The 55855-nt window shown below is 63.8% G+C and carries 55 protein-coding genes, 1 tRNA gene and 1 pseudogene (2 of these 57 cut by a window edge); 21 read left to right on the top strand and 36 right to left on the bottom strand.

Features of this window, described 5'->3' with window-relative positions; all coding sequences use genetic code 11:
- Positions 1-1142: the 3' portion of a CaiB/BaiF CoA transferase family protein gene (locus E4191_RS05845; protein WP_135312579.1), read on the top strand. 70 nt of this gene lie to the left of the window's left edge; 1142 of the gene's 1212 nt are visible here — the last part of the coding sequence; the start codon falls outside the window, past its left edge; the stop codon is at positions 1140-1142.
- On the top strand, positions 1139-2029 hold the full coding sequence (locus tag E4191_RS05840) for a hydroxymethylglutaryl-CoA lyase (protein WP_135312578.1): 891 nt from the start codon (positions 1139-1141) through the stop codon (positions 2027-2029). Before E4191_RS05845 ends, E4191_RS05840 begins: the two co-directional genes overlap by 4 nt.
- Before the next feature lie 48 nt (positions 2030-2077).
- On the opposite strand, the pseudogene E4191_RS05835 reads toward E4191_RS05840, so the two are convergent.
- The 4 genes and pseudogenes from E4191_RS05835 to E4191_RS05820 form a co-directional block, all read right to left on the bottom strand.
- Positions 2078-3345, bottom strand: a pseudogene (locus E4191_RS05835) (TRAP transporter large permease).
- A complete protein-coding gene (locus E4191_RS05830; RefSeq protein WP_135312577.1) occupies positions 3342-3896 on the bottom strand; it encodes a TRAP transporter small permease in 555 nt (184 codons plus the stop codon). Before E4191_RS05830 ends, E4191_RS05835 begins: the two are co-directional and overlap by 4 nt.
- Positions 3897-3906: 10 nt before the next feature.
- Positions 3907-4944 carry a TRAP transporter substrate-binding protein DctP gene (dctP, locus tag E4191_RS05825; RefSeq protein ID WP_228461579.1) on the bottom strand — a complete coding sequence of 346 codons (1038 nt, stop codon included), beginning with the start codon at positions 4942-4944 and terminating at the stop codon, positions 3907-3909.
- A gap of 208 nt (positions 4945-5152) precedes the next feature.
- The gene (locus E4191_RS05820; protein ID WP_135312575.1) at positions 5153-6559 is read right to left on the bottom strand and encodes a hypothetical protein; all 1407 of its coding nucleotides are present in this window, start codon (positions 6557-6559) and stop codon (positions 5153-5155) included.
- A gap of 432 nt (positions 6560-6991) precedes the next feature.
- Between E4191_RS05820 and E4191_RS05815 the strand changes: the two genes are divergently transcribed.
- Complete coding sequence (locus E4191_RS05815) at positions 6992-7315, top strand: XRE family transcriptional regulator (protein WP_135312574.1); 324 nt, start codon at positions 6992-6994, stop codon at positions 7313-7315.
- A 261-nt stretch (positions 7316-7576) separates the two neighbouring features.
- On the opposite strand, the gene E4191_RS05810 is transcribed toward E4191_RS05815, so the two are convergent.
- Positions 7577-8548, bottom strand: coding sequence for a helix-turn-helix domain-containing protein (locus E4191_RS05810; protein ID WP_231714316.1), 972 nt, complete (start codon positions 8546-8548; stop codon positions 7577-7579).
- Positions 8549-8687: 139 nt separating this feature from the next.
- Here E4191_RS05810 and E4191_RS05805 point away from each other — a divergent pair, with 139 nt between their 5' ends.
- The 3 genes from E4191_RS05805 to E4191_RS05795 are packed head-to-tail and all read left to right on the top strand — an operon-like array spanning position 8688 to position 12034.
- Entirely contained in the window at positions 8688-9611 is a 924-nt protein-coding gene (locus tag E4191_RS05805) for a BKACE family enzyme (protein ID WP_135312572.1), read from the top strand.
- On the top strand, positions 9608-11026 hold the full coding sequence (locus tag E4191_RS05800; RefSeq protein ID WP_135312571.1) for a carnitine 3-dehydrogenase: 1419 nt from the start codon (positions 9608-9610) through the stop codon (positions 11024-11026). The genes E4191_RS05805 and E4191_RS05800 overlap by 4 nt, the downstream gene beginning before the upstream one ends.
- 39 nt (positions 11027-11065) lie before the next feature.
- Positions 11066-12034 (top strand): GlxA family transcriptional regulator, encoded by a 969-nt coding sequence (locus E4191_RS05795; protein WP_135312570.1) that lies wholly within the window; start codon positions 11066-11068, stop codon positions 12032-12034.
- On the opposite strand, the gene choX is transcribed toward E4191_RS05795, so the two are convergent.
- The 7 genes from choX to E4191_RS05760 form a co-directional block, all read right to left on the bottom strand.
- A complete protein-coding gene (gene choX / locus E4191_RS05790; RefSeq protein WP_135312569.1) occupies positions 12023-12961 on the bottom strand; it encodes a choline ABC transporter substrate-binding protein in 939 nt (312 codons plus the stop codon). The two genes, E4191_RS05795 and choX, sit on opposite strands and share 12 nt — an antisense overlap.
- 375 nt (positions 12962-13336) lie before the next feature.
- Complete coding sequence (locus E4191_RS05785) at positions 13337-13771, bottom strand: VOC family protein (RefSeq protein WP_135312568.1); 435 nt, start codon at positions 13769-13771, stop codon at positions 13337-13339.
- 219 nt (positions 13772-13990) lie between these two features.
- On the bottom strand, positions 13991-15430 hold the full coding sequence (locus E4191_RS05780) for a PIN domain-containing protein (RefSeq protein ID WP_135312567.1): 1440 nt from the start codon (positions 15428-15430) through the stop codon (positions 13991-13993).
- Positions 15431-15464: 34 nt separating this feature from the next.
- Positions 15465-17984, bottom strand: coding sequence for a tetratricopeptide repeat protein (locus E4191_RS05775; RefSeq protein ID WP_135312566.1), 2520 nt, complete (start codon positions 17982-17984; stop codon positions 15465-15467).
- Between the two features lie 264 nt (positions 17985-18248).
- Positions 18249-18917: an SOS response-associated peptidase gene (locus tag E4191_RS05770; protein WP_228461576.1), complete on the bottom strand. Its 669-nt coding sequence runs from the start codon at positions 18915-18917 to the stop codon at positions 18249-18251.
- A 3-nt stretch (positions 18918-18920) separates the two neighbouring features.
- On the bottom strand, positions 18921-19100 hold the full coding sequence (locus E4191_RS05765) for a hypothetical protein (protein WP_135312565.1): 180 nt from the start codon (positions 19098-19100) through the stop codon (positions 18921-18923).
- 67 nt (positions 19101-19167) lie between these two features.
- Positions 19168-20199, bottom strand: a complete 1032-nt coding sequence (locus tag E4191_RS05760) for an IS110 family RNA-guided transposase (RefSeq protein ID WP_135312564.1) — start codon at positions 20197-20199, stop codon at positions 19168-19170.
- A 238-nt stretch (positions 20200-20437) separates the two neighbouring features.
- Here E4191_RS05760 and E4191_RS05755 point away from each other — a divergent pair, with 238 nt between their 5' ends.
- From E4191_RS05755 to E4191_RS05740, 4 genes are all read left to right on the top strand, one after another.
- Positions 20438-21196 (top strand): ImuA family protein, encoded by a 759-nt coding sequence (locus E4191_RS05755; protein ID WP_135312563.1) that lies wholly within the window; start codon positions 20438-20440, stop codon positions 21194-21196.
- Positions 21114-22634 (top strand): Y-family DNA polymerase, encoded by a 1521-nt coding sequence (locus E4191_RS05750; protein WP_135312562.1) that lies wholly within the window; start codon positions 21114-21116, stop codon positions 22632-22634. The genes E4191_RS05755 and E4191_RS05750 overlap by 83 nt, the downstream gene beginning before the upstream one ends.
- Complete coding sequence (locus E4191_RS05745; RefSeq protein WP_135312561.1) at positions 22631-25990, top strand: error-prone DNA polymerase; 3360 nt, start codon at positions 22631-22633, stop codon at positions 25988-25990. Before E4191_RS05750 ends, E4191_RS05745 begins: the two co-directional genes overlap by 4 nt.
- 248 nt (positions 25991-26238) lie before the next feature.
- Entirely contained in the window at positions 26239-28281 is a 2043-nt protein-coding gene (locus E4191_RS05740; protein ID WP_135312560.1) for an ATP-dependent helicase, read from the top strand.
- A gap of 187 nt (positions 28282-28468) precedes the next feature.
- Here E4191_RS05740 and E4191_RS05735 read toward each other — a convergent pair whose 3' ends face one another.
- From E4191_RS05735 to E4191_RS05725, 3 genes are all read right to left on the bottom strand, one after another.
- Entirely contained in the window at positions 28469-29122 is a 654-nt protein-coding gene (locus E4191_RS05735; RefSeq protein ID WP_135312559.1) for a hypothetical protein, read from the bottom strand.
- Positions 29123-29573: 451 nt separating this feature from the next.
- Positions 29574-29819: a hypothetical protein gene (locus E4191_RS05730; RefSeq protein WP_135312558.1), complete on the bottom strand. Its 246-nt coding sequence runs from the start codon at positions 29817-29819 to the stop codon at positions 29574-29576.
- Positions 29820-30610: 791 nt separating this feature from the next.
- Positions 30611-30874 carry a spike base protein, RCAP_Rcc01079 family gene (locus tag E4191_RS05725; RefSeq protein ID WP_135312557.1) on the bottom strand — a complete coding sequence of 88 codons (264 nt, stop codon included), beginning with the start codon at positions 30872-30874 and terminating at the stop codon, positions 30611-30613.
- A 50-nt stretch (positions 30875-30924) separates the two neighbouring features.
- On the opposite strand from E4191_RS05725, the gene E4191_RS05720 reads away from it, so the two are divergent.
- Positions 30925-31131 (top strand): hypothetical protein, encoded by a 207-nt coding sequence (locus tag E4191_RS05720; protein WP_135312556.1) that lies wholly within the window; start codon positions 30925-30927, stop codon positions 31129-31131.
- A gap of 158 nt (positions 31132-31289) precedes the next feature.
- Here E4191_RS05720 and E4191_RS23665 read toward each other — a convergent pair whose 3' ends face one another.
- From E4191_RS23665 to E4191_RS05700, 8 genes are all read right to left on the bottom strand, one after another.
- Positions 31290-31442, bottom strand: a complete 153-nt coding sequence (locus E4191_RS23665; protein ID WP_176562636.1) for a hypothetical protein — start codon at positions 31440-31442, stop codon at positions 31290-31292.
- 1755 nt (positions 31443-33197) lie between these two features.
- Positions 33198-33383 carry a hypothetical protein gene (locus tag E4191_RS05715; RefSeq protein WP_135312555.1) on the bottom strand — a complete coding sequence of 62 codons (186 nt, stop codon included), beginning with the start codon at positions 33381-33383 and terminating at the stop codon, positions 33198-33200.
- A 187-nt stretch (positions 33384-33570) separates the two neighbouring features.
- The gene (locus tag E4191_RS05710; RefSeq protein WP_135312554.1) at positions 33571-33834 is read right to left on the bottom strand and encodes a hypothetical protein; all 264 of its coding nucleotides are present in this window, start codon (positions 33832-33834) and stop codon (positions 33571-33573) included.
- Complete coding sequence (locus E4191_RS23660; protein WP_176562635.1) at positions 33816-33974, bottom strand: hypothetical protein; 159 nt, start codon at positions 33972-33974, stop codon at positions 33816-33818. Before E4191_RS23660 ends, E4191_RS05710 begins: the two co-directional genes overlap by 19 nt.
- Positions 33971-34138 carry a hypothetical protein gene (locus tag E4191_RS23655; RefSeq protein WP_176562634.1) on the bottom strand — a complete coding sequence of 56 codons (168 nt, stop codon included), beginning with the start codon at positions 34136-34138 and terminating at the stop codon, positions 33971-33973. Before E4191_RS23655 ends, E4191_RS23660 begins: the two co-directional genes overlap by 4 nt.
- Complete coding sequence (locus E4191_RS05705; RefSeq protein WP_135312553.1) at positions 34138-34347, bottom strand: hypothetical protein; 210 nt, start codon at positions 34345-34347, stop codon at positions 34138-34140. The genes E4191_RS23655 and E4191_RS05705 overlap by 1 nt, the downstream gene beginning before the upstream one ends.
- Before the next feature lie 23 nt (positions 34348-34370).
- On the bottom strand, positions 34371-34499 hold the full coding sequence (locus tag E4191_RS24535) for a hypothetical protein (RefSeq protein WP_269436664.1): 129 nt from the start codon (positions 34497-34499) through the stop codon (positions 34371-34373).
- An 82-nt stretch (positions 34500-34581) separates the two neighbouring features.
- Positions 34582-34782, bottom strand: a complete 201-nt coding sequence (locus E4191_RS05700) for a hypothetical protein (protein WP_135312552.1) — start codon at positions 34780-34782, stop codon at positions 34582-34584.
- Positions 34783-34995: 213 nt separating this feature from the next.
- On the opposite strand from E4191_RS05700, the gene E4191_RS05695 reads away from it, so the two are divergent.
- Positions 34996-35394 (top strand): helix-turn-helix domain-containing protein, encoded by a 399-nt coding sequence (locus tag E4191_RS05695; protein WP_135312551.1) that lies wholly within the window; start codon positions 34996-34998, stop codon positions 35392-35394.
- 473 nt (positions 35395-35867) lie between these two features.
- Positions 35868-36056: a hypothetical protein gene (locus E4191_RS05690; RefSeq protein WP_135312550.1), complete on the top strand. Its 189-nt coding sequence runs from the start codon at positions 35868-35870 to the stop codon at positions 36054-36056.
- Here the strand turns inward: E4191_RS05690 and E4191_RS05685 are convergent.
- Positions 36038-37357, bottom strand: coding sequence for a tyrosine-type recombinase/integrase (locus tag E4191_RS05685; protein WP_135312549.1), 1320 nt, complete (start codon positions 37355-37357; stop codon positions 36038-36040). The two genes, E4191_RS05690 and E4191_RS05685, sit on opposite strands and share 19 nt — an antisense overlap.
- Positions 37358-37466: 109 nt before the next feature.
- Positions 37467-37556: transfer RNA gene (locus E4191_RS05680), tRNA-Ser, on the bottom strand.
- 233 nt (positions 37557-37789) lie between these two features.
- Between E4191_RS05680 and fni the strand changes: the two genes are divergently transcribed.
- The 6 genes from fni to E4191_RS05650 are packed head-to-tail and all read left to right on the top strand — an operon-like array spanning position 37790 to position 43701.
- Positions 37790-38872 carry a type 2 isopentenyl-diphosphate Delta-isomerase gene (gene fni / locus E4191_RS05675; protein ID WP_135312548.1) on the top strand — a complete coding sequence of 361 codons (1083 nt, stop codon included), beginning with the start codon at positions 37790-37792 and terminating at the stop codon, positions 38870-38872.
- 27 nt (positions 38873-38899) lie between these two features.
- On the top strand, positions 38900-39646 hold the full coding sequence (locus tag E4191_RS05670) for a fatty acid desaturase (RefSeq protein WP_135312547.1): 747 nt from the start codon (positions 38900-38902) through the stop codon (positions 39644-39646).
- On the top strand, positions 39643-40146 hold the full coding sequence (locus E4191_RS05665; protein WP_135312546.1) for a sterol desaturase family protein: 504 nt from the start codon (positions 39643-39645) through the stop codon (positions 40144-40146). The genes E4191_RS05670 and E4191_RS05665 overlap by 4 nt, the downstream gene beginning before the upstream one ends.
- Positions 40143-41303, top strand: coding sequence for a lycopene beta-cyclase CrtY (gene crtY, locus E4191_RS05660; RefSeq protein ID WP_176562633.1), 1161 nt, complete (start codon positions 40143-40145; stop codon positions 41301-41303). The genes E4191_RS05665 and crtY overlap by 4 nt, the downstream gene beginning before the upstream one ends.
- Positions 41300-42793: a phytoene desaturase gene (locus E4191_RS05655; RefSeq protein ID WP_135312544.1), complete on the top strand. Its 1494-nt coding sequence runs from the start codon at positions 41300-41302 to the stop codon at positions 42791-42793. The genes crtY and E4191_RS05655 overlap by 4 nt, the downstream gene beginning before the upstream one ends.
- Positions 42790-43701, top strand: coding sequence for a phytoene/squalene synthase family protein (locus tag E4191_RS05650; RefSeq protein ID WP_135312543.1), 912 nt, complete (start codon positions 42790-42792; stop codon positions 43699-43701). The genes E4191_RS05655 and E4191_RS05650 overlap by 4 nt, the downstream gene beginning before the upstream one ends.
- Positions 43702-43705: 4 nt before the next feature.
- Here E4191_RS05650 and E4191_RS05645 read toward each other — a convergent pair whose 3' ends face one another.
- The gene (locus E4191_RS05645) at positions 43706-44587 is read right to left on the bottom strand and encodes a polyprenyl synthetase family protein (protein ID WP_135312542.1); all 882 of its coding nucleotides are present in this window, start codon (positions 44585-44587) and stop codon (positions 43706-43708) included.
- A 196-nt stretch (positions 44588-44783) separates the two neighbouring features.
- Positions 44784-45095, bottom strand: coding sequence for an ETC complex I subunit (locus E4191_RS05640; RefSeq protein WP_135312541.1), 312 nt, complete (start codon positions 45093-45095; stop codon positions 44784-44786).
- A gap of 121 nt (positions 45096-45216) precedes the next feature.
- Here E4191_RS05640 and E4191_RS05635 point away from each other — a divergent pair, with 121 nt between their 5' ends.
- Complete coding sequence (locus tag E4191_RS05635) at positions 45217-45783, top strand: superoxide dismutase family protein (RefSeq protein ID WP_168217370.1); 567 nt, start codon at positions 45217-45219, stop codon at positions 45781-45783.
- Between the two features lie 40 nt (positions 45784-45823).
- Here the strand turns inward: E4191_RS05635 and E4191_RS05630 are convergent, their stop codons facing one another.
- Positions 45824-46162, bottom strand: a complete 339-nt coding sequence (locus E4191_RS05630; RefSeq protein ID WP_135312539.1) for a hypothetical protein — start codon at positions 46160-46162, stop codon at positions 45824-45826.
- Positions 46163-46241: 79 nt separating this feature from the next.
- On the opposite strand from E4191_RS05630, the gene E4191_RS05625 reads away from it, so the two are divergent.
- Positions 46242-46523 (top strand): I78 family peptidase inhibitor, encoded by a 282-nt coding sequence (locus E4191_RS05625; RefSeq protein WP_135312538.1) that lies wholly within the window; start codon positions 46242-46244, stop codon positions 46521-46523.
- Here E4191_RS05625 and uvrB read toward each other — a convergent pair.
- The 8 genes from uvrB to sufB all read right to left on the bottom strand — a co-directional run.
- A complete protein-coding gene (uvrB, locus tag E4191_RS05620) occupies positions 46520-48706 on the bottom strand; it encodes an excinuclease ABC subunit UvrB (RefSeq protein ID WP_135312537.1) in 2187 nt (728 codons plus the stop codon). The genes E4191_RS05625 and uvrB overlap by 4 nt on opposite strands.
- Positions 48707-48761: 55 nt before the next feature.
- Entirely contained in the window at positions 48762-49979 is a 1218-nt protein-coding gene (locus tag E4191_RS05615; RefSeq protein WP_135312536.1) for an NAD(P)/FAD-dependent oxidoreductase, read from the bottom strand.
- Between the two features lie 102 nt (positions 49980-50081).
- Positions 50082-51293: an aminotransferase class V-fold PLP-dependent enzyme gene (locus E4191_RS05610; protein WP_135312535.1), complete on the bottom strand. Its 1212-nt coding sequence runs from the start codon at positions 51291-51293 to the stop codon at positions 50082-50084.
- Entirely contained in the window at positions 51290-51883 is a 594-nt protein-coding gene (locus tag E4191_RS05605; protein WP_135312534.1) for a Yip1 family protein, read from the bottom strand. Before E4191_RS05605 ends, E4191_RS05610 begins: the two co-directional genes overlap by 4 nt.
- Positions 51880-52398 (bottom strand): hypothetical protein, encoded by a 519-nt coding sequence (locus tag E4191_RS05600; RefSeq protein WP_228461574.1) that lies wholly within the window; start codon positions 52396-52398, stop codon positions 51880-51882. Before E4191_RS05600 ends, E4191_RS05605 begins: the two co-directional genes overlap by 4 nt.
- Complete coding sequence (locus E4191_RS05595) at positions 52371-53705, bottom strand: SufB/SufD family protein (protein WP_135312533.1); 1335 nt, start codon at positions 53703-53705, stop codon at positions 52371-52373. Before E4191_RS05595 ends, E4191_RS05600 begins: the two co-directional genes overlap by 28 nt.
- Positions 53705-54460 (bottom strand): Fe-S cluster assembly ATPase SufC, encoded by a 756-nt coding sequence (gene sufC, locus E4191_RS05590; protein ID WP_135312532.1) that lies wholly within the window; start codon positions 54458-54460, stop codon positions 53705-53707. The genes E4191_RS05595 and sufC overlap by 1 nt, the downstream gene beginning before the upstream one ends.
- Before the next feature lie 79 nt (positions 54461-54539).
- Positions 54540-55855, bottom strand: partial view of a Fe-S cluster assembly protein SufB gene (gene sufB / locus E4191_RS05585; protein WP_135312531.1) — the 3' portion only. It continues 205 nt past the right edge of the window; 1316 of the gene's 1521 nt are visible here — the last part of the coding sequence; its start codon lies beyond the right edge, outside the window; its stop codon occupies positions 54540-54542.

Raw genomic sequence — 55855 nt, 5'->3', positions numbered from 1 at the left:
GGCCGTTTGTCGGCAGTCGCTGCGCCGATTTCGGGGCTGAAGTCCTAAAGATCGAGGCACCCGGCAGTGGCGACCCGATCCGCAACTGGGGGCGACTTCAGCACGAAGGCAAGACACTATGGTGGCCTATCATGGCGCGGAACAAGAAGTCGGTCTCAATCAACCTGCGCAAGGAAGAAGGCCAGGATCTGGCACGCAAGCTGATTGCTGAAGCCGATGTCTTGATCGAGAACTTCAAGCCCGGCACACTTGAGAAATGGGGTATGAGCCCGGCCCAGTTGCAGGCCCTGAACCCCGGGCTGGTGATCGTGCGAGTTTCAGGCTTCGGCCAGACGGGGCCTTATGCGGAGCGTCCGGGCTTCGCTTCGGTAGGCGAAGCGATGTCGGGCATGCGCTACATCAACGGCTATCCCGACATGCCGCCGCCGCGCTACGGCATCTCGCTTGGCGACACCCTGACGGCGCTGTTTGCTTTCGAGGGGATGATGATGGCGCTTTATCGCCGCGACCGGAACGGGGGGCGCGGCCAAGTGGTGGATGCGGCCATCACGGAAAGCTGCTTTGCGATGTTGGAAAGCACGGTTACGGAATATTCGAAGGCCGGCGCGATCCGTCAGCCCTCGGGGACAGGGATCGCGAAGATCGCTCCCTCGAACATCTACCCGGCGAAGGATGGCACTTATATCGTCATCGCGGCCAATGTGGATTCCATGTTCCGTCGTCTGACGCAGGCCATGGGTCAAACCCACTTGGCGGATGATCCTCGCTTCGTGACCCATATCGCGCGGGGCGATCATGCAGACCAGCTGGATTCGATGGTCGCGGAATGGTCCTCGTCGCTGGAAATGCCCGAGCTGAAAGCGCGCCTGAAAGAGTTCGGGGTCGTCTACGGTCCTATCAATTCAATTGCACAGGTCGTCGACGACCCGCATTTCCGCGAACGCGGTATGGTGCGCGAGCATCATGACGACGACTTCGGCACCATCACCATCCCCGGCGTCTTCCCGGTTCTGTCCGAAACGCCCGGCGATGTTGCATGGCTGGGACCGCAGGAGATCGGGGCCCACAATGCCGAAATCTATAGTCGGATCGGTCTCGACCAAAGCGAGATCGCTGATCTCAAGACGCGAGGAGTGATATGAGTATCACAATCTGCGAGGTCGGCCCACGCGACGGCCTGCAAAATCTCGCGCGCATATTCTCGGTCGAAGAGCGGGCGCATATGGTCACTGAGCTGGCTGCGGCGGGACTGCGCCAGATCGAAGCGGTCAGCATGGTGAACCCGGCCCGCGTGCCCCAGATGGCAGGCGCTGAAGAGCTATTGGCGGCGCTGCCTCCGCTGCCGGCGGTGCAGTTGGCCGCCCTGGTCCTGAACCGCAAGGGGGCCGAGCGAGCACTGGCTACCCGTGTGACCGCACTGCGCTTCGCCGTCGTTGCCTCGGACACGTTTTGCCGGCGAAACCAGAACATGGGCAGCGATGAGAGCGTCGCGGCCTTTGCTGCCATCGCGCCAATGGTAGGCCAAGCCGGGCGTAGTCTGACAGGGGTGATCGCCACGGCATATGGCTGCCCTTTCGAGGGCGAGGTCGCGCCGTCCCGGGTCGCCCATATGGCCGAGGCGCTGCTCGCGGCGGGCGCGGACCGGATTGTGCTTGCAGACACGATCGGTGTCGCTGCACCGCGCGACATCGCGCGGGTGCATGAGGCCTGCTGCTCCGTTATCGGGGCAATGCCATGGGGCGTTCATCTGCATAACACCCGCAACACCGGCTATGCGAACTTGATGGCGGCGTTGGAACGGGGGGCCAGCATAATCGATGCGGCCATCGGAGGGCTTGGTGGTTGCCCCTTCGCCCCGCGCGCGACCGGTAACATCGCAACCGAGGACGTTAATTACCTTTTGGAGCGCGAAGGCATTGTCACGGGCCTTGACCATGACCGACTGGCCGTGCTGGTCGAGTGGCTGTCCGAGCGCGTTCCCGACAAGATCACGGGCCAGCTGGCCCGCGCGGGCTGGTTCGGCGCCTGACCTGTCTTGTTTTGATTGGCGCCCGGCCAAGTGGCCGGGCGCCAGCCGCTAGAGCCCCGGTATCGCCAGAACGATCTGTGGAAACACTGCAATCAGAATGACCGATCCCAGCATGATTGCGACAAAGGGCAACGCGCCCCGTGCCACCACGCCAAGCGGCGCCCGGTCGAGCGACTGGATGACGAACAGGTTCAACCCGACGGGCGGCGTGATCAGTGCGATCTCGATCAGCAACACGAAGAAGATGCCGAACCAGATCGGATCAATTCCAAGAGCTAAGACAGTGGGCATAAGCACCGGGACCATGATCAGCAGCATCGACATGCTTTCCAAGAAAAAGCCGATAAATATCAACATCGCTGCGATAAGCAGCAGTGCCAGCGTGGCGGTGTTGAAGTAATCCTCGAACAGCCAAGCCAGCTGCGCAGGCAGCTGATATAGGGTAATTGCCTGCCCAAATATCTTGGCGCCGATCACGATGAGAAAGATCACCGTCGTCGTCTTGACCGTGTCCCGCACCGCGCCCAGGAAGACGTTGCGGCTAAGCCGCGCGCTGGCCGCCAAGATCAGTAACGCGACCGCCGCGCCGATGCCTGACGCTTCGGTCGGCGTGAAGATCCCGCCGTAGATCCCCCAAGGATCGTGCCCGCCAACAGCAGCGTCGGCAAGGCGCGGCGAGTGGCATTTAGTCGCTCGGGCCAGGTCGCTCGCGGCATCGCCTGATGCGTGCCCTGGATAGCCGAGGCGATCACCACGTAGATCCCGAACAGCACGATAAGTAGGATGCCGGGGCCAACCCCCGCCAGAAATAGCTGGCCGATGCTCTGTTCGGTGATCGCGCCATAGATGATCAGCGGGACCGAGGGCGGGATGATGATCCCTAGCGTGCCGCCTGCAGCCATCAGGCCGAGTGTCAGGCTGCGCGAATACCCACGCTTGATCATTTCGGGAATGGCGACGGTGCCGACCGTCGCAGCGGTCGTGATCGAACTGCCCGAGATGGCCGAGAAGACACCGCAGGATAAAAGGGCGGCGATGCCCAAGCCCCCTGGCCAGTGCCCAACCCAACTCTGCATCGCTACGAACAAGTCGCGTCCGATCCCGCCGCGCAGAAGCAGGTTCGACATCAGCAGAAACAACGGAATGGCCAGCAGGACAAAATCGTTGATGCCGCCGAACAGCGTGCTGGCGACCATCGACAGTGGCAAACCGTCGATCGCCAGCAGCCCTGCCCCAAGGATGCCAAGCGTAAACGCAACCGGGATGCCAGTCAGCAAAAGTGCTAGCAAGGCGCCGAAAATCAGAAAGGGGGTCATCGCCGCACCTCCATGTCCGTAGGGGGCAGCTCCTGCTCAGCCGAGCTGGAAAATTCGGGTGCGGGGCGGCCCGGCAGACGGATCAGTTCGGCCAGCGCCTGCAACGCAAGAATGGCAAAGCCCAGAATGATCGGCAGCTCGGCGATCCAGGTTGGCATCCGCAACATCGACGGTTGCCGGCGCCCGAAGGCGATGGAATCCATCATCGCTCGACTGGTCACCCACAGCACGAAGACCGAAAACAGCAGGATGGCGATCAGGCTCAGCGCCTCCGCAGCCTTGCGGCCTGTCGGGGGCAACTGCCCGATGACGGCGGTGATGCGGATCATGTGTCCCTCGCGCAGGCAATAGCCCATCGCGAGGAACGTCAGCCATATCATCACCGTGGTGGCGACATCCGAGGTCCAGTGCGTGGGAGCGCGGAAGACATAGCGCGCCACCACCTCATAGGTCAGTAACACCGTCATGGCGACGATGCCCAGCTCGGACAGACGTGCCGCAATTAGCGACAGCCCGTCCGCAAGGCGCAGCGCGCCACGCGGTGAGGTCATGCCCGTTCTCTCAGCGCAAGGCGTCCAGCGCGGTCAAAAGCCGGTCACCGGCCTCGCCCGCCTCTTCGCGAAATTGCTCGACTGCAGGGCGTGTGGCCTCCTGCCAGACGGCGATCTGCTCGGGCGTCAGTTCGGTTACGGTCGCATGTCCGTTCTCGGCCAGCCATTCGGCAGCCTCGACATTTTCGGCCTCGGTCCCGGCGCGCATCTGGTCCTCTGCACGAACTGCGGCTTCGGTCATCCAAGCCTGCTCCTGCTCGGACAGGCTGTCCCACAGCGCGGGGTTGATCACCGCGATGAACTCGGCAAGGCCGTGGCTGGTCATCGTGACGTGATCCATCACTTCGTAAAGCGCACGCGACTTGACGGCGGTTGTCCCGCTCATCCCGATATCCACCAGGCCGCGCTGATAGGCAACGAATTGCTCGGCGCCCCCCACAACCACGGCTGAGCCGCCGGCGGCCTCGATCAGATCGCCTGTCGGCTTGCCCGTGGCGCGGACCATCTTGCCGCGCATATCCTCGGGCGAGACGACCGGCGCGCCCTTGGACAGCATCTGGACAGGACCGTAATCCTGCCACCATAGCACCTTAGAGCCCGCCTCAAGCAGCAATTGGTCAAAGGTCTGGCGGAATTCGCCCTCGCGATCGGCTGCGCTGGCCAGGATTTCATAGTCGGGGAAAAGGAACGCGACCGAAAAGATGCCGGCCGCGGGGACCGAGCCGGCGTATTCATCCGCCAGCACGATCCCCAGATCTATCGCGCCGCTTGAGATGGCCTGGGGCACTTCCTGACCTTTGAACAACTGGGCGCTGTCAAAGACGCGCACGGTCATCTCACCGCCCGAAATCTCGTCCAACTGTTCGGCGAAATAATGTGTGTTTGCGCCTACCGGATGGTTTGCGCCGACCTGCACGGTCATCCGCAACACCCGCTCTGCGGCAGCTTCGTTGACGCCCAAATACATTGCACCGCACATCAGTGCAGCTACTGTCGCATATTTCATAGTTTGTCCTCCCATGATTTCCGGCAGTCGAACCCCGAGCAAATGCCCCCTCCACGAGCCGACTACTTGTCATAATGCATACAGAAAAGTCTCTGTAAAGCAAAGCGCACCTCCCTTTTGCGCCTCTTTCGCAACGCATTTGGGCCTAACGAATCGCCCGTCCGTATAGCTGCATACAATTTCTGTTCTGGCTGTCGGATTCTGGTTCAAACAAGGCGGACAAGCGGGTCAGCCCTAATTACTTCTACCGTCACAATATGATTGATAGCGTTAGCGCCCAGAGGGTCAGTGCGCTGCCGGCGACAAGTGCGTAGACGCCGTTCCAGCCGATCCCCGCCCGCCAGGGGGAGACCTTGCCCAATACAGCGGCGAGAAGCACGGATGCCGTGAAGGGAGAGGTCGCGCCGCTGAGTGCCCATCCTCCGGTGATCGCCACGACAAGCGCGGTCGGAGAAATCCCCATCACCTCGGGTGACGGCAGAACCGGCACCAGCAGCGAGACGGCAAGAATGGGGTTCATCCCCAGCTGCCCGGTCAGCGGAATGACCCAGACCATTGCGGCCACGATGATCCACGGCGGGACTGCCTGCAGATCGAGGCCCAGCCCCTGGACCAGCGGCACCAGCAGGACGGCCCCCAGACTGCCGATGAAGCCCGCCATGAACAACAACACGATCTCGCCCCGATACGAGGGCAGTTCGCGGGTCACGAACTCGGCTGCTCGCTGACGGAGATGGCGAAGCCGGGTCTGCCCCTCCGGCGGTTGCTGCAGGGCGATCCACAACACCGCGACCACCGGCACGAGCGACATGACCGCGCCGATCACCTCGACCCCGGTCAGAGCGTGCAGCAGGGCGACCCCTAGCAACACCACGCCCAGCAGCACCAGCAAGGGGCGCAGATGCTCTGACCACCGTTCGGTTTCGGCCACCTTTGCCAGCGCTGCTTTACGCTGCTTGTAGAGCGCATCCAAACCCCAACCGATCGCCAGCACCATCACCGCGCTGATGATCCCCGGCAGAGCCGCTGCCCCCCAGCTGGCCCCCGGCACAACCGACACGGTGATGATCATGGAAAATCCCAGGGGCGACCAGCAGAGGGTGGAGGCGAAGCCGCGCTGAATGGCGATCATCATGCGCCTTGTGCGCTGCAGACGCACCTGGCGATCAGGCTCGTGCGCTGTGCTCTCGGTCGCCAGGGTTCCGAGTAACGAGATGGACCCATAGAGCAGGATCAACCCGAACAGATGCCCGCCGATCGTCAGGGCACTATAGCGCAGCCCGGGTCGCTGGCGGGCCAGAAACCGCCCGCATTCGACGATCTCCGGGGAGGTCATGGCGGCGTTGCGGATCACGCTCAACGCCGTGAACAGCGCCATCACCATGGCGCCACGTTGCGTTGCAGTTGCGGTGGCGGCGAGCCAGTTCGTGGTGGTCAGCGCAGCCCAGATGACCAGCGCCAAGCCAATCAGAACGAAGGCCACCCGCGACGCACGGACACTGAAGCTGAAGACTGCGACCGCAGCCACTGCCAGTCCCGAAGCTACCAACGCAAAATGCGACAGTCCGGTATACTCGTATGCCACCATGCAGGCGGTCACGCCGGCCGGCAAAAGGCCTGCCCAGGAATAGGAAGGCGGGATCTGGAAAAGGGTCATGCGGGCTCTACGCTTTAGTTTGTTAAGGGAAATATCAGGCAGTCGCGCTGGCCGGTCGACTGCTTTGTCCTGTGGCCCGTGTCCTCAATTTGGGTATCACACATATGCCACGCAGGTGGTTAAGGCAAAGCCGCGATTGGCCGGGGACAAATCAATCTTTTGACTGATAAAGGCATCAATTCGCCTATCAAGGCCGTGACAGTCACAAACCGGGACTTCAGCAGGTGCACCGTCTTGATAAATTTGCCTGTATAGCATGGCCCATTTTTAGAAAGTGGAGGGTCCATGGAAAAAAATGGTTCGGGGTCCCGAAGCACCCCCATGACCTTAGTGCCGCCGTTCTAGGACTTCGGACGTCCCGTCGGCGCGGCACCAACTCCCAAGCGCATGTCGTCGCACAGGCCGCTAGATTCGTGTCATCAGCAACAGCTTATGGGCGAGACAACCATGCCCAACCCCTTTGAAACCACCCTGGCTGCCGTCTTCCTTCGTCGACAGACCGAGCTTCTGGCGCACAAAGAGTCGCTGAAGCAGATCGCGCATAAAGCGGTCTTTGTGAACGGCAGCATGTTCTCGATGTTCAACATGGTCGCATCGAAGATCCCACTGGACCGTGTGCCCGCCCTCGCCCGCGCCTTGGAGACAGATCCAGGCTTCCTTATGCGCCTGGAGCTGGAGCAGGCTGTGGGAAAGACAGCGTCCGTCGCGGTGCTGGAAGTGTTTGGGACGCCGACGACCATCAACGAACGTGCCTAGCTAGAAGAGATCCGCGATGCCTTAGGAAGCACCGTCCGAAGCTGACGACACGATCAAGAATGGCCCTCCGCGCCATCTTCGGGAAGTGGGGAAGAATGCCATGGAATGGGGAGCTGTCAAAAGCTGCCCGTTCCTCAACTCACATATCTGGATCAAGCAGACCTACGGTCGGTCCCTGCCCGTTCCTGTTTTCCGAGTTAAAGCAATCACGGGACCACGGGACCACTTCTGACCCTCGGTGGCGCCGATCGTCTACCACACTTAAAGCGAACTAACGTTACAGAATGCCGGCTTGGGGTCTACGGATTTCCTTTTTGCTTCGGTTACAGTCGCTTGCTCCACATACTCGCAGCAACGCTGGCGCAGCTGCCCAATTGGATAACCAAAACGACGGCGAAAGGCCTTGCTCAGCGCGGGGGCATCGCAATATCCGCAGCGCAGGGCGATGTCGTGCAGGCTCAGCTGGGTAGTGCGCGCCAGATCCTGCGCCCGCGCCAGCCTGAGCATTTGGTAGAACTGACCCGGCGACATCCCCAGATCCGCCCTGAACAGCCGGTCCATCTTGCTTGGCGACATGCCGCCCAGATCGGCGAGGCGGGACAGGGGGGCGGGGTCGTCGATGGTCTCGCACATATGGTCGAGGATAGGGCGTAAACGGGCGGAGCCGGCCCGCACCAAATCCGCCAGACGGTCGGGCACGTCGCCCTGCGGACGCGGATCGTCACGCAGGAACATCGTCGAGGCCAGGAAGGCGTCTGCCTTACCAAAGCGCGTCCCGATCAGCGACAGCATCAGCGCCAGCGCATCCGAGGCGCCACCGCAGGTCCAGACCCGGTCGGTGGTCACGTGACCCACAGACATCACCCGGACATGGGGGAACGCCTCGGCGAATTCGGGCAGCAGCGACCAGTGCAACGTCGCTTCGCGATCGTCGAGCAGCCCGGCTGCGGCAAGAATCCACGGCCCCGTATCCGCGCCGACGATCTGCCGGCTGTGGCGTGCCAGATCCGCGACGTGCCGCCGCGCGGGGCCCTGCGCGTGAGCGCGATGGCCATAGCCCGCCACGACGACCAGCAGATCGATCATGCCCGTCTGCCGCGGGTCGGGCGCCACCATCAACCCGCTGGAGGATCTGACCGGCCCGTCGCCTGCGGTCAGGATCTGCCACTCTAGATCCGCCCGCCCCCCATCGCGGACCGCGCGCAGGGGTTCCAGCAGACAGGACAGGACCATGTTCGAGAAGCCGTCAAACAACAGAAAGGTGACGCGCATGGCAAAATATGACAATCGAGGACAATCAAATGACTGACTAGGACAAGATGCAGGCCAGCAAAAGGTCTAACCTCGGTGCGTGACCTAACAGGAGCCCGCAATGCCGCTTGCCATGACCAAGGACGTCTTCATCACCTGCGCCGTGACCGGTTCCGGCGCAACGCAGGACCGATCGTCCCATGTGCCGCGCAGCCCGCGCCAGATCGCCGACAGCGCCATCGCCGCGGCCAGGGCGGGGGCGGCGGTCGTTCACTGCCACGTGCGCGACCCCGAGACCGGCGCACCCTCGCGCAGGCTGGATCTCTACCGCGAGCTGACCAATCGCATCCGCGACGCAGACGTGGATGTCGTGCTGAACCTGACGGCGGGCATGGGCGGGGACATCGTCTTCGGCCCGACCGAGGCCCCGTTTCCCGTCAACGCGCAGGCCACCGACATGATCGGTGCAACCGAGCGGATGGCCCATATTGCCGAATGCCTGCCCGAGATCTGCACTCTCGATTGTGGCACGATGAACTTTGCCGAGGCCGATTACGTCATGACGAACACGCCTGGCATGCTGCGCGCGATGGGCTCGATAATGACCGCCCTTGGCGTCAAGCCCGAGATCGAAGCCTTCGACACCGGCCATCTGTGGTTCGCCAAACAGTTGGTCACTGAGGGCACGCTGACTAGCCCGGCGCTGGTGCAGCTGTGCATGGGGGTGCCTTGGGGCGCGCCCAATGATCTGAACACCTTTCTGGCGATGGTGAACGCGGTGCCTACGGATTGGTGCTGGTCGGCGTTCAGCCTGGGACGCGATCAGATGCCCTATGTTGCCGCCGCCGTGCTGGCGGGCGGAAACATCCGCGTCGGGCTGGAGGACAATCTGTGGCTGGGCAAGGGACAGTTGGCCACCAATGCCCAACTGGTTGAACGCGCGGTCACGATCACTGAGAACATGGGCGCCCGCATCATCGGTCCGCAGGCTGTGCGGGACCGGCTGGGACTGGTCAAACGCGGGCCCGCTGGGGTGGCGGCATGAAGGCCGCGATCATTGGCGGCGGCGTGATCGGTGGCGGATGGGCGGCTCGGTTCCTGCTGAACGGCTGGGACGTCGCGGTTGCGGACCCCGACCCGCAGGCGGAACGCAAGATCGCCGCGGTGCTGGACAATGCCCGACGAGCGCTGCCTGCACTTTATGATTGCGCCCTGCCCCACGAAGGGCGTCTGACCTTCCATGCCGATCTGGCCACGGCAGTCGCAGGCGCGGACTGGGTGCAGGAAAGCGTCCCCGAAGTCCTGGAGGTCAAGCACCGCATCCTGCCGATGATCGCGGAGGCGGCAGGGCCGCAGGCTATCATCGGGTCGTCCACCTCGGGCTTCAGACCGTCCGAGTTGAACGCGGCGGGCACGGGCGCCATCGTCGCCCATCCATTCAACCCGGTCTATCTGCTGCCGCTGGTCGAGTTGGTGGGCGATACGGACACCTGCGCGCGGGCGGCTGATATCCTGCGCAGCATTGGCATGTATCCCCTGACGGTCCGCCACGAGATCGACGCCCATATCGCCGACCGCCTGCTGGAGGCCGTGTGGCGCGAGGCGCTGTGGCTGGTCAAGGACGGCATCGCCACGACCGCCGAGATCGACGAGGCGATCCGCATGGGCTTCGGCATCCGCTGGGCGCAGATGGGCCTGTTCGAGACCTATCGCATTGCGGGCGGAGAGGCCGGGATGGCCCATTTCATGGCCCAGTTCGGCCCAGCCTTGTCCTGGCCCTGGACCAAGCTGATGGACGTGCCTGAGTTCAACGACGAGCTGGTCCAGCTAATCGCTACGCAATCCGACGCGCAATCGGGTCACCTATCGATCCGTGAACTGGAACGCCTGCGCGATGACAATGTGGTCGCGATGATCCGCGCCCTGCGCCGCACCGGCAGCGGCGCGGGAGGAGTTGTCACCGCCCACGAGGCCGCCCTGCCCGATGCAGGGGAACGTGACGGCTTGCCGGTCACCGCCATGCGGCAGGTGCCCGTCAGCTGGACCGACTATAACGGCCACATGAACGAGACGCATTACCTGGAGACGGCATCCCTGGCCACCGACCGCTTCATGCAAATGATTGGGGCCGATGCGGACTACATCGCGTCGGGCCGGAGCTACTTTACGGTCGAAAGCCACATCCGGCATCTAGACGAGGTGCAGGCGGGCGATCGCCTGACAGTGACCACACAGGTGCTGGCGGGTGCGGGCAAGCGGCTGCATCTGTTCAACCGCCTGTGGCGCGATGACACTCTTGCCGCCACGGTCGAGACGATGCTGCTGCACACGGACCTGACCATCCGGCGCACCTCGGACCCGGATCCGGCGGTCGCTGCGCGCTTGTCGGACTGGGTGGCCCGCCATGCCGGAATACCGGCACCCGAGGGCGCGGGCAGGTCCGTCGGCCTGCGGCCTTGAGATCGGCGCCGGGCCAGATGCTGCCGGATTGAGGCGCGGATGGTGTTCCAGCAATCCGACCAGCCCCTGACGGCAACGATCCTGATCCTGCCCGACGCGTCCCTGATGAGTGTGGCGGCAACGCTGGACCCGATGCGCGCGGCCAACCGCATCTCAGGGCAGCAGCCCTATCGCTGGCGGGTCGTGTCGATCGACGGCCAGCCGGTCTGCACAAGCTGCGGGCTGGCCCTGCAGGTCGACGGTCCGCTGGCCGCGCAGGGCGACTGCGACCTGCTGATCGTAGTCGCCGCTTTTAATGTTGCGCACCATGCCACACCCGCCCTGTTGGCGACCTTGCGTCAGGCCGCACGGCACGCCCGCATGGTCGGCGGCATCGAGGCTGGCAGCTGGGTGCTGGCGATGGCCGGACTGCTGGATCAGCGCCGCGCCACGACCCATTGGGAGGATCTGGAGGATTTTGCAGCCCGCTTTCCACAGATCCGCGTGATCCCGGACCGGTGGGTCGTGGACGGGCCGGTCTTCACCACGGGAGGTGCCGCCCCGGCGCTGGATTTCATGCTGGCCTTGATCCGGGCGCGGCAGGGGACAAGCTCGGCTTTGAATGTCGCGAGCGTCTATGTCTATGACGAGGTGCATCTGCCGACCGACGCGCAGCCCCTTGTCTCGCTTGGCCGCCACAGCCATCTGGACCGGCGCTTGGCACCGGTCGTCGCCCTCATGGAACAGCATCTCGACACCCCGCTGTCGATCCGTGAGATCGCCGGCCGGACAGGATGTTCCACCCGCACCCTGGAAGGTCTTTTCCGCGATCTGGTCCAGACCTCGCCGGCGGCCTACTATCTGGCCTTACGCCTACAATTAGCCCGCAGGCTAGTTGTAGATACAAATCTTCCCATGGCCGATATCGCCGTGCGCACGGGGTTCTCATCTATCGCTTCGCTGTCGCGCGCCTTCCGGCGGCGGTTCGGGCAGCCGCCGACGGCTGCCCGGCGCGGATCAAAGATTTAGGGCGGTCGTCACGGCAGCTAGTCCCGGCTGGCCGTCAAAGGTCATTACATCTGCCAGCCAGCCGTCCAGCACGGCAGGGTTCTCGGTCAGCCAGCGCGTTGCCGCATCGCGCGGTTCCAACCCCTCATCGAGGATATAGGACATCATGATATCCTCGGCCTCGACTGTGAAGGCCAGATTGGCCAGGAAAGCGCCTAGATTTGGACAGTCGGCGGACAGACCCTTGCGGGTGTTCGTCAGCACGGTCGCCTCGCCATCGTTGGGCCCGAACATGTCGTCGCCGTCGGTCAGGTATTCCAGTTCATAGCGCACGTTCATCGGGTGGGGCCGCCAGCCGAAGAACAGGATCGCGTCCTCTGACCCGATGGCACGTTGGACCTGCGCCAGCATTCCCTGCTCACTGGATTCGACAAGCTCAAACTCGCCCAAACCAAAGCTGTCCTCCTCAATCATCTTCAGGATCGTGGTGTTGGCACTGCTGCCTGCCTCGATGCCATAGATCTGCCCGCCCAGCTGGTCTTGAAATGCGGCTATATCGGCATAGGTCTTCAGCCCCGCGTCATAGGTCACCTTGGGCACGGCAAAGCCGATCAATGCGCCTTCCAGATTGGGGCGGATCACCTCGATATCGCCGGCATCGACCAGGGGCTTCTGCTGCGGCTCCTGCAACGGCATCCAGTTGCCTAGGAAAATGTCCGTGTCACCTTGTCTTAGCGATTCAAACGTCACCGCCACCGACAGGATCTGAATTTCAGGGGTGTATCCCAACCCTTCCAGAACAATTGCTGCGGCACTGGTCGTCGCGGTGATGTCCGTCCAACCAACGTCCGAAAAGCTTGGGGCCCGGCATGCCTCGGCCTCGGCTGCATGGACAGGTGACAGCGTCGTGGCCGAGACGAGAGTTGCGAAAACGATCGTGCGCTTCATTCTTTCTTTCCTCCGATGGGGATTGGCCGCAGATGCTGCAAGAGTAGAGCATCCCATTCATTTGGCTTAGCACAGGACGAAGCAAACTTGTCCCGTTGCGCAAAGACGGGCTGATTTCATGCTGACGGCCAGCGGCTGGCGACACTCGCGCGTCGACTAAAAATAGGACAGCTGTAAAAGCAAGGCGTGGTCCCGTGGACATAGGATAGCGTCTATGGGAGCAGGTCAGCCGAAGGACCAAGAGAAGGGGCAGACAGGAAAAGTAAAGTCAGCCGTCTCGGCGACCTAAAGCCGACAGACACCTTGTAAGCACGCAGTCGTCAATTTCCCGATGGTAGCTGCTCGGATTGGATTTGCTGCAAGATGACAGGCCTTTCACGACTCGAATTCGACCGTTACCGAGGGCGCGCTTCGGGCAGCCGGGCCGTGATAGACCGCCTCGATGTTGTTTCCGGCAGGATCCAGGAGGAAGGCGCCGTAGTATTGCGGGTGATACGGCCGTAAGCCGGGCGCGCCATTGTCGCACCCCCCTGCGGCGACTCCTGCCGCGTGGAAGGCATCCACAATCTCGCGACTGGCTGCCTGAAATGCAAGATGGTGCCGCCCAGTGGGCACGCCTGCCGCCGCCTCGCTTCCAACGGTCGAGACGAACAGCTCGTCGGCCCAGAAATAGTCCTCGCCTGAGCCGCCGATCGGCACATCCAGCACTTGAAGCACCGCGCTGTAGAAGCGCAAGGCGCCGGGATAGTCCTCAACCACCAGATGCAGATGATCGATGAGACGTCCGCGATTCAGAATCATGGTTTCCATTGGGGTCCTCCATTGGCGGAGAGCTTCCAAGCCTCCGCTTATCGCCTCAAACTCCATTCGATGTATGACGTAAGCGATAGTTAACGCAGGTTGGGCGAATGCCTGGGCAATGAATAGCAAATGCTTCACCAGTGGACCGAACGGCCCGAAACGGTCATTCGCTGGCCCACCGGTTTCTGCAACGCGGCTCCGGAAAGCAGACCCTTGTGTCGTGTAACGTCATTCATCACCATGAACCATGAGATCAATTGAAGGAAGCTTAGCTGGTTTCCGCGCTGACTTCACGCAGTCACCTATTGTGTTAAAGACGGCTTCTTTATGGTCGCGATTGATTTCCTGGGCCAGAAAACTTGGGGAAGCGAGGCTGGTAGTTCTCGACAGGATTGGGGGGAGTTTGATCATGCGAGCGTTTCGCTGCGCCCTTGAGATTGCCGCGGCTACCGAGTCACCCAGCATCTTCACCGCCCCATCTTCGCCTAACCTCTCTGAGAGAGCTTCAAGCATGAAGGCGGCATAGGCGGCACAAAGGGCACCATTGTCCTCACCGTCCCAGAGATCCAAGAGAGTGGACCCGATCAGTTGAGCAATGCTCCAGGGGTCGTTTGTCGGTAGGGCGATATGATCAAGGAATTGGCTAAGCCATGGCGACGTATCCTTGCGTTCCCATTCGAACTGCGTCGTGTCTCCGTCGATGCTGACGTAGCGGTAGTTCCCCTCCAGCATTGCCCCGAGGGCATCAGAATACGCATCCTGCGAAAGCGCGCCCGCATTGCGCGCGATCTGCAGCGCAACCTGGCTCCAAGCCGATGAAATACCATCCATGCCGGCGAACAGCCGGAGAGCAGTATCATCCGCCAGCAAGGTCCAACCTCTCTCCTTGGCGACTACCAACGTATCTACGAAACAAGGGCCAACATCTTTGAATACAGCTTCAAAATCCGGATGAAGAGTGGTGCCTTCTTGCGGCATGGCGATCGCTAGGCCTCTTGCAATCTCGAGGGTTTGTCTGAGGTTCGAGATGAGGAGGTCGGAGGTTTCCTGGGACATTTCGATTATGCGCGTCCCGTGATCGTCCGCGACAAGGCTACCTCGGTGTCCCGCACCTCCGATGGCATCCACCCTGGCTTGGTGGGCCTCGTGAAGCAGATCGATGCTGCTCTGGGTGATGTGCAGATCTGGGTAGGCTTGAAGAATGCTGCCTACAAATCCGAGGGTCTGGGCGCCGTATAGGGTGATGGCATCTATAATCAGGCCAGGCGTAGCCAGAACCGATTGTGTCGCCGCCTTCCTCTCGACGGCATTACCGAGGGCCATCTTGATCTTGATGCTGCCGTGGTGCCGAAGGAAATCCCAGAAATCGAAAACCGTGCCTCCACCAGCGGAGGCCAACAAAGCTATGGGGGCTTTCCCGGAAGCGTAGGCCTCCTCGATGCGCTTGACCTGCTCTGTGCGCTTCTTGGCGCTTTCGAGGATGGGACGAAAGCTGCCTTCCAGATCATTTTCATCGATCCGCAGCGCTCCGAATATCTTGCTTTCAGGAAACAGGCGCTCGAAGTCCTTTTGAGACCGATGATACGCATGGGCATACTTGGACAGTATCTTTGTGACGGTGGCGTTCAGCCTCCCGACAGCGGAATCCATCGGGAGATTGTCACCCACAGCCTTTCCCATCAGGCGAAGAGCCAATGGGTCATCAGGGGAAATTTCGTCGCGGTCCGCCCCGTGGGACAGGGGCTGTCTCGATGATCCTCGTGAGCGGGTCAGCGTGATCTCGCGAGACCACAACGACCGTATCCTCCTCGACGACTTCGCGGTTGAAATCGACATGTCGCCCAGACCGGCCGGTCAGGATCAACCCGACCATGAAGCCAAGGTGTATTTGCGAGTCTTCGTAGCCGTCGCGCAACGCGCGGTATCCAATCTCTAAAGCCTTGTGAAAATCGTCCGTGTAGTGATCAAGTTTGTGTGCGAAGTGCATACGCATCCGGGGATTGCCGGCAATATCCACTGGCACGGTGTCGAGGTATTGAGCGATTGCCGTGGTATCCGGCTGACGCTCACAGATATCGATCCAGCGAGCTCGGTCTTCCAGGGTTTCTTCCCCCGTTCTGAACACGTGCTCGAGTTCCTTCCTGGCACCCGTCAGGTTTCCAGCGCATTGAAAGATGACTGAGCCGATCCTGCGCATGCTCGGGGTATCTTTGATCCCGGCGTCGATTTTCCCGTAGAGTTCTCGGGCTTCGCGGGTTCTGCGGCTGTTCACCAGTGTCTGAAGTGCCATCCTGAGCTGGGGCGTATCCGTGTCAGGACTGCAGAGGTCGATGTATATGTCCGCGGCGTCCGAGTTCCGCCCGACCCTCGCAAGGGCATGGGCCGCACCGACACGAGCGAAGCTGTTGGTTTCATGCCCTGACAACTCGGCAAGGCGATCGATGACCGTGGGATCGTCGAGATCGCCGGGATAGTTGAACACGAAGCAGGCCAAGAGCAGAGTGGAGTCTGGATGCTCGGTCATGACGTCATGGGCAACTTCTTTAAAGAGAGCTGGGCTGACCTGTGCTGCCGCCAGGATACGGCAGTTGCCAAATGCAATACGCAAACTGTCGTCCTCCGCTTCTCGATACAATACTTCGGCACGTGCGAGGGCTGCTTCTGGATCATCTTCATTGATGCGCGCCTGGAGAAGCATGAGCTCGTCATTCGGATCCCGATCGCCTTCGGGAATCCTCGATAGCGCATCGGCAACCGCGGAATTCTCACCCTTGTGCATCTGATAAGCAGCGCGGAACCGGAGTAGTTGCGGCGCATCTCCCAGTTTCCGGAATGCTTCTTCGATGAGCTCTTCGGCCTTCTCGTCATCCCCAAGCATCAGGGAGGCCGAGAGGGCGTTCATGACGCAGGTTTCGGCCTCTCGCGCCCATCCGCTTGCCTGCAGAAGGTCCCAGGCAAGAAGAAAATGTGCTCTCGCATCCTCGACGATCTCGATGTCGCTTTTCCGCATGAGCCTGAGGCTGCGGATGTCTTCTCGCTCGGCTAACTCCTGGAACCTGAGGTAGCCCGCATATGCGCGCACGCGCCAGTTCTCGGGATCTCTATTGACCGCATCCTTGGTCAACCGTCGGCAATCCGTGATCTGGCCCGCTTTCTGGGCGTGCTCCGCGAGTGCCAGAAGGAACTCTGGGATCCGCTGAAACTGTTTCGGAAGCTGGTCCTGAAGCTCTTGCCATGGCGTTTCCGCGGGAGCCGTCTCCAGGAACACTCCGGCTGCCCGCTGTTGTGGCTCTCGCATCGCCATGGCGCTGGCGGCCAGTTCAGCCGCCTTCTCACGATTGCCTGCGATGGACTCAGCAGCCGCCAGTATGGATAGCGCTTCGGATGTATCAGGATACTCATCGTGAGCCTGACGATACCAATCTATGGCTGTATCCTTGTCACCCTTTGCAAAATGGGCGGATCCAAGATTGGCCTTCAGACGAAAGCGATTTCGCGCGCTCGCTTCGCGGCCTTCGGTTTCCAAGAGCTTCTCGAGCCGGGAGATGGCCGACTGCGCAGGGCTATCATTCAGAAGATCGGCGGCGTCGGTGATGCGCTGACCGAGTGCGTCATCGGACGGTTCTCTCTCTATTGCTGCCGAGGCTGACCTTTGGAAATCAAGGATGGCGGATGAGATCCCTGTCAGCTCCCTGGAGATGTCACCGCGCAGGTCATTCATCGCTTCCGATATCTGGAGGTCGGCGATCGTTGATACGCCCGAACAATGAATCGCCGCGACGTGAGGATGGCGATTGAGAACAGCTTTGATTTCGTCCCAACCCATAACATCGACTTCGAAGAGAAGCTCCTTGCGGTTCTTCTCGTTCAGCTCTCGCGCGACTTCCTGTATTCGCGCATCATTGGGGGCTGTGGTAGCGAGGATGAACCTGTCGAGTGGGGGTCGGAAAGCCTTGGCCTTCTCGACTTCTTCACGAAGATCTTTTTCTTTAAGCGCCTTCCCGTAGCTTCCGCCGGAGCGGCCTTTGCACTGGATGCCAACCCACTTTTTGTGAACCCGGTCGGTGCCGAAAACATCGACACCATGCTGCTCTTGGCCCGACCGGCCATTGGCGCGGGCGTCGTCTGTCTGCCATTCGCTTTCGAACAGATCCCTCGTCAGCCGCTCGAATGCCTGCCAGTCGGTCGGCGCGGGAAGATTTACACTTGTGACGTTGACCATGCTGCTCGTGGCTTTGTATTTTTTGAGTCCAAACCTTAGCTTAGGCCCTTCGAAATCGGAAAGATTACTTCGAAGCACAAGCTAAGCGATTCGACGTCGATGAGTTGCACAGCGAGAGTCTGCACTCCGCCCGACATGGCCGTGCTCGGCACTAGTCCAGTAGGCATGTCCACTCCCCAGTTTTAATCGCAGCAGGCTGCAGATGCGGAAAAGGTCGGCTCTCCGCCCTTTGCTTCGGTCGCCTGAACCAAATCTGTTTAGTGATTACCCTTTCGCTAGTTGCACCAGATCCTTATCTGCCAACGGCCTTTGCAACTCCTTGGCGTCCTTCCATTCGGCGTTAAGCCATACGTCGATCTCCTCCGGCGTCGTCAGGATAACCGGCATGGCTTTGGGATGGACCGGCTTCACAACGGCATTCGGCTCGGTCGTCAAAAACCCGAATAGCTGATGCTCCCCCGGCCGTGGAGTGCGGTTCGACCCGCGCGTCCCGTGCCATGTCGTCCAGATCCCGGCGAAGACGAACAACGGTTGTGTCTCATCCACCGCAAACCAGCATAGCGGCTTGCGCCTAGTTACCGGATCCGGGGTTTGGCCATATTCCGAGAAAGCCGTAGCAGGGATCATGCATCGGTTCTCTGGGCCCAGCCAACGGCGCCAATGAGGGCTGGCGGTATTGCGGATGTTGGTAACCCCGGTGTCGGGGGCATCCGGGGTCTTCAGGAACTGCGGCGGGGTGGGCATGCCCCACTTCATCCGCGACAGTTCCCGCCCCTCGCTAGTCTGCCGGATGACGGGTGCCGGGCGGTCGGGGTAGACGTCAAGACCGGGCTCCAGATTTCCGGTAATGTCATGGGTGATCCGCACGAAGTCCCGGATCGCCTGCTGGTTGCTGGTCAGATTATATAAATTGCAGATGTGGACGGCCCCCACTTGTCAGGATTGTAGCAGACTTCTAACCAAATCGCTTGCTATCAGATGTCCGGCCTGTTTGTGCGAGGTTAGCTCGCTGGCCCAGATGGTGTTCGCTACGCCCGCTCCAAGCACACAGGCGGCATCGTCGATGCCAGTGTAATCTTCGGAATCACGCGCGTATCGACCGATTGGTTTTTCCATCTCCTGCGTCCTGCAAGTCTGGCAAGACTATCTGCCGGGCACCCGCCCGCGACAGCCCTATCTCGGATTATGCCGCCATCCTGTCAGGTGGTCGACTATAAATTCCACCCGACACCATCAGGCGCCAGGCAATACGCGCGAATTTGTTGGCCAGTGCGACGGCGACTAGCTTCGGCGGCTTGCGCTCGAGGAGCGCCGCGAGCCAAGGTGTCGGCTTGTGTCGGCCCGCCCTGATATGCCTGAGCAACGCCGTGGCACCGACAACCAGCACTGATCGCAACCCGGCGTCGCCAGCCTTGGTGATGCCACCATGACGCATTCGCCCACCCGTCGAATGGTCCCTTGGTGTCAGACCGATCCAGGCAGCGAAGTCGCGACCTGATCGAAAACTCTTGGCGGGCGGGGCCTTCATGCTCAGCATGGCCGATCCTATGGGGCCGATACCAGGGATCGTTGCAAGTCGCCGACTGACATCATCGTCCCGATGCCACGCCATCAGTCTGGTTTCGATCTCCTCAAGGCGTGCTTCGACCGCTGCGTATTCTTTCGCCTGAAAACGGAAAAGATCCCGCGCCAGCTCTGGGAGGGTGTCATCCTCGAGAACCCGCTTGATCAATGCATTAACGTTCTGCCGCCCTGCCGGCCCGACGATGCCAAATTCAGCAGCATAGCTCCGAAAGGCGTTGGAAAGCTGCGACTTGACGCTGACCAGACGTTCCCGAACGGTCATCAGCATGCATGCCGCCTGTTGCTCCGTCGACTTGATCGGAACAAACCTCATGTTCGGCCGTGTTACCGCTTCGCAAAGGGCTTCGGCGTCGGCCGCATCGTTTTTCCCACGCTTCACGTAAGGCTTCACATATTGCGGCGGTATCAGCTTGACGTCATGACCGAACGACGAGAGAACGCGCGCCCAATGATGCGAGCTGCCGCAGGATTCGATCGCGACCAGCGCAGGGGGCAGCTTCTCAAAGTAGCGGATCATCTCGGCGCGCCGAAGCTGACGTCGAACAACAGTATTTTCGTTGGCGTCAACTCCGTGCAACTGGAAGACGGACTTCGACGTGTCCATGCCGATACGGATGGGTATGGTCTTCATCGGATCTCTCCTCTCAACTGGCTTTTGACAGCGACGTCATTAAGCCGGTGGGTTAAGAAGCCGTCCACACCAGCACACGACCCACATCTCCTCTTCCTTCAGTTCAGCATAGCTGAACTCGGTGTGCCCGCACTCTCCCGGATCACGATGGCCTTCCCCGGTTGACACATTGCCGCAATAAGAACAAAACAGGAACTACGATTCCGCAACTTTGAGATGAAAGGCCCCCTGCCCCACCATGCCCGATGCCGTTTCCCGCCCCACCGTCGCCGCCCTGCGCGCCCGCATCGCCCATCTCGAGGGTGAGGAGATGCATGCGCGCGAGGTGTTGCCCTTCGGCGTGGACATGCTCGACCGCCGGATGCCGCAGGGCGGGCTGGCGAGGGGCTGCCTGCACGAAGTGGCGGGCGGTGGTGGCGGGGCAGTGGATGGCGCGGCGGCGGCCTGCTTCGCCGCCGGTATTGCCGCCCGCCTGCCGGGGGTGGTGCTGTGGTGCGTGACCCAGGCCGATCTGTTCGCCCCGGGGCTGGAGCAGGCGGGCCTGTCACCGGACCGGGTGATCTATGTCGAGGCGGGAGACGACACCGCTGTGCTGGCCTGCATGGAGGAAGGGCTGCGGCACGGGGGCTTGGGTGCGGTGGTGGCGGATGTGGCCAAGCTGTCGATGACCGCCTCGCGGCGGCTGCATCTGGCGGCCAAGGCCTCGGGGACCACCGGCATCGCGCTCCGGCGCTGGCGTCGGCAGGCGGATGCCAGCGATTTCGGGCAGCCCACGGCGGCGATGACCCGCTGGCGGGTCTCGGTGCTGCCCTCGGCCCCCCTGCCCGTCCCGGGCGTCGGCCGGCCCCGCTGGCTGATCGAGCTGATCCGGGCGCGGGCGGGCGAGTCCTTCGATCTCGAGCTGGAGGGTTGCGATGGCACGGGTCATCTCGGTCTGCCTGCCGATGTGGCCGATCGATCGGCGGCAGCGGCAGGCAGACAGCACGCCCTCGGCTGAGGCCCCGCTGATCCTGGTAGGACGGGTCGGCAACCGCCGAGTGGTCACCGCCGCCTGCGAGGCGGCCATGGGACAGGGCCTGCGCATCGGCATGCCGGTGAGCAAGGCGCAGGCGCTGGTCCCGGATCTGCGCGTCGAGCCCGCCGATCCGCGCGCCGATCTGGAGGCGCTGGAGCGGCTTGGCCTGTGGCTGCTGCAGCGCATCGCGCCGATCGTGGTGGTCGATCCGCCCGATGGGGTGGTGATCGACGTCACCGGCGCCGATCAACTGCATGGCGGCGAGGAGGCGCTGCTGGAGATGCTGCTGGGGCGCCTGACCCTGTCGGGCATCACCGCACGCCTTGCTATCGCCGACACCTGGGGCGCGGCCCATGCGCTGGCCCGTCACCACCGCGAGAGCACAGCCTGCATCGCCCTGCCCGGCGCCACGGCCGCAGTGCTGGCCCCGCTGCCCCTGGCGGCCCTGCGGCTGCCGCATGCCACCGTGGCCGGGCTGCGGGATCTGGGCTTCGCCACCATCGGCGACCTGATGGAGACCCCCCGCGCGCCGCTGACCCTGCGCTTCGGCCCGGAGCTGTGTCGAAGGCTGGATCAGGCTTTGGGCGAGGTGGCCGAGCCCATCGATCCCCTGCGCCCCGCGGGCCTGGTGGAAGTGCGCCGCAGCTTCGCCGAACCCATCGCCGCCGCCGAGACCATCGCCCGCTACATCGGCAAGCTGGTCGTGGATCTCTGCGCCGCGCTGGAGGCGAGGTCCGAAGGCGCCCGGCGGCTGGACCTGCTGTGCTGGCGGGTCGACAACCGGATCGAGACGGTCCGCGTGGGACTGGCCGTGGCCCAACGCGACCCCAAGCGACTGACCCGGCTGCTCTGCGACAAGATCCCCGGCATCGACCCGGGCTTCGGGATCGAGATCATCACCCTGACCGCCACCCTCGCCGAGCCGCTGGTGCCCCGGCAGGCCAGCAGCCTTTTGGAGCAGGCCCCGCCGGACATCTCGGATCTGGTGGACATGCTGGCCAACCGCGTCGGGCACCGTGCCGTCTATCGCCTCAGCCCGGTGGCCAGCGACATACCGGAACGCTCGGTGGCGCGGATCGCGGCGCTGTCGCCGGATCAGGGCCTGGGCTGGCCGGGGCACTGGCCCCGCCCCTCGCGCCTGCTGCCCCGCCCCGAGCCCATCGACACCCTGGCGCTACTGCCCGACCATCCGCCGAACTGGATCTCCTGGCGCGGCATCCGCCACCGGGTCCGCCGCGCCGACGGGCCCGAGCGGATCTTCGGCGAATGGTGGAAGCGCGATGCCGAGGCCCGGGCGGTGCGGGACTACTTCCGCATCGAGGACGAGGCCGGGCAGCGCTTCTGGATCTTCCGCGCCGGCGACGGCGAGGATGCGACCACCGGCTCGCATCGCTGGTTCATCCACGGGGTGTTCGGATGAGCTATGCCGAGCTGCAGGTCACCTCGCAGTTCTCGTTCCTGCGCGGGGCGTCCTCGGCCGAGGAGCTGTTCGCCACCGCTGCGCTTCTGGGGATCAAGGCCATGGCGGTCACCGACAGGAACAGCCTCGCCGGGATCGTGCGCGCACATGAGGCGGCCAAGGAGACCGGCGTGCGGTTGATCGTCGGCTGCCGGCTGGATCTGCGCTGCGGCATGTCGGTGCTGGTCTATCCCACCGACCGTCCGGCCTGGTCGCGGCTCTGCCGGCTGCTGTCCATCGGCAAGGCCCGGGCGGGCAAGGGGGCATGCCATCTGGACTGGGCCGATCTGCAGGCCCATGCCGAGGGGCTGCTGGCCATCCTGATCCCCGATACGGCGGACGACACCTGCGCCCTGCGCCTGCGCCGTCTGCGGGACACATTCGGCGACCGGGCACATCTGGCCCTGACCCTGCGCCGCCGCCCCAACGACCAGCTGCGCCTCTACGAGCTGTCGGCCCTCGCCGCCGGGCTGGGCGTGGCCACGGTGATCACCAATGATGTGCTGTTCCACGTCCCTGACCGCCGCATCCTGCAGGATGTGGTCACCGCCATCCGCCACACCACCACCGTCGACGCCCTGGGCTTTCGCCGCGAGCGCCACGCCGATCGCTATCTGAAGGCCCCGTCCGAGATGGCGCGTCTGTTCCCCCGCTACCCCGAGGCCCTAGCCCGGACCCGGCAGATCGCCGACCGCTGCCGCTTCTCGCTGGACGAGCTGCGCTATCAGTATCCCGAGGAACGCGACGACCCGGCCCTGACGCCCCAGGAGACGCTGGAAGCCCTGACCTGGGAGGGGGCGGCCGCGCGCTACCCCGAGGGCATCCCGGCTGAGGTGACCGCCAGCCTGGGCCACGAGCTGCGCCTCATCGCCCGGCTGGACTACGCCCCCTACTTTCTGACCGTGAACAGCATCGTCCGCTTTGCCCGCTCCAGGGGCATCCTCTGTCAGGGCCGCGGCTCGGCGGCGAACTCGGCGGTCTGCTACGTGCTGGGCATCACTTCCATCGACCCGGGCCGCAACGACCTGCTGTTCGAGCGCTTCATCAGCGAGGAACGTCGCGAGCCCCCCGACATCGACGTGGACTTCGAGCATGAGCGCCGCGAGGAGGTGATCCAGTGGGTCTACCGCACCTATGGCCGCAGCCATGCCGCGCTGACCGCCGTGGTCATCCGCTACCGCTCCAAGGGCGCGCTGCGCGACGTCGGCAAGGCCCTGGGCCTGCCCGAGGATCTGATCCGCGCCATCTCCGGGCAGATCTGGTCCTGGGGCGAGGAGGGCATCACCGACGACCAGCTCCGCGAGCTGGGCCTGAACCCCGGCGACCGCCGGTTGCGGCTGCTGCTGGATCTGGCCGCGCAGCTGCGCGGCGCGCCCCGGCACCTGTCGCAGCACCCGGGCGGCTTCGTGCTGACCCATGACCGTCTCGACGATCTGGTCCCCATCGAGCCCGCCGCCATGGCCGATCGGCAGATCATTGAATGGGACAAGGACGACATCGATGCGCTGAAGTTCATGAAGGTCGACATCTTGGCGCTCGGCATGCTGACCTGCATGCGCCGAGGGCTGGACCTGATCGCCGTCCACAAGGGCATCCGCTACGATCTGGCCAGCATCCCGGCCGAGGATCCGCGCACCTATGCGATGATCCGCAAGGCCGACACCCTCGGCACCTTCCAGATCGAGAGCCGGGCGCAGATGTCGATGCTGCCGCGCCTGAAGCCGCGCACCTATTACGATCTGGTGGTGCAGGTGGCCATCGTCCGCCCCGGCCCGATCCAAGGCGACATGGTCCATCCCTATCTGCGCCGCCGGGCAGGGCTGGAGCCGGTCCATTACCCCACCCCGGAGCTGGAGAAGGTGCTGGGCAAGACCCTGGGCGTGCCGCTGTTCCAGGAACAGGCCATGCGCGTGGCCATCGAATGCGCGGGCTTCACCCCCGGCGAGGCGGACATGCTCCGCAAATCCATGGCCACCTTCAAGTTCACCGGCGGGGTCTCCAGGTTCCGCGACAAGCTGGTCGAGGGCATGGTCGAGCGCGGCTATGACCGCGACTACGCCGAGCGCACCTTTCGCCAGCTGGAGGGCTTCGGCAGCTACGGCTTTCCCGAAAGCCACGCCGCCAGCTTCGCGCTGATCGCCTATGCTTCGGCCTGGCTCAAATGCTGGCACCCCGACGCCTTCTGCGCGGCGCTGCTGAACAGCCAGCCGATGGGGTTCTATGCCCCCGCGCAGATCGTCCGCGATGCCCGCGATCATGGGGTCGAGGTTCGACCCATCTGCATTGCGACGTCGGACTGGGACTGCACGCTAGAGCCGGTGGGCGACCCCGGCGAGGATCGCTTTGCCGTCCGCCTTGGGCTGCGCATGGTCAAGGGGCTGGCGGAAGCCCACGCAGATACCATCCTGGCCGCCCGCGCCGTCCGGCCCTTCGCCAGCGTTTCCGATCTCTGCCGCCGCGCGGGGGCGCCGATGGCCGCGCTGACCCGCATCGCCGAGGCCGACGGGTTTCTGCCCGCCTTCGGCCTCGCGCGGCGCGAGGCGATCTGGGCGATCAAGGGTCTGCGCAACGACGATCTGCCGCTGTTCGCGGCGGTGGAGCAGGATGCGCCTTCACCGGCGAGGTATGATGACAAGCCCAGAGCGCACCACGGTGCTGCACAAGAGGATCGCAGCCGGAGTGCCGCCATACCACCCCTGCCCCATGTCGAGCCAACCGTCTCCCTGCGCCCGATGGCTGCCGGGCGCGAGGTGGTCGAGGATTACAGCCATACCGGCCTGTCCCTGCGCCGTCACCCGGTGGCCTTTCTGCGCGCCGGCCTGACGAAGAACCGCATCCGCACCTGCGCCGAGGCCATGGCCGCCCCGAACCGCCGCTGGACCGGGATAGCCGGCCTTGTCCTCGTCCGTCAGCGCCCTGGCTCCGCCAAAGGCACCATGTTCATCACCCTGGAGGACGAGACCGGCATTGCCAATCTCGTCATCTGGCCCAAGGTCTTCGAGGCCCACCGCCGGATCATCCTGTCGGCCGGAATGATCGCAGCAACGGGGCGCATCCAGCGCGACGGCGACGTGGTGCATCTGGTCATCTACCGTCTCACCGATCTTTCGGCGGAACTGGCCAGCATCGGCCAGCGCGGCGAGGCCTTCCCCCTGCCCCACGGTCGCGGCGATGAGTTCTATCGGGGTGAACCTGCGCCGGATCCGCGGGCCACGGCTGGCCAGAAAACGGCACCTCAAAGGTCACAGCCCCGGGACATCCATATCCCGGACCTCCGCATCGACGCGGTCAGGGTGAAGACCAGGGATTTCAAGTAAGACGCCGACATTGCGCTTCTGATGACCGACTCGATCGTCAGTGAATCAGAAGGAAGCGTCACCCGTCGTCAGAGCAAAACACGGCCATGCGGGAAGGAGGATAGTGGGGCTCATCAACCTGCTGTCGGGCCCAGCCCGCAGGAATAGCCAGACGCCCCCTTTGGCAGGCCCCTTGGGCCCCCGGATCAGGATGTTTCCATTATGTTCCGACACCGCTAGACTATCAGGGCAGAGAAACGGGACATGACATGGCGGTATCGACCTATCTCGACAAGCTGAACGATCAGCAGCGCGCGGCAGTGGTGTTCGGCACCGACGGCCCTGCCCTGCACCCGCCACTGCTGGTCATCGCAGGCGCTGGGTCGGGCAAGACTACCATGCTGGCGCACCGGGTGGCGCATCTGCTGGTCAAGGGTGCCGATCCGCATCGCATCCTGCTGATGACCTTCTCTCGCCGCGCCGCGTCCGAGCTGACCCGTCGGGTCGAACGCATCACCACCGCCGCCATGGGCAGCCCCGTCGTCGCCGAGGCGCTGTGCTGGTCCGGCACCTTCCACGCCCTCGGCGCCCGCCTCCTGCGCGAGCACGCCCCGGCCATCGGGCTGCACCCCGACTTTTCGATCCATGACCGGGAAGACAGCGCAGATCTGATGAACCTCTGCCGTCACGGGCTGGGCCTGTCCAGGACCGACAGCCGCTTTCCCACCAAGGGCACCTGCATTGCGATCTATTCCCGCACGGTGAACTCGGGCGCGCCACTGGCCGAGGTGTTGCGCGTCCATTTCCCGTGGTGCGCGGCCTGGGCCGACCCGCTGAAGCAGCTCTTCGTTGCCTATGTGACCGCCAAGCAGGCGCAGAACGTGCTGGATTACGACGACCTTCTGCTGGCCTGGGCGCAGGTCATGGACGCCCCAGATTTTGCTGCCCATATCGCCGCGACATGGGACCATGTGCTGATCGACGAATATCAGGACACCAACCGCCTGCAGGCGCGCATCCTGACTGCGCTGAAGCCCGACGGGCACGGGCTGACCGTGGTGGGCGACGATGCGCAGTCTATCTATGCCTTCCGGGCGGCGGATGTCCGGAACATCCTCGACTTCCCCGACAGCTTCGCGCCTCGGGCCGAGGTGATCGCGCTGGAGCGGAATTATCGCTCCACCCAGCCGATCCTCGCCGCGGCCAATGCGGTGATCGCGGAGGCATCCGAGCGTTACACCAAGGACCTGTGGTCCGAACGTGCCAGCGACGACAAGCCACGTCTGGTCACGGTGGTGACCGAAGCGCTGCAGGCCCGCTACATGGTCGACCGCATTCTGGAGGATCGGGAGAGCGGCATGCGCCTCAAGGATCAGGCGGTGCTGTTCCGCACCTCCAGCCACGCCGCCCAGATCGAGGCCGAGCTAACCCGCCGAAACGTCCCCTATGTCAAGTTCGGCGGGCTGAAGTTCCTCGACAGCGCCCATGTGAAGGACCTGCTGTCGGTGCTGCGGCTGGCCCGCAATTCTCGCGACCGGGTGGCTGGGTTCCGGGTGCTGCAGCTGATCCCCGGCATCGGGCCAACCGCAGCCGGACGGATCCTCGATGCGCTGGAACTGGCCGCCGATCCCCGCGCGGCCTGGGGCGATGTCGCGCCGCCGCCCCGAGCGGGAGCCGGTTGGCCGGATTTTGTGACCGCGATGACCACGAACGCCATCTGGCCCGCCGCCATCGGCCTTGCCCGCGCCTGGTATGACCCGCATCTGGACCGCATCCACGAGGATGCCGAGGCCCGCCGCGCCGACCTGCTGCAGCTGGAGCAGATCGCAACAGGCTATCTCTCCGCCGAGGCCTTCCTGACCGAGCTGACGCTCGACCCGCCCAACGCCACCAGCGATCAGGCCGGCATGCCGCTGAAGGACGAGGATTACCTGATCCTCTCCACGATCCATTCAGCCAAGGGGCAGGAGTGGCGGTCGGTGCATATCCTGAACGCCGTCGATGGTTGCATCCCCTCCGACCTCGGCAGCGGCAGCACGCATGAGCTGGAGGAGGAACGTCGCCTGCTCTACGTCGCGATGACACGCGCCAAGGATCACCTGACCCTCGGCCTGCCGCTGCGCTTCTTCGTCACCCAGCAGACCCGAAATGGCGACCGTCATGTCTATGCGATGCGGACCCGGTTCATCCCAAGCCACATCCTCGACCGGTTCGAGGCGGTGAACTGGTCCCCCGCTGCCGTAGCAGGTGAGACCCGCCCAGCCCCTGCTCCCATCGACGTCGGCGCCAGCATGAGAGCCATGTGGAAGTAAGCACGGCGATAATCATCATTCACAAAAAGATGGATCAATCGCCCAGTGCCATTATAGGCAGTGAGCAGCCTGACTACACCGCCGAGAGCAAACCGCAGCATCGAGCTAGAACGGTCTCTGGTTCGCGATACAGATTTATAGATTCTGATCTATGCGAAAAGTGAGCTACACGCTTATCCAGATGGTCCTACGTATTAGTCTCTGACTCGTTTCTCAGCGCAATTATTATTTCCAAAAGTTTAGCCTTTTCCGCCTCCACTATGTCACATTCGTGCTGCATAGCCTCTTCGGGAGTCATGCGAGCCAATAATCGATCCTTCTCTCGCTGTTTCTGTTTGCGCTCTCGGGCTTTTTGCCTCCGATGGCTAGCCTGTTCTTCGACGCTCATTGTGGACAGGTCAGTCTTTCGCATGGATGGCTGGAGAACTTGCGCCGCTCGACTCTGTCTTTTGCGTGCAGCATCCTCTGCACGCCTTTCATCATCGGTTTGATTCAAGTCCCGACGGTATGAACGAACCGGACTGCCTTTCTCTTTGGCATACTTGCGCCGCCCTGAACACTGCCGCCCTTGATCCATTACTTCCTGCTGGAGAGGAGTAATAATATCTCTCCAACTGACATCCATATGATAGCGATTTAGATAATGAATGAGTTTTGCCCGATAGACCAAAGCGGCCAAATCAGGATTTGTTTTATTGAAACGTAGCAAAGACCATTTGACGCCAATGTCAGACTGGCCGGGGCGGATCACCAAATCATCCTGTATGGAAATAGGTGACGCTGGCAAGAGTTCAGTGAATTCCTTATCCGGAGGCGTGTTATCTGAGTTGTCCATTTTCATCCCCAAATCCAAGAAGTAATAGTTAGCCAAGCTATCTCCAGCCGCGCGGGGCTGGTGTTCAATTTCCAGCCGCCTCGACCCGACCGGGAGGCCACCGGAAGGCTGATAGGTGTTTTGTTTCCTATAGGTGATGAGTTCACCTATAAGGTCTAGGCCGAGGTGTCACGTTTTGCTCATCCGAATTCCCCCCTCTAGAGAATCACTAGGTCTTTTTACTACAAACTATTATCAGAGGGGGGGGAATTGGGACGACAAAGCGTGACACATGAACTTCTCCGGCCCGATCTGTGAAGCGCATGCCGCTGTAAAGGATCAAATCACCGCGGCTAGGTCCGGTGGCTTCACCGCCTTCCCATAGCAACGTGAAGGATCAAACTATCCGGCTCGTTCCAGCTTTGTTTGGTATGATTCTATTCATTGCGTAGTTTGTCCCAGCGGGTAGTCTGACGAATTACTTTCTAGGGCGTGCATTGTCGTTAGCATAATATAAAACATCTCCCGTCTCATCTTCATCGGGTAATGTTTCTAGTTCCATGTCGAATATCTCAGGTCCAAAATTTTCCTCAAGAAATTGCATCAGCATTCCCTTGAACGTCGCTTCTAAAGCGATATAACGGTCGAAAGCATCACCACTTGCTAATTCGCAGCTGAAATCAAAAGTTAGTCCCTCGGCACTGGTAAGTGTAATCCTATCCACTTTCGGCTCCTATACGCTCGGGCAATTCTTTTTCATCCCCGTTCATACCCAGACTTTACCTGACTATCGTGCAACTTCCAGTTGTCTACTTGGACAGAAAAAGCTTTTGCAAAAAGTAGTCAATAAGCGGGCCCCCGCGCCTTGGGACCGGACCGAATTGTGGACCTCGCTTCACATGAAGGGCATCTCCTACGCGCCCCCCCCCTGCAACGACTTAAAGCCTCCGTTGCAGGCAAGCGGCACTACGGAGAAATTTAGCGCCTGACTGAAGGCTATGGGTGCGTGTTTCACGGGATGATGGGCATCCATTCCAGATGAAGGCGGGCAGCAATTCCATGCGATGATGGACAGCCGTTCCAAGCGATCGTGGGCGGGCCTTGGCCGACAGTCTGAAGCTACGGTGCCCCTACCTTCAGCGCGGCATCCCGATCGGTTCACTGGATTGCGTTGATTGTTGGGACGGAGTTTCTCCACGGAGTCTGCATGGCAGCTTTGCCCATCTGGCGGCCGCGGCCGTCGGCACTAGAAATGGCCGGATGAGGTGAAGGCGCGGATCGTGGCGGACACGGTGATGCCAAGCATGACCGTGAACACCCCGGCGCGGCGGCACCCCGCGACCGCAGACACAAGTATGGGCGGGCGGGGCCTCCTGACTAACCACGGAAGCATCAAAGTGCGAAAGGCCGTGCCAGTGCGCAGGATGCGGCGCGGGTGAATGGCAATCGCAAGCGGCTCGGCCTTTGACAAATGATAGAGGGACGGCACCGCGACTTCGATCCGGCCTCCGTTCGCTATCTCCAGTGCAATGAAATTTGCAAAACTTGTCGGCTGGCGATTTTTTCCAGGTCATACGGATAACGGCTCCACTCGCCGGCCGGGTCGTCGCTTGGCGCGCCCTTGCCCTCCGCAAAAGCATAGGCAGGCTGGACAGCCTGGACCAGGATGGCCGAGGGGATCACCGGCAGGTCGTTGCTGTTGCTCGGGGTGATGGTCAGGGTATGGTTATAGGGCGAGCCGGCCGAGGCGGCGCAGCCATGGAAGGGATCGTTCGGCATCACATGAGGGCTTTCCGTTGGTGCGCGGCTGCCCGGTCAGAGGCGGGGTCATGGCCGAGGGCGTCGATTTCGCGCTGGCGCTCGGGGCTGTAGGCGTGGTCGGCCTGACCGGTGTCGTCTTCGCTGCCGCCGTGCAGGGCCGCGAGGCGGTCGAGGTTGCGCGTTGCGCCAGCTCGATCTCGAGCAGGGTGGCGGCTCAGGTGGTCGCAGGCGTCCAGGACAGCCAGCCCGTGCTGATCTTGAAGAACTTGGATTAGGCGTCTTTCCAGGGGCGGGCAAGGGAGCGGGTCGTGGATCTATCGTCCTGGTCATCGCCTAGTGCCAGGAACAGCGCCAGCAGGGCTTCCAGGGCCGGCAGGACGGCCTTTGCCATCCCGGCCAGGGGGTAGCCCTTACAAGGGCCTCCAGCGAGCTCCTATCCGTCGCAGCAGCCCGCGGGATGGCTCGGATTGTCGCCGTGTCGAACTCTTCGATCTTTTGCAGCATGGCGGGCCAGCTGTTCCAGCGTCATGGCTGCCCGCAAGGTTGGGCGCAGCACCACGGCAATTTCGCCATGATGCAGGGTCACCTCATCCTTGTGGGTCAACCTCGGGGATATCTCCGGAGCGGTAGATGTCCTTAAAACCCGGCATATAACGGCCCACCCAGTAGCAGTCGTCCGAACAACTGAAGATCACGCCAGAACGAAAAAAGCTCAGCCGGAGAAACCAGCGTGAGCCTTTTGAGGTCGAAAACAGCGAGGCCGGGATAGTGTCGATGAGGGTCGCCTAGACATTTTTGTCTAATCCGTCTCCCCTCTAATCATAGGTATACAGTTAGTGAGTATTGAATATACACGTATAGAGGGGAGACGGGTTAGACTGTGGATATGGTCCGGCCCGGTATTTTTTCTTTAGAGGCTCTGGGAGGCACTTTAGAAGCCAGTCTTGCTTTTTGAGGTAGGTCGGCCACCCTCTACACCTTCAAGCAGCCCTGCGGCCTCTCAGAATGGCTCTCAGCGGCGCCTCAGGTGCGAAACTGACCCCGTCTGCTCTACAGGCTTGTGCCAAGCTACACTTTGCAGAGCGCGTTCGGTTCGGGCAGCAACCGACTGGCCAGATCCGCATTCTGCTCTGGAAAGGCGCCGATGGCACTCTCTGTGAATGCGCTTTCGCTGAGGTGGCCCACCGGGGCGGATGCTGCGCTAGGCAGGTAAGAATGGCAGCCTATATAGTTTCTTGCGTCGCGTCCGCCAGGCCGACGCCGTAGCTGCATAGTGTTGCGCAGGGCATGTTTTCAGGTTCGACACGCAAATCCGGGCGGAGGATCTGGTGCGGGGGTCGCAACGTGTAAGAAAGGGTCTGCCGCCCTACCTCCTCCAGTGCGGACGTTTGCCCACGAGCTCCTCAAATCTCATAGTGCAGCTCATCTCCAGGCACATTATGCCTGCTAGGCAACCCGCTCGTTAATGCGCTCGCAAGCATGACGAAGTCCTTCGGCGACAGTCCTTGTTCCGTCTTGCTCACCATTTAAATTCCTACCGCTCTCTCTGAACGAAAACTGCTGCTGAGCAACGAAAGAAGGCAAATCTCCGCCAATGGTCCATATTGGGCACTTCGATGCTGGAGCACCGCCCTTCGATTGTCGGATCAGAATTTGGATTGTCGCGTAAACTCAGCAGAATTAGAACCGCATCTGTGAATGGTGCATATTCGCTCATAGGCCATGCCAATGACCGTATTTGCTGGGAATTTCGTCGCGGAATGAGTTCTCTATTGCTTCCTCTCAGGAGAGCTTAGTTCCCTAAACGTTACAATTTTGGCTGTAAATGTTACCTGAAGTTAGTTTTACGTCACCGAAACTCGCCAAAACGAGACGACACGGTATTTGAATGGCGTTCGTTAACAATAGCGGTGGGTCCGCTCAGAAAGTTTGGTAGGGTCCCGACGCACCATCATTACTGGAGTCGTGATTTCCTAGGACTTCGCTCTTTCTGCGACTTGCCAAGACTTCGCCAGTCCAAAAAACAGCATCGTCAATCAGTGACTGGTTGCCCCTAAAAGTGATAATGATGCCCTATAGGAGAGATTACCTAAGCAAGCGCGGGCGAGTGCGGCGCAGGCAATGGCGATTAGGTGTCCGGGAAGAACGCCAAGGTGAACCGGAGGGTTGGCACCACCGGCCTTTAGGTTCAATGCTGCTCGCCGGCTGGACGAAGGACCCGCGCTGCGGCAGATCACCCACCCCGGCACGCCGCCTCCCGGATCGTCTGCGCAGGCACACGTTAAGGGAAGCGGCCCTACCGCATTGACCGGATCAGTTGCGTCCTTCAAGAGCCTATAAGTCAGGGGTTAGAATGTGTGCGGTTCTGCCTCCGAAGCTCCTGCTGCTCACGAAGACGCGCCATCTCCTCGTTGAAGCTGCGTTGGTCTTTCCGAGCTTCCGCCAGGATTGCTTCGATCTCGTCGAAACGGGCTTGCATCTGCTTTATGATCTCCAGGATCATCTCGTTGGTGACTTTGTCGCTCATGCTGGAAACACCTGCTGAAATATCGCCATCAGGCCAGCGCCTGCCGCAAGGGCAAGTATGATCGTTGACCATGGGGTCACTGTGCCCTGACGCCTCATGTCCAGCTCCTCAGTCACGCGTTTGCGCTCCTGAGCGATGACCCTGTTCAATTCTGCCCGTCGGCGGTCGAGCTCTGTGTTGGGTAGGCTCATGGCTTGCCCCGCCGTATGAGCCACATGCCGTAACCCATTCCGAGGATGAGAAGAAGCAGGCCCACGAACATGGCCCAGATTTCCGGGTCCCTGATAACGGTCTCGGCATAGTAGACGAATCCGTAGATCGCCCCAATGATGGCCGAAACGATGGCGACGGTGCGGAGGGGTATGCCCTCTGACCAGCAAAACCACCCGATCAGACCCAAGAGCACGACGCCCATTGCGCCGAAGAGGATCATCACAGCGGGGTCTGCCATTTTGCCCTCTCATTTCGCTCTTTTCGGACCCGCTCGTTGTGCTTGCGGATGCCACGGTCACTCCACCAATTCAAAGCAAGGCCAAAGATCAGGAAAGCGCCACCAAAGATTGCGGGGCCGTATTCGCCGGGGATGTTCATGGGTCAAGCCAATCGACCAGCTTGAAGATCCCGAACGCTGCCGCTCCAACGCCGACCAGGGCCAGGAGGCCAACAAGATCGTTCGCCGTCAAGGGGTCGGTTCTGGTCTCTCCGTCAAACACGCCCCAAGTCAGCATGGTAACCATCATCGTTGATTGGTCCATCACCTGTTCCTCCCGAATGTCAGAAGATCATTGACCTTGTCCACCATGCGGCAAAAGCCCTGTGCCACCTTGCTCTCGCTTGAAAGCGCCCAGAAAACGAACATTGTGCCCCCGGCGAAGGTGATCAACGCCAGCGCCATGAAAAGGTTTTCGTCGGGCGTCGGCGAGCGTATCCCACCGTCCAGAGCGCCGGAGGCCACCACGATCAACGGGACTGTTATTGCAGGGTCCACTACTTGCCCTTGTCCGGCTTGCCATGCTTCCGCTCAAACTGGCGATCATCCCACCAGTTCAGAGCCAGCACAAAAGCTCCAAAGATGACTGCAATCAGGGTGTAGCCATATTCCACAGGCATGGTCATAACTCAGGACCGGATCAGATAGACGGCGTAGGCCACAATCGCCACAGCCAATCCGCCGAACATCGCTATCGTGGTAGGATCGTCATACATCGCGTTTCTCCCTTTTCAGGTTCCACAGTATCACTTGTTGAACCACGCCCAAACCCATGCCGGTGAAAAGCCAGAGTGCTATAGGACCGCCGGACACTTCGCTTTTGTTCACCTCTTCAATCGCTGGCCCGAGCCCGCCGATACTCAACGTAATGAACCCCATGGCGGAACTAGAGGTTCCGAGAGCCTTCATTCGCTCCTTATGCGACAAACGTGGGTTCGATTTTGGTCGGGAGTGGAGGGTCCGGTCGGGGAATGCCTGCGGGGTCCCGAAGCATCTCCATCGCCTCTTCGCGTCTCTTCTACGACTTCGCACTTCCCGGCAGGCGACCTGCTGTTCCCAAGCGTAGTTGCTGAAATAGCCGCATAGATTCGTCTCAGATCGCAACAGACGAAAGAGACGACCATGCCCAATCCCTACGAGAACACCCCTGCCGCACTCTTCGTGCGCCGGCAGACCGAGTTGCTTCGCCATCGGAAGAAGCAGAAGGAGATTGCCCATGAGGCAGGCTTCATGACCCCAAACTTGATCACAATGATCAAAAATGGATCGACAAAAATTCCGCTCGACCGTGTTCCTGCCCTAGCGCGGGCACTTGAGACAGACCCAGCGTTCCTGATGCGTCTCACCCTGGAACAGGCAATCGGCCCGACCGCATCAGTTGCCGTCCTCGAAGTCTTCGGAACCGCGACAACCTTGAACGAGCGGGCTTGGCTCGAGGAGATTCGCGATGCCTCGGGCCAGACCGATCCGAAATTGACGGCCCGGTCGCGGACCGCTTTGCGCGCCATTTTCGGCAAGTAGGTTCGGTCTAACCATTGACGGGGGGGCTGTGCAGACCGGCAGCCTCCAGCAATGCAGGCGAACAGATGCCCGCCCCAGTCAGAACCCGCCGCAAATTAAGCCGTATCTCTAGGGAAAGCCAACGAACTATGTCGCGACGTTGTGCCTGAGAAGGCTTGGAATGCCCGTCAAAGGCCCATGTCACCCGCAATGGTCACCCACCCTGCTTTCGACGCACGAGTTCGCGCAAGAAGGGTTAAGAGCGATCAGCATCCACGTGCTTCGCACCGCCGGAGACGGTGTCTCGACGAGGCTTGCGACGTCCCCCGGGCAGCCTTTCGGGTGCAGGCATCTATTGTCTATCGACCGTCACGATCGTCGTCGGTGGCCGTTAGGCGCAACTGCAAACCGGTCGAACTGAAAAGGGTGTCCAGGCGACTGTTACCTGTTCGGCGACTATAACCAGATAGTAACAGCAAACGTCCGAGCCCACCATGACCCTGCCCGTCACCTTTGAAACGCTTCAAAAGATGCATCGCGTGGCGGCGGCCCTCGTGGTGGATGACCCTATCTACTTGCCTATCTTCGAGCGGATCGAAAAAGAACTCGCGCGAATGGATGACAAGAAAACCACCCTCGAGCGCGCTCGAGCCATCTTGGCCTCTCACAAGGCAGCGGCCTGAAGCATTTCCTGTTTCTGCGCGAGGCTTGCCCCGTCCCCATACCGCTCCCGCGTCAGACGGTGCCCGAACAGATCCCGTCTGATCCGGTCATCGATACCAGCCGCCAGCATGCGATCTTCGAAAGCATGGCGCAGCGAATACAGCACATGCCCCGGGCTCTCCATCAGCCCGTTCTCCCGCAGGAACTTGTTGACCGTGGCTGACAGGCTGGCGCTGCTGTCCCGATACCTCGGAAAGCCACTGGGAAAGGCTCGCATCGCCTCCAGCGACACGCCAAGCAGCGGCACCTTGCGCTGGGCATAGCTTGTCTTGACCTGACGCAGCTCTGCCTCGATCGAGATATGGGGCACGTTGTGCTCAAGGTGGATGGTGTTTTCAGTAAGCGCCGCCAGTTCCGATGGCCGGCAGCCGGTGTTGATCATGGCGAGAAGGATTGCCCGCGCTTCGGCGTTCAGTCCGTTCAGCGCTCCGGGGGCCAGTAGCTTATCGGTAATCCACGTGCGTGAGAAAGGAGGCCGCCGCTTGGCTTCGCTTTCCTTCAGCTTGAGATCGGTGAGAGGCAACACGAGGCCGAGGCGCTTCATCTTGTTCACAGTCTTCAAGACGTCGCCAAGGTGGATCAGGTCCTTGTTCGCACTGGCGGCTGCAAGATCTTCCTCCTCAATCCTCTCCAGCCACCAGTTGCGAAAGTCGAGCATGTCATCGCCGGTAATCTCTTGGATGGCCTTGTCGCCGATCACCTGGATGAGGTTTCCGATAGCCTTCTTCCGTGGGTTCTCCCACCTGCGAACCTGATCGGGCGCCTTGCCCAATCTCTTGTCTTTTGAAAGCGTCCAATAAAGCTCCAGGCACCGAGTGATCGTCAGGGGCGGTTCGGCGACGCCGCCGAGCAGGGCCGCCGCCTCGCGCTTGTCGAGTTTCTCGGAGTGTTCATCGAACCCGGAAATGGCGGCGAAGCGGTCGCGCAATTGCTCCAATGGGAGTTGCGCGACCTTGTCAGATCGCAAGAAACGGAAACCTTTGGCCTCAGCGAGATCACGGGCGGCCGCAAAACGCTGCTCGGCATCAGTCGTGTCACCTGCAAGTTTCGCTTCCAAGCCGGCGATGAATTGGTCCCAGACAGCAGCGGCTTTGACCACGGCAGCCGACATCGAATCCGTGTGCAGACTGAACGACACCAACTTGCGCGGCTCCACCGAAGCGTAACGCTTAGGGACCCTTCGCGTCAGATGGAGAACGCCTTTTTTCGAACCGGTGCGAGTTGCAATCACTATGGTCTGCCCTTGAGTTACAAGGCGCATGTAACACTGATTGTATGGCAAATTGTATAGCAGATTTCGACAACGACGCCCACATCGCCTAATAAACTCAGCAAATACAATAAAATAACAAAAACTGGCTGTAGTAAAATGGCGGAGACGAAGGGATTCGAACCCTCGAGACCCTTTCGGGCCTGCGCCCTTAGCAGGGGCGTGCCTTCGACCACTCGGCCACATCTCCGCCGACCCCTATATGGACATCGCGGAAGGGGGGCAAGGGGTTTTTCCGAGGACTTCGGGGCGACCTTCCCGGCCTCCACCCACCCCGGCGGCGGGGCCTTTTGTGACCGGCGGCCAGAGGCTTGGCCCCGTCCCCGCGTCGAAAACCGCCTGTGGCAGTTCGTCCCTCTGGCATCCGGGGCGGAACCGGGACAGGGTCGGGGCAAACCCAGGCTCACGCACGGATGGCCCCTCATGACCGAGATCTCGCGCCGCAAGTCGGACCATCTGCGCATCGTGGCCGAGGGACGCGGCGAACAGCAGGGGCTGGACAGCGGCTTCGACCGGGTCCGCTTCCAGCATCGAGCGCTGCCCGAGCTGGACATGGCGGCCATCGACTGCGGCACGCGCTTTCTGGGACGGGACATGGCCGCGCCGCTGCTGGTCTCGGCCATGACCGGGGGGCCGGACGAGGCCGAGCGCATCAACCGCCACATCGCCGAGGCCTGCGCGCAGCTGGGGCTGGCCCTCTCGGTCGGCTCGCAGCGCATCGCGGTCGAAGCGGGCGGCGCGGGGGGCCTGGGGGCCAGCCTGCGGGCGATCGCGCCGAAGATCCCGATCCTGGGCAATATCGGCGCGGTGCAGCTGAACTATGGCTTCGGGCTGGACGAGGCGCAGCGGGCGGTGGACATGATCGGCGCCGACGCGCTGATCCTGCACCTGAACCCGCTGCAGGAGGCGATCCAGGAGGGCGGCGACCGCGACTTCTCGGGCCTTCTGGCGCGCATCACGGCGCTGGCGGCGGCCCTGCCCGTCCCCCTGGGCGTCAAGGAGGTCGGCGCGGGCCTCTCTGCCCCTCTCGCCCGGCGGCTGATCGAGGCCGGCGTCACCATCCTGGATGTCGCGGGCGCGGGCGGGACCAGCTGGGCGCGGGTCGAGGCCGAGCGGGGCCCGGAGCGGCTGCAGGCGCTAGCCGCGCCCTTCCATGACTGGGGGATCCCCACGGCGACGGCGCTGCGGGGGGTGGCGCCGCTGATGCGGCCGGGCGGGGTGCTGATCGGCTCGGGTGGGGTGCGGCACGGGCTGGACGTGGCGCGCGCCATCCGGCTTGGCGCCGATCTGGCGGGACAGGCGGCGCGCGCCCTCCCCGCCGCCCGGGACAGCACCGAGGCGCTGGTCGATCACCTGCAGGACGTGATCACCCAGCTGCGCATTGCGATGTTCTGCACCGGATCGGGCGATCTGGCCGCGCTGCGACAGGCGCCCCTTTTGCAGATGCAGCCGGGCGGCCAATGGTCGCAAGCGGCGGGGATGGAAAAGGACGACGGAGAGGCGTAGCCTGACGCCAACGCCGAAAGAGGCAAGATGACCGACCAGACACATCACCGGCCCGACACTCTGACCGCCACCAACCTGGCCTTGGCGGGCGGCATCGTGCTGGCCTGGCTGGCGCTGCATGTCCATGCGCTGTGGTTCCTGGACGCCGCCGCCCATCCGGTGATCGCGGCGCTGAACTTTCTGGCGCTGACTTGGCTGTCGGTGGGGCTGTTCATCATCGCCCATGATGCCATGCACGGCGCCGTCGTGCCGGGGCGCCCGAGCGCCAATGCGGCGATCGGGTCGCTGGTGCTGTGGCTCTATGCCGGGTTCTCGTGGCGCAAGATGATCGTCAAGCACATGGCGCATCACCGCCATGCCGGGACCGACGACGATCCCGATTTCGACCATGGTGGACCGGTCCGCTGGTATGCCCGCTTCATCGGCACCTATTTCGGCTGGCGCGAGGGGCTGATCCTGCCCGTCATCGTCACCACCTATGCGCTGATCCTGGGGGACCGCTGGATGTATGTGGTGTTCTGGCCCCTGCCCTCGATCCTGGCGTCCATGCAGCTCTTCGTCTTCGGCACCTGGCTGCCGCACCGTCCGGGGCACGATCACTTCCCCGACCGCCACAACGCCCGGTCCTCGCGCATCAGCGATCCGCTGTCGCTGCTGACCTGCTTCCATTTCGGCGGCTATCACCACGAGCATCACCTGCATCCCACGGTGCCGTGGTGGCGCCTGCCAAGCACCCGCAAGACCGTCACAGACATGAAAGGCCCCCGCCCATGACCAACTTCCTGATCGTCGTGGCGACCGTCCTGGTGATGGAGCTGACCGCCTATTCCGTCCATCGCTGGATCATGCACGGCCCCTTGGGCTGGGGCTGGCACAAGTCGCACCACGAAGAGCATGACCACGCGCTGGAGAAGAACGACCTCTACGGTCTGGTCTTCGCGGTGATCGCCACGATCCTGTTCACCGTGGGCTGGATCTGGGCGCCGGTCCTCTGGTGGATCGCGCTTGGCATGACCGTCTACGGGCTGATCTATTTCGTGCTGCATGACGGGCTGGTCCACCAGCGCTGGCCCTTCCGTTACGTGCCCCGGCGCGGCTATGCCCGGCGGCTGTATCAGGCCCACCGGCTGCATCACGCGGTCGAGGGGCGGGACAAATGCGTCAGCTTCGGCTTCATCTATGCGCCGCCGGTCGACAAGCTGAAGCAGGACCTCAAGACCTCGGGTGTGCTGCGCGCCGAGACCCAGCCCCGCAATCGCGGGCCCGCTGCATGACCCCTGATCTTGTGGTGGCGGGCGCCGGTCTTGCGGGCGGGCTGATCGCGCTGGCCGTCCGCGCCGCCCGGCCCGACCTGCAGGTGCTGCTGCTGGACCGCGCTGCGGGGCCGGTCGACCGGCATACCTGGTCCTGCCACGACACCGACCTGTCGCCCGACTGGCTGGCCCGGCTGCGGCCCCTGCGCCGGGCCAGCTGGTCCGACCAGCAGGTCCGCTTTCCCAAGCATGCGCGGCGGATGCGGGCGGGCTATGGCTCGCTCGAGGATACCGCGCTGCTGGCGGCGGTGCAGGCGGCAGTCGCTCAGGTTCGCTGGAACAGCGACATCGCCGCGCTGGACGCCAAGGGCGCCACGCTGGCGGACGGCACCCGGATCGAGGCGGCCTGCGTGATCGACGCGCGGGGCGCCGAGCCCTCGCGCCATCTTGCCGTGGGCTTCCAGAAATTCGTCGGCATCGAGATCGAGACGGACGCCCCCCATGGCGTCACCCGCCCGCTGATCATGGACGGGACCGTGACGCAGCAGGACGGCTATCGCTTCATCTACCTGTTGCCCTTCTCGCCGACGCGCATCCTGATCGAGGACACGCGCTATTCCGATGGCGGCGATCTGGATGACGAGGCCCTGGCGCAGGCCTCGCACGACTACGCCCGGGACAAGGGCTGGACCGGCACCGAGATGCGGCGCGAACGCGGCATCCTTCCCATCGCGCTGGCCCATGACGCGCAGGGATTCTGGGACGATCACGCCTCGGGCGCGGTGCCCGTGGGGCTGCGGGCGGGGTTCTTCCACCCGGTCACCGGCTATTCCCTGCCCTATGCCGCGCGGGTGGCCGATGTGGTGGCCGCCCTGCCCGGCCCCCTGACGACCGACCGCCTGCGCCCCGCCCTACGCGACTTCGCGCTGGACCGCGCGCGGCAGGACCGCTTCCTGCGGCTTCTGAACCGCATGCTTTTTCGCGGCTGCGCGCCCGAGCGGCGTTATACCCTGCTGCAGCGCTTCTACCGCATGCCCGAAGGGCTGATCGAGCGGTTCTATGCCAGCACCCTGACCAATGCCGACCGGTTGCGCATCGTGACCGGCAAGCCCCCCATTCCGCTGCGCACGGCCTTCCGCTGCCTGCCCGAGCGTCCGCTTCTCAAGGAATTCGCATGACCCAGACCAAGACCGCCATCGTCATCGGCGCCGGATTCGGCGGGCTGGCCTTGGCCATCCGCCTGCAATCGGCGGGCATCGCCACCACGCTGGTCGAGGCGCGCGACAAGCCCGGCGGGCGGGCCTATGTCTGGCACGATCAGGGCCATGTCTTCGACGCCGGCCCCACCGTCATCACCGACCCCGATGCGCTGAAGGAGCTGTGGGCGCTGTCGGGGCAGGACATGGCGCGCGACGTGACCCTGATGCCGGTGTCGCCCTTCTACCGGCTGATGTGGCCGGGCGGGAAGGTCTTCGACTATGTCAACGAATCCGACCAGCTGGAACAGCAGATCGCCCGGTTCAACCCCGACGATCTGGAGGGCTATCGCCGGTTCCGCGACTATGCCGAAGAGGTCTATCAGGAGGGTTACGTCAAGCTGGGCACGGTGCCCTTCTTGAAGCTGGGCCAGATGCTGAAGGCCGCCCCCGCGCTGATGCGGCTGGAGGCGTACAAGTCGGTCCATGCCAAGGTCTCGACCTTCATCAAGGACCCGCATCTGCGGCAGGCGTTTTCCTATCACACCCTGCTGGTCGGCGGGAATCCGTTCTCGACCAGCTCGATCTATGCGCTGATCCATGCGCTGGAACGGCGCGGCGGCGTCTGGTTCGCCAAGGGCGGCACCAACCAGCTGATCAACGGCATGGTCGCGCTGTTCGAACGCTTGGGCGGACAGGTGATGCTGAACGCCAAGGTCGCCCGGATCGAGGTCGCGGGCAGCCGCGCCACCGGCGTCACGCTGGCCGACGGACGCCAGGTCGACTCCGACATGGTCGCCAGCAATGGCGATGTCATGCACAATTATCGCGATCTGCTGGGCCATACCCCGCGCGGTCAGTCCCGCGCGAAATCGCTGGACCGCAAGCGCTGGTCCATGTCTCTGTTTGTGCTGCATTTCGGCCTGCGCGAGGCGCCGAAGGACCTGGCCCACCACACCATCCTGTTCGGCCCCCGCTACAAGGAACTGGTGAACGAAATCTTCAAGGGCCCGAACCTGGCCGAGGATTTCTCGCTGTACCTGCATTCCCCCTGCACGACCGATCCGGAGATGGCGCCTCCGGGGATGTCGACGCATTACGTACTGGCCCCGGTGCCGCATCTGGGCCGCGCCGACATCGACTGGTCGGTCGAAGGGCCGCGCTATGCCGACCGCATCTTGGCCAGCCTCGAGGAACGGCTGATCCCCAACCTGCGCGCCAACCTGACCGTGCAGCGGATCTTTTCTCCGGCCGACTTCGCCAGCGAACTGGGCGCCCATCACGGCAGCGCTTTTTCCATCGAGCCGATCCTGACCCAATCGGCCTGGTTCCGGCCGCACAACCGCGACAAGACGATCCGCAACTTCTATCTGGTGGGCGCGGGCACCCATCCGGGCGCGGGCATCCCCGGCGTGGTCGGCAGCGCCAAGGCCACGGCTCAGGTGATCATGGCCGATCTGGAGACCGCATGAGCGATCTGGTCGCCACCTCGCAGACGGCCATCACCCAAGGCTCGCAAAGCTTCGCCACCGCCGCCAAGCTGATGCCGCCGGGCATCCGCGAGGATACGGTGATGCTGTATGCCTGGTGCCGCCACACCGATGACGTCATCGACGGGCAGGCTTTGGGCAGCCGCCCCGAGCTGGTGCAGGACCCTCAGGCGCGTCTGGACGACCTGCGCGCCATGACGCTGGCCGCATTGCATGGCGACGGGGCCGTGACCCCGCCCTTTGGGGCGCTGCGGGCGGTGGCGCGGCGGCACGATTTCCCCGACCGCTGGCCGCTGGACCTGATCGAGGGCTTCGCGATGGATGTCGAGGCGCGCGACTATCGCAGCCTCGATGACGTGCTGGACTATTCCTATCACGTCGCGGGGGTGGTGGGCGTGATGATGGCGCGCGTCATGGGCGTGCGCGACGACGCCGTTCTGGACCGAGCCTGCGATCTGGGGCTGGCCTTCCAGCTGACCAACATCGCCCGCGACGTGATCGACGACGCCGCCATCGGGCGCTGCTACCTGCCCGGCGACTGGCTGGAGGAGGCCGGGGCCACCGTCGAGGGCCCGCTGCCCTCGCCCCAGCTTTACGCGGTGATCCTGCGACTTCTGGATGCGGCGGACGGCTATTACGCCTCGGCGCGGGTGGGGCTGCCGCATCTGCCGCCGCGCTGCGCCTGGTCCATCGCGGCGGCGCTGCGCATCTATCGCGCCATCGGCCATCGCATCCGCAAGGGCGGGCCTGCGGCCTATCGCCAGCGGATCAGCACGTCCAAGCTGACCAAGCTGGGCCTGCTGAGCGCCGGGGGATGGGATGTGGCCCGCTCGCGCCTGTCGCGGCCTGCCGTCTCGCGCGATGGGCTGTGGACCCGGCCGCGCGCCTGACCGCTCAGGCGCTGGCGCGATAGGGCAGCACGCGTTCCAGCAGCGCCGCGATCTCGGGTGCCTGCAGCCGCTTGCTGCGCAGCATCGCATCCAGCTGCGCCCGGCTGGCCGCGTAATGGCGCGACACCTGCTGCAGATCGGCCACCGCCAGCAGCCCGCGCTTGGGGCCAGGCGCGGCCTGATCGCGGCCGGGCTCCTTGCCCAGGGCCTTGCTGTCGCCGATCACATCCAGCAGATCGTCATAGGACTGGAACACCCGGCCCAGCTGGCGGCCGAAGGCGATCATCTGGTCCTTGTCCTCGGCGTCGAAATCCTTGACGACGGCCAGCATCTCCAGCCCCGCCACGAACAGCACGCCGGTCTTCAGGTCCTGCTCGCGCTCGATCCCCGCATCGCTCTTGTCGGCATGCAGGTCCAGGTCCTGACCCGCGCACAGCCCCTGCGGCCCGAGCGCGCGCGTCAGGATCCGCACCAGCTGCGCCCGCGTCGCGCCATCGGCGCCCCGCGCGGTGGCCAGCACCGCCATCGCCTCGGTGATCAGCGCGATCCCGGCCAGCAGCGCCCGGCTTTCGCCATGGGCGATATGGGTCGCGGGCTGGCCCCGGCGCAGCGCGGCGTCGTCCATGCAGGGCATGTCGTCGAAGACCAGCGAGGCGGCATGGACCATCTCGATCGCGCAGGCGGCGTCGACCATCGTCTCGCCCACCCCGCCCGAGGCATCGGCGGCCAGCAGCAGCAGCATCCCCCGGAAGCGCTTGCCCGAGGACAGGACCGCGTCGCGCATGGCCCGACCAAGCGGGTCGGACACGGCGTCGAAGCCCCGCGAGATGTCCTGCAATCGGGTCTGCAGCAGGTCCTGGTGAAGGGTGTCGACGTCTCGTCTCATCAGTACCTGCGCGCTTGGGTTCCGACCGGGGCGGGATGGCAGCGTCCCGGGAAGTGATCCCCGATCGTCGCCGTCAACATGGGGCCATCGTGGATCGGTTCACCGCCGATTGCACGTCTTTTCGACAGGCAGACAGTCGCGCGCGGCATTTTGTCCCGCAGCCCGTCCGCCGGGCTTTCGGGGACCGCGCGGGGCCTCAATGCGTCCAGGTGGCCCGGCGGTCTGTGGCGAAATTCTCGCCATAGCCGCGCGGGCGGACATTGGCGGCGCGGCGGTGCGGTTCCTGCACGACGAAATCCAGACCGTGGTCGCGGGCGTAATCCTCGGCCTGCTTGCGGCTGTCGAAGCGCAGGCGGACCTGGCTCTGCGTGTCCTCGCTGCTGGTCCAGCCCATCAGCGGGTCGATCTCGCGCGCGTCCGCGGGCGGGAATTCCAGCACCCATCCCTTGGTCTTGGCGGTGCCGGACTGCATCGCGGTGCGGGCGGGCTGATAGATGCGCACGATCATGGGATGTCCTTCGGGAAAAGCTGTCTCCGTATATCGCCAATCCCGCCTGCCGGATCAAGCCCCCCGGAACATCGCGCGGGGCCCCGCGTTGCCCGTGACATCGCCAAAGGAGGACCTTCCGATGACCAGACGCATGATCGCCCCCGCCCTGACCGCCCTGCTGCTGTCCGCAGGCGCCGTTGCCGCGCAGGACGCCCAACCCATGGGCCACGAGGCCACCGGGCCCGATCTGAGCACCCTGGGCGGCGCCTTCTCGGCCAGCGTCCAGGGCCCCGAGGGCACGGACCACGGCTCGATCACCGTGCAGCCGACCCCGTCGGGCGTCAGCGTCGTGACGCTGGCCCTGACCGACCTGCCCCCGGGCATCGTCGCCGTGCACCTGCACCAGACCGGCGCCTGCGACGCCCCCGACTACGAGACCGCCGGCGGCCATCTGGCGCTGGACGGCGAGGAGCATGGCGTGCTGTCCGAGAACGGCCCCCATATCGGCGACATGCCGAACCTGCACGTGCCCGAAAGCGGCGCGGTGATGGTCGAGCATTTCATCCCCGGCCTGAGCGCCGAGGTGCTGGATGACGAGGACGGCACCGGCTTCATCATTCACGCTCATGCCGACGACTATCAGGGCCAGCCCGCCGGCCATGCCGGACCCCGTCTGGCCTGCGGCGTGCTGAGCGCCGCCGAGTGAGGCGACAGGCGGCGCCCGGACCCACCGGGCGCCGCCTGCCCTAGTCCGGGGCGGTGGGCGACAGGTCCGGCAGATCGAAGAAGGCCGTCGACAGCTCGACCACTCCGCTGCGCTTGTCCATCAGGCAGACCGCCAGCTCGGGCAGGCTCCCTGCCCCTTCGCCCCACGTGGTCACAAGGGCCACCGCGAACCCCTCGGATCCGATCTCGTTCGGCGTGACGGTGACCGCGGCGCCGGGGGCCGCAGCCTCTCCCATCAGCTGGCATTCGCTGATCAGCCGGTCGCGCAGCGCCTCCCATGCCTCTTCGCTGGAGGCGTGGCCCATCGCGGGCCAGAGGGCCGCCAGCGCCAGCAGCGCTTTCTGTCCTGATCGTTTCATGCAAGGGTCTCCGGGAACCAGTTCCGTGCCGACAGGTTGGCACTGACGACCGACCTTGTCATATGAGAGAGACGTGATCATGACCCTTCTGCCCGTCGCCCGGATGTCGATGATCGCAGCCCCCCTGCTGCTGGCCCTCGGGGCCTGCGCGGGCAATCCCTATGACATCCCCGCCACGCAATGCAGCCCGGCCCAGCACCAGGCACTGGTCGGCCGCAATGTGGGCGAGGTCTTCCTGCCGCCGAACCTGCGCAAGCGCGAGGTCGGGCCCGACGGCGTCATGACGCGCGACTACAATCCCGCGCGCCTGACCATGTTCCTCGACGCCAAGGGCTGGATCACCCGCGTCGCCTGCGGCTAGCGCCCGCGCTTCGAGCGCTTGTTGCCGCCGCGCTGGCCCGCCCGGCCCGCGGTCGAGCGGCCCGAGGACCGCACCGCCGCCTCGGCCGCGTCGTCGATGACCGACTGACGCGCCATCGGATCGTCCGAGATCGCCAGATCGACCGCCTCCAGCCGCTTGACCTCGTCGCGCAGCCGCGCGGCATCCTCGAAGTCCAGGTTCTCGGCCGCCTTGCGCATCTGGCTGCGCATCGCGTCCAGATGGGCGGCCAGGTTGGCGCCGATCAGCGGCTTGTCCACCTTGGTCGTGATGCGCGACTGGTCGGTATCGCCCGCCCAGAGGCCCGCCAGCACGTCCTCGACATTCTTGCGCACGGTCTGGGGCGTGATGCCGTGCAGCTCGTTATAGGCCATCTGCTTTTCGCGGCGGCGTTCGGTTTCCGCCATGGCGCGTTCCATGCTGCCGGTGATGCGGTCGGCATACATGATGACGCGGCCATCCTCGTTCCGGGCCGCGCGCCCGATGGTCTGGATCAGCGAGGTCTCGGACCGCAGGAAGCCCTCCTTGTCGGCGTCCAGGATCGCCACCAGCCCGCATTCGGGAATGTCCAAGCCCTCGCGCAGCAGGTTGATGCCCACCAGCACGTCGAAGGCGCCAAGGCGCAGGTCGCGCAGGATCTCGATCCGCTCGATCGTGTCGATATCACTGTGCATGTAGCGGATCTTGATGCCCTGCTCGTGCAGGTATTCGGTCAGATCCTCGGCCATGCGCTTGGTCAGGGTGGTGACCAGCGTGCGGTATCCGGCGGCGGTGACGCGGCGCACCTCGTCCAGCAGGTCGTCGACCTGCATCTCCACGGGCCGGATCTCGATCCTGGGGTCCAGAAGGCCGGTGGGACGGATGATCTGTTCGGTGAAGACGCCGCCGGTCTGGTCCATCTCCCATTGCGCGGGGGTCGCGGACACAAAGACCGATTGCGGCCGCATCGCGTCCCATTCCTCGAACTTGAGGGGGCGGTTGTCCATGCAGCTGGGCAGGCGGAAGCCGTGTTCGGCCAGCGTGAACTTGCGCCGGAAGTCGCCGCGATACATGCCGCCGATCTGCGGGACCGAGACGTGGGATTCGTCGGCGAAGACGATGGCCGTGTCTGGGATGAATTCGAACAGCGTGGGGGGCGGCTCTCCGGGCGCGCGACCGGTCAGGTAGCGGGAATAGTTCTCGATGCCGTTGCAGACCCCGGTCGCCTCCAGCATCTCGATGTCGAAGGCCGTGCGCTGTTCCAGGCGTTGCGCCTCCAGCAGCTTGCCCTCTTCGGTCAGCTGCTTCAGGCGCATGGCCAGTTCCTGCTTGATGCCCTTGATGGCCTGCTGCAGCGTCGGGCGCGGCGTCACATAGTGGCTGCTGGCATAGATGCGGATCTGCTTGAAGCTGTCGGTCTTGACCCCGGTCAGCGGATCGAACTCGGTGATCGCCTCCAGCTCGTTGCCGAAGAAATCGAACCGCCACGCGCGGTCCTCAAGGTGGGCGGGCCAGACCTCGACCAGATCGCCGCGCACCCGGAAGGCGCCGCGCTGGAAGCTGGTGTCCAGCCGCTTGTACTGCTGCGCCACCAGCTGGGCCAAGAACTCGCGCTGGTCATAGCTGGTCCCCACGACCATGTCCTGCGTCATCGCCGAATAGGTCTCGACCGAGCCGATGCCATAGATGCAGCTGACCGAGGCCACGATGATCACATCGTCGCGTTCCAGCAGCGCCCGGGTGGCCGAATGGCGCATCCGGTCGATGGCCTCGTTGATCTGGCTTTCCTTCTCGATATAGGTGTCCGAGCGCGCGACATAGGCCTCGGGCTGGTAGTAGTCGTAATAGCTGACGAAGTACTCGACCGCATTGTCGGGGAAGAAGCCCTTGAATTCTCCGTACAACTGCGCGGCCAGCGTCTTGTTGGGCGCCAAGATGATCGCGGGGCGCTGCGTGGCCTCGATGATCTTGGCCATGGTGAAGGTCTTGCCGGTGCCGGTGGCGCCCAGCAGCACCTGATCGCGTTCCCCGCCGGTGACGCCCGCCACCAGTTCCTTGATGGCCGAGGGCTGGTCGCCTGCCGGTTCGAACTCGCTTTTCAGCACGAAGCGCTTGCCGCCCTCCAGCTTGGGGCGGGTCACTTCGACAGGGCGCATCACGGGCGCGTTGGTGTTGTTATGGCCCATGGGGTTCCCGATCCGTTCGAAACTCACCCCAAGATGTGTCGGCCCGCGCCCGGTTTCAACCGCGTTTCAGACGCGACGGCTGAAGTTCGGTCCAGCCCTCGCCGCCGGACAGCTCGTCGGCCAGGATCTCGGCGGTGACGGGGCCCAGGGTGAACCCCTGATGCCCATGCCCGAAATGCCCCCAGAGGTTCGGCTGGTCGGGGATCCGCCCCACCACGGGCAGCATGTCGGGCATGCAGGGGCGGCGGCCGGTCCAGGGTTCGGCCTCGACCGGGGCGCCCACGTCGAACAACTCGCGCGCGGCCTTCTCGCCGTGGCGCAGCTGCGGGGGCGACAGGCGGGGATGAGGGGTCAGTTCGGCGGCGGTGGCGATGCGCAAGCCCCGGCGCATGGGGGACATCACCACCGAGTTGCCGAAATCGGCGATCGGGTGATGGGGCGGCAGCTCCATGTGGTAGTGGCGGTGATAGCCGCGCTTGAAGACCATCGGCACCTTCAGCCCGAAGCGCTCGGTCAGCATCGGCGACCATGGCCCGAGGGCGATGACGGCATGTTCGCCCTCGGCCTCGTCGGCGACCCAGGCCGCGCCCTTGCGGTGCAGATCGCCCGCATCGCCGTTCACGATCCGCCCGCCGTTCTTCTGGAACAGCGCCGCATAGCTGGCGACCAGACCGCCCGGATCGGCGCAGTTCCAGCTGTCGGACCAATGGGTCGCGCCCTCGACCTCGGTCCGGATCGACGGCTCCATCGCGCGCAGCTCGGCCCCGGTCATCAGCCGCGCCTGCACGCCGAATTCGGTGGCGAAGCGCTCGGCCGTCTTGCGGGCCTTGTCCATGCGGGCGGGGGTGCGGTGGATCTCGACATAGCCGTTGCGGCGGATGATGTTGTCCGCGCCCGAAGCGGCGATCAGCGGCGCATGCCGGTCGGTCGACTGCCGGATCAGCTTGCCCCAGGTGACCGAGGCGCGCTTGTGCGCCGCAGGCCGAGAATTCCACGCATAGGTGGCGACCGCGCCCAGCTGGGACAGCAGGCCCTGCGGCGTCCATTTCACGTCATAGCCGCGCCCCATGGCGATCTGCAGCAGCGCGCCGGGGGCCAGCGGCATGGCATAGGGCTCGACCGCCTCGGTCTGGATCAGGCCCGCATTGCCATAGCTGGTCTCGCGCCCGGGCGTGCCGCGTTCCACGATGGTGACGTCATGGCCGCGCGCCTGCAGCGCCAAGGCCGTCGAGACGCCCACCATTCCCGCACCCAGAACCAGAACCTCGGCCATTGCTGCCCCCATTGCTGACGATGGGTCAGAAATGCAGACATTCCCGGGATCGGGCAAGATTTATCGGGGGTTCTTCGAGACCCTGCCGAATCTTTGCAAGATTCAGGCGAAAAGCTCGCGGCAGAAGGTCAATCCTTCGACCAGCGCGTCCACTTCTGCCTGCGTGTTGTACATCCCGAAGCTGGCGCGGGCGCTGGCAGAGACGCCCATGAACTCCATCAGCGGCATCGCGCAATGGCTGCCCGCGCGCACCGCGATCCCCTTCTTGTCGAGGATGGTCGAGATGTCATGCGCATGCGCCCCCTCCATCGTCATCGAGAAGATCGCGCCCTTGTCCGCCGCATCGCCGTGGATCTGCAGCCAGTTGAGGCTGCGCAACCGGTCGCGGGCATAGTCGCGCAAGGCGCGCTCGTGCGCGGCGATATTGTCCATCCCCAGCTCCATCATGTAGTCCAGCGCGGCGCCCAGGCCGATCTGGTTCACGATGCCCGGCGTGCCCGCCTCGAAGCGCAGCGGCGGGTCGGCATAGGTGATGACGTCGCGCCCCACGGTGCGGATCATGTCGCCGCCGCCCATGAAGGGGCGCATCTCGGCCTGACGGTCGGCCTTGATCCAGATCGCGCCCGACCCCGAGGGGCCATACAGCTTGTGCCCGGTGATGCAGTAGAAATCCGCACCGAGCGTCGACAGGTCCACCCGCATGTGCACCGCCGCCTGCGATCCGTCGACGACCAGCGGCAGGTCGGTGCCCGCGCGGATCGCGGCGATGTCGACCACGGTGCCGGTGACGTTGGACATGTGGGTGACGGCGATCATCTTGGTGCGCGGGGTGATCGCGGCCAGCACCTTTTCGGCGGGCAGGCTGCCATCGGGGTCCGGCTCGACCCAGTTCAGCACCACGCCCTGCCGCTCGCGCAGGAAATGCCACGGCACGATGTTGGCATGATGTTCCATGACCGACAGCAGGATCTCGTCGCCCGCCTGCAGGCGCGGGGCGGCCCAGCCATAGCTGACCATGTTCAGCGCCTCGGTCGAGCCGGAGGTGAAGATCACCTCGTCCTCGCGCGGGGCGTTCAGGAAGCGCGCGATGGTGGCGCGGACCCGTTCGTAATTATCGGTGGCCAGGTTCGACAGGTAATGCAGGCCCCGGTGGACATTGGCATATTCGCCCTCATAGGCGCGGCTGATCGCGTCGATCACCACGCGGGGCTTCTGCGCGCTGGCGCCATTGTCCAGATAGACGAGGGGCTTGCCGTTCACCTGCCGGGACAGGATCGGAAAGTCGGCGCGGACGGCCTGAACGTCAAAGCTCATTGCGGCATCTCCGGCATGAGGCCCATCGCGGCCATGAGGAAGGACAGCACGAAACCCATCACCAGCAGCGTGCCGAACATCACCAGAAGCACCTTGGGCCCGCTGGTGAAGCCGTGCAGCGCCTTGGTGAACTGGACCGTCAGCCACAGGAACATCGCGATGGCCAGGATCCCCAGGATGCCCGCCGCGGCCGGTAGCACCAGCGACAGCACGATCTGGATCACCTGCACGATCAGCAGCATGACCTCGATCCAGACGGTCAGCAGCAGCGCGTCCTCGAAACGGCCGGTGCCGCCGAACATGCGCCCGATGCCGGTCATCAGCCCGGCGCCCAAGACGATCGCCACCAACTGCAGCCCGGCCAGGACCAGCGGCTGCTCGCTGATGGTGAAGACCGTCGCGGCCTCGCCCTCGGGCACGGAAAAGATCAGCGTCGAGACATAGGCCAGCAGGCCCGACAGCGACACGGCCAGCGCCAGTGCCATCCAGCGCAGCTGCATCGGCCATCCCTGCCCGATCAGCAGGGCGGCAGCGGCCTGGGGGTCGCGCAGGGTCTGTCCGACCAGCGCCTTGAAATCGTCAAAGGTCATGTGCGTCTTGCCAACGCCGCGATCCCGGCGCCCCAGATGATGAAAAATCCCAGGCCCGCCACGGTGCGGGTCAGGGTCAGTGCGGCGGAGGGACCGATCAGCCCCGCCACCATCCCGGCCAGCAGCGTCGCCGGAGAGGCCGCCAGCAGCGCCCAGAACAGCGCCAGCCGGGCGTGGCGCGGGTCCAGCCGCCATGGGGTCAGCCGCGACAGCAGTCCGGTCAGCCCCGCCACCCCATAGGCCAGCAGCGGTATCATGAAGATCGTGCCCATCGCCGCCCCGGCGATCCGGGCGTCCAGCGGGACCGAGGGGTCCAGCTGCGCCGCCCGGGCTAGCCCCGGCGCCTGCCCGATCAGCGTGATCAGCATGGCCAGCATCAGCACGACCAGCAGCACCCGGTCGGGCATCCCCGACAGGCCCCGCACCACCCGGCGCGGCGCCCACCAGCTTTCCAGCACGCGCAGCACCATGCCGCCGCGCGGGCGGCCTAGTTCAGCGGTTGGTCGGTCAGCCACGCGTCCAGCCGTTCGTTGATCTCGTCCCGCAGGCTTTCATCCTCGACCTCCTGCAGCGCGTCGGCCAGGAAGGACAGCACCAGGAACACGATGGCCCGGTCGCGCGGCACCCCGCGAGAGCGCAGGTAGAACAGCGCCTCGTCGTCGATCGCCCCGGTGGTCGAGCCGTGCGAGCATTTCACGTCGTCGGCATAGATCTCCAGCTCGGGCTTGGCCAGGAACTGGCTGGCCTCGTCCAGCAGCAGCGCCTGGCTGATCTGGTAGCCGTCGGTCTTCTGCGCGCCCTGCTTGACCAGGATCTTGCCTTGGAACACGCCGGTCGCACCGTTGCGCAGCACCTTCTTGAAGACCTGGCGGCTTTCGCCGCGCAGCCCCGCATGGGTGATGAAGACCGTGTCGTCGTGGTGGAACGGCCCGACATGGCCGTCGCCCATCACCGCCGCCGCGATATGCGCCACGGCATCGTCGCCGACCATGTCGATGACCGCCTCGTGGCGCATCTGGCGCCCGTTCACGGCAAGGGTGAAGCTTTTCAGCGACGCCTCGTCCTGGACGCGGGCGAACAGGTGCGACAGGCCGACCTTGGGATCGTTGGCGCGCTTGGCGGCGATGTGGTGCAGCTTGGCGCCCGGCGCCAGATCCGCCTCGATCACGCCGTTGGAGCGCGCGCCGACCGTCCCGCTTTCCAGCAGCGTCAGCTCGGCGCCCGCCTCGACGCGGATGACATGGTGCCAGACCGCATCCGCCGCATCCGTCCCGCGCCGGTGCAGCACATGCACGGGCTTGGAGGGCGTGCCGGTCACGCGGATCAGCAGCCCGTCGCGGGCGGCGGCGGTGTTGAGCACCGCGAAGGGACGGCGGACCGGGAACTGGCCCGCAGCCTCCAGCGTGCCGTACAGATCCTCGGCCCAGTGGCCTGCACCCGCATCCGCCAGCACGGTGATCTCGACCCCGTCCAGCGCCGGATCGTCCGAGGCGGCGGCGTCGAAGACACCGTCCACGAAGACCAGCGTCAGCTTGTCGCGCGATGCGAACAGGGGCGATTCCGGGCCGCCGACGATGGGCAGGGCCTGCGCCTCGGGGGCATTGAACGGTCGCGGATCGGTATAGCGCCAGTATTCGTCGCGGGGGGCGGGCAGGCCCATGGCGCGCAGCCGCGCCAAGGCATCGATCCGCGCCGCCATGGCAAAGCCGTCGCGCGGCAGGTCGAGCGCGGCCACACGTGCGTCCAGCGTACCCGCCGCCTTGGGCGTGCCGCTGACCTGCGGGGTCACCTCGTCGATGGGTTTGACAGCCAGATCGGGCATCAGCCGGCCTCCGCCAGAAGATCGCCATAGCCGTTCTCTTCGACTTCCAGCGCCAGTTCCGGGCCGCCCGACTTGATGATGCGGCCATTGGACAGGATGTGGACGACGTCCGGCTTGATGTGATCCAGCAGGCGCTGGTAATGCGTGATGACCAAGAAGCTGCGGTCGGGGCCGCGCAGGGCGTTCACACCCTCGGCCACCAGCCGCATCGCGTCCACGTCCAGACCGCTGTCGGTCTCGTCCATGATGCACATGCGCGGCTCCAGCATGGCCATCTGCAGGATCTCGTTGCGCTTCTTCTCGCCACCCGAGAAGCCCACATTGACGGGACGCTTCAGCATGTCGGGGTTGATCTGCAGATCGGCGGCCTTGGCGCGCACGACCTTCAGGAACTCGCCCGCGGTCAGCTCGGCCTCGCCGCGCGCCTTGCGCTGCGCATTCACGGCCGTGCGCAGGAAGGTCATGTTGCCGACGCCGGGGATCTCGACCGGGTACTGGAAGGCCAGGAACAGGCCTGCCGCCGCACGCTCCTCGGGCTCCATGTCCAGCAGGCTGGCGCCGTCCAGGCTCGCCTCGCCCTCGGTCACGACATAACCGTCGCGGCCCGACAGGACATAGGACAGGGTGGACTTGCCCGACCCGTTCGGACCCATGATCGCGTGGACCTGACCGGCAGGAACCTCCAGCGTCAGGCCCTTCAGGATCGCCTTGTCCTCGTCCTCAAGTTTCACATGCAGGTTGTTGATTTTCAGCATAATATCCTCAAACGGCGAAAGCGCCGCAGGGGCGCCGTGAAGGGTATGCGGCCGGGCACAGGGGCCCGGCCGAAGGGGATCAGCCGACCGATCCCTCCAGCGAGATCGCGACCAAGGCCTGCGCTTCCATGGCGAATTCCATGGGCAGCGCCTGCAGGACCTCGCGGCAGAAGCCGTTGACGACCAGCGCCACAGCCTCTTCCTCGTCCATCCCGCGCGAGCGGCAGTAGAACAGCTGGTCGTCGTCGACCTTGCTGGTCGTCGCCTCGTGCTCGACCCGGCTCGAGTTGTTCTTGACCTCGATATAGGGGACCGTATGCGCCCCGCACTTGTCGCCGATCAGCAGGCTGTCGCACTGGGTATAGTTGCGGCTGTTCGTGGCGCGCGGGTGCATCGACACGAGGCCGCGATAGGTGTTCTGCGCCTGCCCGGCCGAGATGCCCTTGGACACGATCCGCGACCGGGTGTTCTTGCCCAGATGGACCATCTTGGTGCCCGTGTCGGCCTGCTGCCAGTTGTTCGCGATGGCGATGGAATAGAACTCGCCCTGGCTTTCGTCGCCGCGCAGGATGCAGGAGGGGTATTTCCACGTGATCGCGGACCCCGTCTCGACCTGCGTCCACATGACCTTGGCCCGCGCCTCGCGGCAATCGGCCCGCTTGGTCACGAAGTTGTAGATGCCGCCCTTGCCGTCCTCGTCGCCCGGAAACCAGTTCTGGACGGTCGAGTACTTGATCTCGGCATCCTCCAGGATCACCAATTCAACGACCGCCGCGTGCAGCTGGGTCGTGTCGCGCTTGGGGGCGGTGCAGCCTTCCAGATAGCTGACCGAGGCGCCCTTGTCGGCGATGATCAGGGTCCGTTCGAACTGGCCGGTATTCTCCGCATTGATGCGGAAATAGGTCGACAGCTCCATCGGGCATTTCACGCCGGGCGGGATGTAGACGAACGAGCCATCCGAAAACACCGCGCTGTTCAGCGTCGCGAAGTAGTTGTCGGATTGCGGGACGACCGTGCCCAGGTATTTCTTCACCAGCTCGGGATGCTCGCGGATCGCCTCGCTGATGGAACAGAAGATGACCCCGGCCTTGGCCAGCTCGTCCTTGAATGTCGTGCCCAAGCTGACGCTGTCGAAGACGGCGTCGACGGCCACGCGGCGGCCCTCGGCGGGGGCGTTCTCGGCCCCCTCGACGCCCGCCAGGATCATCTGCTCGCGCAGCGGGATGCCCAGCTTGTCATAGGTCGCCAGCAGCTTGGGATCGACCTCGTCCAGGGATTTGGGCTTCTCCTCCATGCTTTTCGGGCGGGCATAGTAGTACTGGTCCTGATAGTCGATGACCGGATAGTTCAGCATCGCCCATTTCGGTTCGGTCATGGTGACCCACCGGCGATAGG

This window comes from Paracoccus liaowanqingii, from assembly GCF_004683865.2.
GTDB lineage: Bacteria > Pseudomonadota > Alphaproteobacteria > Rhodobacterales > Rhodobacteraceae > Paracoccus > Paracoccus liaowanqingii.
This window is presented reverse-complemented; position numbering and strand designations above follow the sequence as displayed.

What these genes read in the sequence shown, in the direction of transcription:
- E4191_RS05840 (WP_135312578.1), top strand. Translation starts at nt 1,139, where the DNA reads ATGAGTATCACAATCTGCGAGGTCGGCCCACGCGACGGCCTGCAAAAT.
- E4191_RS05830 (WP_135312577.1), bottom strand. Translation starts at nt 3,896, where the DNA reads ATGACCTCACCGCGTGGCGCGCTGCGCCTTGCGGACGGGCTGTCGCTA.
- E4191_RS05820 (WP_135312575.1), bottom strand. Translation starts at nt 6,559, where the DNA reads ATGACCCTTTTCCAGATCCCGCCTTCCTATTCCTGGGCAGGCCTTTTG.
- E4191_RS05815 (WP_135312574.1), top strand. Translation starts at nt 6,992, where the DNA reads ATGGGCGAGACAACCATGCCCAACCCCTTTGAAACCACCCTGGCTGCC.
- E4191_RS05810 (WP_231714316.1), bottom strand. Translation starts at nt 8,548, where the DNA reads ATGGTCCTGTCCTGTCTGCTGGAACCCCTGCGCGCGGTCCGCGATGGG.
- E4191_RS05805 (WP_135312572.1), top strand. Translation starts at nt 8,688, where the DNA reads ATGCCGCTTGCCATGACCAAGGACGTCTTCATCACCTGCGCCGTGACC.
- E4191_RS05800 (WP_135312571.1), top strand. Translation starts at nt 9,608, where the DNA reads ATGAAGGCCGCGATCATTGGCGGCGGCGTGATCGGTGGCGGATGGGCG.
- E4191_RS05795 (WP_135312570.1), top strand. Translation starts at nt 11,066, where the DNA reads ATGGTGTTCCAGCAATCCGACCAGCCCCTGACGGCAACGATCCTGATC.
- choX (WP_135312569.1), bottom strand. Translation starts at nt 12,961, where the DNA reads ATGAAGCGCACGATCGTTTTCGCAACTCTCGTCTCGGCCACGACGCTG.
- E4191_RS05785 (WP_135312568.1), bottom strand. Translation starts at nt 13,771, where the DNA reads ATGGAAACCATGATTCTGAATCGCGGACGTCTCATCGATCATCTGCAT.
- E4191_RS05775 (WP_135312566.1), bottom strand. Translation starts at nt 17,984, where the DNA reads ATGGTCAACGTCACAAGTGTAAATCTTCCCGCGCCGACCGACTGGCAG.
- E4191_RS05765 (WP_135312565.1), bottom strand. Translation starts at nt 19,100, where the DNA reads ATGGAAAAACCAATCGGTCGATACGCGCGTGATTCCGAAGATTACACT.
- E4191_RS05760 (WP_135312564.1), bottom strand. Translation starts at nt 20,199, where the DNA reads ATGAAGACCATACCCATCCGTATCGGCATGGACACGTCGAAGTCCGTC.
- E4191_RS05755 (WP_135312563.1), top strand. Translation starts at nt 20,438, where the DNA reads ATGCCCGATGCCGTTTCCCGCCCCACCGTCGCCGCCCTGCGCGCCCGC.
- E4191_RS05750 (WP_135312562.1), top strand. Translation starts at nt 21,114, where the DNA reads ATGGCACGGGTCATCTCGGTCTGCCTGCCGATGTGGCCGATCGATCGG.
- E4191_RS05745 (WP_135312561.1), top strand. Translation starts at nt 22,631, where the DNA reads ATGAGCTATGCCGAGCTGCAGGTCACCTCGCAGTTCTCGTTCCTGCGC.
- E4191_RS05740 (WP_135312560.1), top strand. Translation starts at nt 26,239, where the DNA reads ATGGCGGTATCGACCTATCTCGACAAGCTGAACGATCAGCAGCGCGCG.
- E4191_RS05735 (WP_135312559.1), bottom strand. Translation starts at nt 29,122, where the DNA reads ATGAAAATGGACAACTCAGATAACACGCCTCCGGATAAGGAATTCACT.
- E4191_RS05725 (WP_135312557.1), bottom strand. Translation starts at nt 30,874, where the DNA reads ATGCCGAACGATCCCTTCCATGGCTGCGCCGCCTCGGCCGGCTCGCCC.
- E4191_RS05720 (WP_135312556.1), top strand. Translation starts at nt 30,925, where the DNA reads ATGGCCGAGGGCGTCGATTTCGCGCTGGCGCTCGGGGCTGTAGGCGTG.
- E4191_RS05715 (WP_135312555.1), bottom strand. Translation starts at nt 33,383, where the DNA reads ATGAGCGACAAAGTCACCAACGAGATGATCCTGGAGATCATAAAGCAG.
- E4191_RS05710 (WP_135312554.1), bottom strand. Translation starts at nt 33,834, where the DNA reads ATGGCAGACCCCGCTGTGATGATCCTCTTCGGCGCAATGGGCGTCGTG.
- E4191_RS23660 (WP_176562635.1), bottom strand. Translation starts at nt 33,974, where the DNA reads ATGAACATCCCCGGCGAATACGGCCCCGCAATCTTTGGTGGCGCTTTC.
- E4191_RS23655 (WP_176562634.1), bottom strand. Translation starts at nt 34,138, where the DNA reads ATGGACCAATCAACGATGATGGTTACCATGCTGACTTGGGGCGTGTTT.
- E4191_RS24535 (WP_269436664.1), bottom strand. Translation starts at nt 34,499, where the DNA reads ATGACCATGCCTGTGGAATATGGCTACACCCTGATTGCAGTCATCTTT.
- E4191_RS05700 (WP_135312552.1), bottom strand. Translation starts at nt 34,782, where the DNA reads ATGAAGGCTCTCGGAACCTCTAGTTCCGCCATGGGGTTCATTACGTTG.
- E4191_RS05695 (WP_135312551.1), top strand. Translation starts at nt 34,996, where the DNA reads ATGCCCAATCCCTACGAGAACACCCCTGCCGCACTCTTCGTGCGCCGG.
- E4191_RS05690 (WP_135312550.1), top strand. Translation starts at nt 35,868, where the DNA reads ATGACCCTGCCCGTCACCTTTGAAACGCTTCAAAAGATGCATCGCGTG.
- E4191_RS05685 (WP_135312549.1), bottom strand. Translation starts at nt 37,357, where the DNA reads ATGCGCCTTGTAACTCAAGGGCAGACCATAGTGATTGCAACTCGCACC.
- fni (WP_135312548.1), top strand. Translation starts at nt 37,790, where the DNA reads ATGACCGAGATCTCGCGCCGCAAGTCGGACCATCTGCGCATCGTGGCC.
- E4191_RS05670 (WP_135312547.1), top strand. Translation starts at nt 38,900, where the DNA reads ATGACCGACCAGACACATCACCGGCCCGACACTCTGACCGCCACCAAC.
- E4191_RS05665 (WP_135312546.1), top strand. Translation starts at nt 39,643, where the DNA reads ATGACCAACTTCCTGATCGTCGTGGCGACCGTCCTGGTGATGGAGCTG.
- crtY (WP_176562633.1), top strand. Translation starts at nt 40,143, where the DNA reads ATGACCCCTGATCTTGTGGTGGCGGGCGCCGGTCTTGCGGGCGGGCTG.
- E4191_RS05655 (WP_135312544.1), top strand. Translation starts at nt 41,300, where the DNA reads ATGACCCAGACCAAGACCGCCATCGTCATCGGCGCCGGATTCGGCGGG.
- E4191_RS05650 (WP_135312543.1), top strand. Translation starts at nt 42,790, where the DNA reads ATGAGCGATCTGGTCGCCACCTCGCAGACGGCCATCACCCAAGGCTCG.
- E4191_RS05645 (WP_135312542.1), bottom strand. Translation starts at nt 44,587, where the DNA reads ATGAGACGAGACGTCGACACCCTTCACCAGGACCTGCTGCAGACCCGA.
- E4191_RS05640 (WP_135312541.1), bottom strand. Translation starts at nt 45,095, where the DNA reads ATGATCGTGCGCATCTATCAGCCCGCCCGCACCGCGATGCAGTCCGGC.
- E4191_RS05635 (WP_168217370.1), top strand. Translation starts at nt 45,217, where the DNA reads ATGACCAGACGCATGATCGCCCCCGCCCTGACCGCCCTGCTGCTGTCC.
- E4191_RS05630 (WP_135312539.1), bottom strand. Translation starts at nt 46,162, where the DNA reads ATGAAACGATCAGGACAGAAAGCGCTGCTGGCGCTGGCGGCCCTCTGG.
- E4191_RS05625 (WP_135312538.1), top strand. Translation starts at nt 46,242, where the DNA reads ATGACCCTTCTGCCCGTCGCCCGGATGTCGATGATCGCAGCCCCCCTG.
- uvrB (WP_135312537.1), bottom strand. Translation starts at nt 48,706, where the DNA reads ATGGGCCATAACAACACCAACGCGCCCGTGATGCGCCCTGTCGAAGTG.
- E4191_RS05615 (WP_135312536.1), bottom strand. Translation starts at nt 49,979, where the DNA reads ATGGCCGAGGTTCTGGTTCTGGGTGCGGGAATGGTGGGCGTCTCGACG.
- E4191_RS05610 (WP_135312535.1), bottom strand. Translation starts at nt 51,293, where the DNA reads ATGAGCTTTGACGTTCAGGCCGTCCGCGCCGACTTTCCGATCCTGTCC.
- E4191_RS05605 (WP_135312534.1), bottom strand. Translation starts at nt 51,883, where the DNA reads ATGACCTTTGACGATTTCAAGGCGCTGGTCGGACAGACCCTGCGCGAC.
- E4191_RS05595 (WP_135312533.1), bottom strand. Translation starts at nt 53,705, where the DNA reads ATGCCCGATCTGGCTGTCAAACCCATCGACGAGGTGACCCCGCAGGTC.
- sufC (WP_135312532.1), bottom strand. Translation starts at nt 54,460, where the DNA reads ATGCTGAAAATCAACAACCTGCATGTGAAACTTGAGGACGAGGACAAG.